Annotated in this window: 55 protein-coding genes; 43 read left to right on the top strand and 12 right to left on the bottom strand. The window is 66.4% G+C overall.

Annotated elements, in window-relative coordinates; translation table 11 throughout:
* The coding region (locus tag O0J15_RS07895; RefSeq protein WP_308305447.1) for a hypothetical protein at positions 1 to 1,053 on the top strand (1,053 nt) is incomplete at its 5' end.
* A gap of 99 nt (positions 1,054 to 1,152) precedes the next feature.
* On the opposite strand, the gene lolA is transcribed toward O0J15_RS07895, so the two are convergent.
* The 3 genes from lolA to O0J15_RS07910 form a co-directional block, all read right to left on the bottom strand.
* Positions 1,153 to 1,791: an outer membrane lipoprotein chaperone LolA gene (gene lolA / locus O0J15_RS07900; protein ID WP_308305448.1), complete on the bottom strand. Its 639-nt coding sequence runs from the start codon at positions 1,789 to 1,791 to the stop codon at positions 1,153 to 1,155.
* 111 nt (positions 1,792 to 1,902) lie between these two features.
* Positions 1,903 to 3,846: a DUF3857 domain-containing protein gene (locus O0J15_RS07905; protein WP_308305450.1), complete on the bottom strand. Its 1,944-nt coding sequence runs from the start codon at positions 3,844 to 3,846 to the stop codon at positions 1,903 to 1,905.
* Positions 3,847 to 3,885: 39 nt separating this feature from the next.
* Positions 3,886 to 6,246: a DNA translocase FtsK gene (locus O0J15_RS07910; RefSeq protein ID WP_019659648.1), complete on the bottom strand. Its 2,361-nt coding sequence runs from the start codon at positions 6,244 to 6,246 to the stop codon at positions 3,886 to 3,888.
* Positions 6,247 to 6,479: 233 nt separating this feature from the next.
* On the opposite strand from O0J15_RS07910, the gene trxB reads away from it, so the two are divergent.
* Both trxB and O0J15_RS07920 read left to right on the top strand, forming a co-directional pair.
* Complete coding sequence (trxB, locus tag O0J15_RS07915) at positions 6,480 to 7,451, top strand: thioredoxin-disulfide reductase (protein ID WP_019659647.1); 972 nt, start codon at positions 6,480 to 6,482, stop codon at positions 7,449 to 7,451.
* 102 nt (positions 7,452 to 7,553) lie between these two features.
* Positions 7,554 to 8,678, top strand: a complete 1,125-nt coding sequence (locus O0J15_RS07920) for a GNAT family N-acetyltransferase (RefSeq protein ID WP_308305451.1) — start codon at positions 7,554 to 7,556, stop codon at positions 8,676 to 8,678.
* A gap of 123 nt (positions 8,679 to 8,801) precedes the next feature.
* Here O0J15_RS07920 and O0J15_RS07925 read toward each other — a convergent pair whose 3' ends face one another.
* Entirely contained in the window at positions 8,802 to 10,070 is a 1,269-nt protein-coding gene (locus tag O0J15_RS07925; RefSeq protein ID WP_308305452.1) for a hypothetical protein, read from the bottom strand.
* Positions 10,071 to 10,142: 72 nt separating this feature from the next.
* On the opposite strand from O0J15_RS07925, the gene aat reads away from it, so the two are divergent.
* The 4 genes from aat to O0J15_RS07945 all read left to right on the top strand — a co-directional run bounded on the left by aat (position 10,143) and on the right by O0J15_RS07945 (position 12,138).
* Positions 10,143 to 10,883 (top strand): leucyl/phenylalanyl-tRNA--protein transferase, encoded by a 741-nt coding sequence (gene aat, locus O0J15_RS07930; RefSeq protein WP_308305467.1) that lies wholly within the window; start codon positions 10,143 to 10,145, stop codon positions 10,881 to 10,883.
* Positions 10,884 to 10,969: 86 nt separating this feature from the next.
* On the top strand, positions 10,970 to 11,188 hold the full coding sequence (gene infA / locus O0J15_RS07935; protein ID WP_005409596.1) for a translation initiation factor IF-1: 219 nt from the start codon (positions 10,970 to 10,972) through the stop codon (positions 11,186 to 11,188).
* Between the two features lie 171 nt (positions 11,189 to 11,359).
* Positions 11,360 to 11,632, top strand: coding sequence for a hypothetical protein (locus O0J15_RS07940; RefSeq protein ID WP_058980068.1), 273 nt, complete (start codon positions 11,360 to 11,362; stop codon positions 11,630 to 11,632).
* 128 nt (positions 11,633 to 11,760) lie between these two features.
* Positions 11,761 to 12,138 carry a hypothetical protein gene (locus O0J15_RS07945; RefSeq protein WP_227844940.1) on the top strand — a complete coding sequence of 126 codons (378 nt, stop codon included), beginning with the start codon at positions 11,761 to 11,763 and terminating at the stop codon, positions 12,136 to 12,138.
* A gap of 68 nt (positions 12,139 to 12,206) precedes the next feature.
* Here the strand turns inward: O0J15_RS07945 and clpA are convergent, their stop codons facing one another.
* Complete coding sequence (gene clpA / locus O0J15_RS07950; protein WP_021201776.1) at positions 12,207 to 14,492, bottom strand: ATP-dependent Clp protease ATP-binding subunit ClpA; 2,286 nt, start codon at positions 14,490 to 14,492, stop codon at positions 12,207 to 12,209.
* 138 nt (positions 14,493 to 14,630) lie between these two features.
* On the opposite strand from clpA, the gene O0J15_RS07955 reads away from it, so the two are divergent.
* Positions 14,631 to 15,443: an APH(6) family putative aminoglycoside O-phosphotransferase gene (locus O0J15_RS07955; protein WP_308305453.1), complete on the top strand. Its 813-nt coding sequence runs from the start codon at positions 14,631 to 14,633 to the stop codon at positions 15,441 to 15,443.
* A 100-nt stretch (positions 15,444 to 15,543) separates the two neighbouring features.
* On the opposite strand, the gene clpS is transcribed toward O0J15_RS07955, so the two are convergent.
* A complete protein-coding gene (gene clpS, locus O0J15_RS07960) occupies positions 15,544 to 15,870 on the bottom strand; it encodes an ATP-dependent Clp protease adapter ClpS (RefSeq protein ID WP_019659637.1) in 327 nt (108 codons plus the stop codon).
* Positions 15,871 to 15,982: 112 nt separating this feature from the next.
* Here clpS and O0J15_RS07965 point away from each other — a divergent pair, with 112 nt between their 5' ends.
* The 8 genes from O0J15_RS07965 to O0J15_RS08000 all read left to right on the top strand — a co-directional run bounded on the left by O0J15_RS07965 (position 15,983) and on the right by O0J15_RS08000 (position 22,141).
* Positions 15,983 to 16,456, top strand: a complete 474-nt coding sequence (locus O0J15_RS07965; RefSeq protein ID WP_308305454.1) for a hypothetical protein — start codon at positions 15,983 to 15,985, stop codon at positions 16,454 to 16,456.
* 1 nt (position 16,457) lies between these two features.
* Positions 16,458 to 16,919, top strand: coding sequence for an NUDIX hydrolase (locus O0J15_RS07970; RefSeq protein ID WP_180877462.1), 462 nt, complete (start codon positions 16,458 to 16,460; stop codon positions 16,917 to 16,919).
* A complete protein-coding gene (gene mnmA, locus O0J15_RS07975) occupies positions 16,916 to 18,058 on the top strand; it encodes a tRNA 2-thiouridine(34) synthase MnmA (RefSeq protein ID WP_155029505.1) in 1,143 nt (380 codons plus the stop codon). The genes O0J15_RS07970 and mnmA overlap by 4 nt, the downstream gene beginning before the upstream one ends.
* Positions 18,055 to 18,669, top strand: a complete 615-nt coding sequence (hflD, locus tag O0J15_RS07980) for a high frequency lysogenization protein HflD (RefSeq protein WP_021201771.1) — start codon at positions 18,055 to 18,057, stop codon at positions 18,667 to 18,669. Before mnmA ends, hflD begins: the two co-directional genes overlap by 4 nt.
* Positions 18,670 to 18,832: 163 nt before the next feature.
* Positions 18,833 to 20,023: a methyl-accepting chemotaxis protein gene (locus O0J15_RS07985; protein ID WP_019659632.1), complete on the top strand. Its 1,191-nt coding sequence runs from the start codon at positions 18,833 to 18,835 to the stop codon at positions 20,021 to 20,023.
* A gap of 98 nt (positions 20,024 to 20,121) precedes the next feature.
* Positions 20,122 to 20,337: a hypothetical protein gene (locus O0J15_RS07990; protein ID WP_111098325.1), complete on the top strand. Its 216-nt coding sequence runs from the start codon at positions 20,122 to 20,124 to the stop codon at positions 20,335 to 20,337.
* Positions 20,338 to 20,404: 67 nt separating this feature from the next.
* Positions 20,405 to 20,911: a hypothetical protein gene (locus O0J15_RS07995; RefSeq protein WP_308305455.1), complete on the top strand. Its 507-nt coding sequence runs from the start codon at positions 20,405 to 20,407 to the stop codon at positions 20,909 to 20,911.
* Between the two features lie 54 nt (positions 20,912 to 20,965).
* Complete coding sequence (locus tag O0J15_RS08000) at positions 20,966 to 22,141, top strand: GAD-like domain-containing protein (protein ID WP_308305456.1); 1,176 nt, start codon at positions 20,966 to 20,968, stop codon at positions 22,139 to 22,141.
* A 185-nt stretch (positions 22,142 to 22,326) separates the two neighbouring features.
* Here the strand turns inward: O0J15_RS08000 and O0J15_RS08005 are convergent, their stop codons facing one another.
* A complete protein-coding gene (locus O0J15_RS08005) occupies positions 22,327 to 25,086 on the bottom strand; it encodes a GGDEF domain-containing phosphodiesterase (RefSeq protein ID WP_134731944.1) in 2,760 nt (919 codons plus the stop codon).
* Positions 25,087 to 25,216: 130 nt separating this feature from the next.
* On the opposite strand from O0J15_RS08005, the gene O0J15_RS08010 reads away from it, so the two are divergent.
* Together O0J15_RS08010 and O0J15_RS08015 are read left to right on the top strand one after the other, a co-directional pair.
* A complete protein-coding gene (locus O0J15_RS08010) occupies positions 25,217 to 27,319 on the top strand; it encodes a PAS domain-containing sensor histidine kinase (RefSeq protein WP_058980052.1) in 2,103 nt (700 codons plus the stop codon).
* 4 nt (positions 27,320 to 27,323) lie between these two features.
* Positions 27,324 to 29,096: an EAL domain-containing protein gene (locus O0J15_RS08015; RefSeq protein WP_019659626.1), complete on the top strand. Its 1,773-nt coding sequence runs from the start codon at positions 27,324 to 27,326 to the stop codon at positions 29,094 to 29,096.
* A 93-nt stretch (positions 29,097 to 29,189) separates the two neighbouring features.
* Here O0J15_RS08015 and O0J15_RS08020 read toward each other — a convergent pair whose 3' ends face one another.
* The 4 genes from O0J15_RS08020 to flgA form a co-directional block, all read right to left on the bottom strand.
* The gene (locus O0J15_RS08020; RefSeq protein WP_019659625.1) at positions 29,190 to 30,410 is read right to left on the bottom strand and encodes an ATP-binding protein; all 1,221 of its coding nucleotides are present in this window, start codon (positions 30,408 to 30,410) and stop codon (positions 29,190 to 29,192) included.
* 89 nt (positions 30,411 to 30,499) lie between these two features.
* On the bottom strand, positions 30,500 to 30,838 hold the full coding sequence (locus O0J15_RS08025; protein ID WP_010485882.1) for a flagella protein: 339 nt from the start codon (positions 30,836 to 30,838) through the stop codon (positions 30,500 to 30,502).
* Complete coding sequence (gene flgM / locus O0J15_RS08030) at positions 30,835 to 31,140, bottom strand: flagellar biosynthesis anti-sigma factor FlgM (RefSeq protein ID WP_019659624.1); 306 nt, start codon at positions 31,138 to 31,140, stop codon at positions 30,835 to 30,837. The genes O0J15_RS08025 and flgM overlap by 4 nt, the downstream gene beginning before the upstream one ends.
* Positions 31,141 to 31,215: 75 nt before the next feature.
* Positions 31,216 to 31,872 carry a flagellar basal body P-ring formation chaperone FlgA gene (gene flgA, locus O0J15_RS08035; protein ID WP_019659623.1) on the bottom strand — a complete coding sequence of 219 codons (657 nt, stop codon included), beginning with the start codon at positions 31,870 to 31,872 and terminating at the stop codon, positions 31,216 to 31,218.
* 260 nt (positions 31,873 to 32,132) lie between these two features.
* On the opposite strand from flgA, the gene O0J15_RS08040 reads away from it, so the two are divergent.
* From O0J15_RS08040 to O0J15_RS08160, 25 genes are all read left to right on the top strand, one after another.
* Positions 32,133 to 33,077 (top strand): chemotaxis protein, encoded by a 945-nt coding sequence (locus O0J15_RS08040; RefSeq protein WP_019659622.1) that lies wholly within the window; start codon positions 32,133 to 32,135, stop codon positions 33,075 to 33,077.
* Between the two features lie 48 nt (positions 33,078 to 33,125).
* On the top strand, positions 33,126 to 33,521 hold the full coding sequence (gene flgB / locus O0J15_RS08045; RefSeq protein WP_005409576.1) for a flagellar basal body rod protein FlgB: 396 nt from the start codon (positions 33,126 to 33,128) through the stop codon (positions 33,519 to 33,521).
* 3 nt (positions 33,522 to 33,524) lie between these two features.
* Complete coding sequence (flgC, locus tag O0J15_RS08050) at positions 33,525 to 33,932, top strand: flagellar basal body rod protein FlgC (RefSeq protein ID WP_005416461.1); 408 nt, start codon at positions 33,525 to 33,527, stop codon at positions 33,930 to 33,932.
* Positions 33,933 to 33,955: 23 nt separating this feature from the next.
* Entirely contained in the window at positions 33,956 to 34,639 is a 684-nt protein-coding gene (locus tag O0J15_RS08055) for a flagellar hook capping FlgD N-terminal domain-containing protein (protein ID WP_019659621.1), read from the top strand.
* A gap of 32 nt (positions 34,640 to 34,671) precedes the next feature.
* Positions 34,672 to 35,895 (top strand): flagellar hook protein FlgE, encoded by a 1,224-nt coding sequence (gene flgE / locus O0J15_RS08060; protein ID WP_019659620.1) that lies wholly within the window; start codon positions 34,672 to 34,674, stop codon positions 35,893 to 35,895.
* Between the two features lie 32 nt (positions 35,896 to 35,927).
* Positions 35,928 to 36,677, top strand: coding sequence for a flagellar basal body rod protein FlgF (locus tag O0J15_RS08065; RefSeq protein ID WP_019659619.1), 750 nt, complete (start codon positions 35,928 to 35,930; stop codon positions 36,675 to 36,677).
* Between the two features lie 102 nt (positions 36,678 to 36,779).
* Positions 36,780 to 37,565: a flagellar basal-body rod protein FlgG gene (gene flgG / locus O0J15_RS08070; protein ID WP_005416457.1), complete on the top strand. Its 786-nt coding sequence runs from the start codon at positions 36,780 to 36,782 to the stop codon at positions 37,563 to 37,565.
* Between the two features lie 22 nt (positions 37,566 to 37,587).
* Entirely contained in the window at positions 37,588 to 38,280 is a 693-nt protein-coding gene (flgH, locus tag O0J15_RS08075; protein WP_019659618.1) for a flagellar basal body L-ring protein FlgH, read from the top strand.
* A 2-nt stretch (positions 38,281 to 38,282) separates the two neighbouring features.
* Complete coding sequence (locus O0J15_RS08080; protein ID WP_019659617.1) at positions 38,283 to 39,419, top strand: flagellar basal body P-ring protein FlgI; 1,137 nt, start codon at positions 38,283 to 38,285, stop codon at positions 39,417 to 39,419.
* Position 39,420: 1 nt separating this feature from the next.
* A complete protein-coding gene (flgJ, locus tag O0J15_RS08085) occupies positions 39,421 to 40,620 on the top strand; it encodes a flagellar assembly peptidoglycan hydrolase FlgJ (RefSeq protein ID WP_308305458.1) in 1,200 nt (399 codons plus the stop codon).
* A gap of 8 nt (positions 40,621 to 40,628) precedes the next feature.
* Complete coding sequence (gene flgK, locus O0J15_RS08090; RefSeq protein ID WP_308305459.1) at positions 40,629 to 42,509, top strand: flagellar hook-associated protein FlgK; 1,881 nt, start codon at positions 40,629 to 40,631, stop codon at positions 42,507 to 42,509.
* Positions 42,506 to 43,708: a flagellar hook-associated protein FlgL gene (gene flgL, locus O0J15_RS08095; RefSeq protein WP_308305460.1), complete on the top strand. Its 1,203-nt coding sequence runs from the start codon at positions 42,506 to 42,508 to the stop codon at positions 43,706 to 43,708. Before flgK ends, flgL begins: the two co-directional genes overlap by 4 nt.
* Before the next feature lie 395 nt (positions 43,709 to 44,103).
* Positions 44,104 to 45,324: a flagellin gene (locus O0J15_RS08100; RefSeq protein WP_019659613.1), complete on the top strand. Its 1,221-nt coding sequence runs from the start codon at positions 44,104 to 44,106 to the stop codon at positions 45,322 to 45,324.
* Between the two features lie 72 nt (positions 45,325 to 45,396).
* Positions 45,397 to 46,590 carry a flagellin gene (locus O0J15_RS08105; RefSeq protein WP_308305461.1) on the top strand — a complete coding sequence of 398 codons (1,194 nt, stop codon included), beginning with the start codon at positions 45,397 to 45,399 and terminating at the stop codon, positions 46,588 to 46,590.
* A gap of 72 nt (positions 46,591 to 46,662) precedes the next feature.
* Positions 46,663 to 47,841, top strand: coding sequence for a flagellin (locus O0J15_RS08110; RefSeq protein WP_057501107.1), 1,179 nt, complete (start codon positions 46,663 to 46,665; stop codon positions 47,839 to 47,841).
* Between the two features lie 441 nt (positions 47,842 to 48,282).
* Positions 48,283 to 49,701 carry a flagellar filament capping protein FliD gene (gene fliD / locus O0J15_RS08115; RefSeq protein ID WP_308305462.1) on the top strand — a complete coding sequence of 473 codons (1,419 nt, stop codon included), beginning with the start codon at positions 48,283 to 48,285 and terminating at the stop codon, positions 49,699 to 49,701.
* A 128-nt stretch (positions 49,702 to 49,829) separates the two neighbouring features.
* Complete coding sequence (gene fliS / locus O0J15_RS08120; protein WP_021201753.1) at positions 49,830 to 50,246, top strand: flagellar export chaperone FliS; 417 nt, start codon at positions 49,830 to 49,832, stop codon at positions 50,244 to 50,246.
* Entirely contained in the window at positions 50,243 to 50,536 is a 294-nt protein-coding gene (locus tag O0J15_RS08125; RefSeq protein ID WP_021201752.1) for a hypothetical protein, read from the top strand. Before fliS ends, O0J15_RS08125 begins: the two co-directional genes overlap by 4 nt.
* Entirely contained in the window at positions 50,533 to 51,111 is a 579-nt protein-coding gene (locus O0J15_RS08130) for a PilZ domain-containing protein (protein ID WP_019659609.1), read from the top strand. Before O0J15_RS08125 ends, O0J15_RS08130 begins: the two co-directional genes overlap by 4 nt.
* Positions 51,112 to 51,203: 92 nt before the next feature.
* Complete coding sequence (locus O0J15_RS08135) at positions 51,204 to 51,836, top strand: response regulator transcription factor (protein WP_005413261.1); 633 nt, start codon at positions 51,204 to 51,206, stop codon at positions 51,834 to 51,836.
* Positions 51,837 to 52,159: 323 nt separating this feature from the next.
* The gene (gene rpoN / locus O0J15_RS08140) at positions 52,160 to 53,569 is read left to right on the top strand and encodes an RNA polymerase factor sigma-54 (RefSeq protein ID WP_308305463.1); all 1,410 of its coding nucleotides are present in this window, start codon (positions 52,160 to 52,162) and stop codon (positions 53,567 to 53,569) included.
* Between the two features lie 14 nt (positions 53,570 to 53,583).
* The gene (locus O0J15_RS08145) at positions 53,584 to 53,961 is read left to right on the top strand and encodes a response regulator transcription factor (RefSeq protein ID WP_005409556.1); all 378 of its coding nucleotides are present in this window, start codon (positions 53,584 to 53,586) and stop codon (positions 53,959 to 53,961) included.
* Positions 53,958 to 55,463: a sigma-54 dependent transcriptional regulator gene (locus O0J15_RS08150; RefSeq protein ID WP_164144564.1), complete on the top strand. Its 1,506-nt coding sequence runs from the start codon at positions 53,958 to 53,960 to the stop codon at positions 55,461 to 55,463. The genes O0J15_RS08145 and O0J15_RS08150 overlap by 4 nt, the downstream gene beginning before the upstream one ends.
* Positions 55,464 to 55,603: 140 nt before the next feature.
* Positions 55,604 to 56,074 carry a hypothetical protein gene (locus tag O0J15_RS08155; protein ID WP_308305464.1) on the top strand — a complete coding sequence of 157 codons (471 nt, stop codon included), beginning with the start codon at positions 55,604 to 55,606 and terminating at the stop codon, positions 56,072 to 56,074.
* A 130-nt stretch (positions 56,075 to 56,204) separates the two neighbouring features.
* Positions 56,205 to 56,621, top strand: a complete 417-nt coding sequence (locus tag O0J15_RS08160; RefSeq protein WP_308305465.1) for a hypothetical protein — start codon at positions 56,205 to 56,207, stop codon at positions 56,619 to 56,621.
* Positions 56,622 to 56,662: 41 nt separating this feature from the next.
* Here O0J15_RS08160 and O0J15_RS08165 read toward each other — a convergent pair.
* Positions 56,663 to 56,882 (bottom strand): hypothetical protein (locus tag O0J15_RS08165; RefSeq protein WP_308305466.1); only part of this gene is annotated, 220 nt, incomplete at its 5' end.

Below are 56,882 nucleotides of genomic sequence, written 5' to 3' on the forward strand. Positions count from 1 at the left end.
CCACCCACCCGCATGTTCGTCTTTGGCCGCACCCCCAAAGAGGAGTGGTTCTACCATGACCTGCAGGACTTCCAGGTCATGTCCACAGAGCTTGTCCCAGAGGAAGAAGGCGGTCGCCCCCGTCGTGTGCTTGCGCTGGATTTCTATGGGCAGCTGGAAGATTACTCCCGTGCTGGGGCCACGATCGAGTACGTCTCGGCGGAAGGCGCCGACTTCCCCGGAGGTCTTACCTGTTTGAGATTGCTGGGCGACGACCTTTTCTGCGCGGGCACAAGAGGGCAGATCCATCATCGGGGCGAAGGCGGATGGCAGCAGCTTCCAACCCAATTCGCGACTGCCTTCTGCGAGGAGGACAAGGACGAGTCGGATCTGGATGACTTCGACAGTTGGCTCGACGATGTCGGCCACCTGCTCGAACTGGGCGATATTCCCGCATTTCCTCAAGATCCGATGGAACGCGACGCAGAGCTCCGCAGGAGATTCGCCGATTGGCGCGCATACATGACCGGTGTACGGGAGGATGGAGGATTCAACCAGTTACTTGCTGAGTTCCACGTGGGGAGCGTGAACGACCTCTGCGGAACGGGCCTTGCTGACCTCTACGCAATCGGCTCTCATGGTCTCATTGCACACTGGGATGGCTCGAGCTGGACCCTGCCCGAACAAGTCACCCCTGCGGAGCTGTTTCATGCCTGCAGGACTGACCAGGGCCGCCTCGTCTTTGTAGGAATGCACGGCACCATCGTTACGGGCGACATCTCCACTGGATTCGAGTGCCTGCACCACGAGGTCGGCGAAGGCATCAACTTCAACGCTGTGTGCCAGTACAAGCAACAGGTTTACATCGGCTCTGAGAATGGCGGCCTCTACGTCTACAGTCTAGAAACCGGCCTAGTTGAACCCTTGCTGGAAGGCATCCCCGAAGAACTGAGAGATGCAACGATTGTTGATATCAGTTCCGTCGGTAGCGTGCTGTGGGTGCTGACGCCCTGGGACCTGATTCGATTTGATGGCACCGCGTGGCAGGTGATCGTTCATCCGGACAACGGATGAGCTGGCCGAAAGCGTGTCAACCAAGGTTGACACCCACCAACGCGGTGCCGATTGACACCCACCAGAGCAGGTAGCGCCGGGCCATGCCCGGCGCCCTGATCAATTACCGATGACGTCGGTACCCTTCGGCGGGGTGAAGCTGAAGGTGCCGGCGGCGAAGCCCGGGTTGCGCTTCCAGCCGCTGAACGTGATCACGGTGCGCTGGCCGACGGCGTCGGTGATCTCCATCTTGGCCAGGCCCTGGGCGTTGAAACCCAGCGCGGCGTACTGGAAGCTGGCCTCGGTCTCGCGCTTCGGCGACAGCGACAGCCACTGCAGGCCGTCGCGCTGCGCGGCCTCTTCACTGACGTCGTACTGCTGCTCCAGCAGCGCCGGGTTGATCAGTGCGGTCAGCGGGCTGTTCTGCTCTTCCTTGCCCTGCTCGCGCACGGTGGCCTGCTCCAGGTCCGGCTCGTACATCCAGACCTTCTTGCCATCAGCCACGATCAGCTGTTCGTGCGGGCGCACGTATTCCCAGCGGAACAGGCGCGGCGCCGACAGCGCCACGCGGCCACTGGTCGATTCCTTCACCTTGCCGCGGCTGTCGAACACCTGCTGGCTGAACTGGCCATCCAGGCCCTTCAGGCCACTGGTGAAAGTCTTCAGGTCATCGCGGGCGCCAGCCCAGGCGCTGCCGGCGGCGGCGCAGGCCACGGCCAGGGTGGTGGTGGCAAGGAAACGGCGGAAGCGGAAGTTCATGCGGGAATCCTGTGGGCGCGGGCGCCAGGAAAGGTGGTTGCCAGTGTGCCCGGCGAAAGATGAATGGGCGATCAGGGCGACATTATGCCGCCCTGAACGTCCATCGGCGATTCAGCCGCCAGATGCCGGCAGCTCGCCGTAAAGCACTTGGCCGCGGAAGCCGCGACGCACTTCGCGGTACAGCGCGCGGAACGCCGGATAATCCTGCGGCTGGCACAATGCCTCCGGGCCGCGCACCGCATTCTGCTGCAACCGGTGGTGCACGATCACCTCCTGCCCTTCGCGGCTCCAGTCCACGCGGTACTCGCCGGCGGCGTTGGCGAATCGCTGGCTGGCCGGGATGGCGATGATCGGCGCGTTGGCCGGGAACTGCAGGCGATAGGTTTCCTCGCGCAGGCTGGCATTGCAGTAGAACGGCGTTTCGTTGGCCGGCGCAGAAGCGGTGGCGTACAGGCCACGCACCGACTCGCCACCCGGCGGGTCCGGCACCGCCATGCCGCCGGCCACGCTGAAGTCGGCGTAGTCCTCGGCCTGGAACGCCATGCGATAGCCGAAGGGCCGGGTCAGGTCGACCGGCACGCCCTGGATCTGCAGCTGCCCTCGCCCGTCGAAACCAGACGAGGCCATGATCTGCTCTTCAGCGCGCGCACGGTTCTGCGCGTTGAGCTGGGAGAACTGCGCACGCATGCCGATCTCGGCGTTCTCGCCCAGTTTCGGAATGGTCTCGCCGCGCAGGTTGCCGTTGGCGTCGAAGGTAAACCGCACTTCCATCGAGGTGGCGTTACGCTCCGGCGTGTTGGCCGGGGTGCGCGCCAGCGTGGCGTCACGGGTACGCATCACCGGTGCACCCAGGTCACCCTCTGGCAGCTGACCGAAGCGCGCCCACGCGGTGGTCGAATCCAGGTACAGATCGAATTCGGGAATGTAGGTGATGGCGTGGTTGAAGCGGCCCAGCACCGGAATCTTCGGCAGCGTCGGGCCGCCCCCCGCACCGATCAGCACCGGCGAGCTGGCGATGCCCTTGGCCGCCAGCAGCACCTCGAGGATCGTCACGTGATCCTTGCAGTCACCATAGTGATTGTCGAGGATGCTCTGCGCGCTGTTCGGCTCCAGGCCGCCATTGCCCAGGTATACCGCCACGTAGCGGATGTTCTGCGCCACCCAGCGGTATAGCGCATCGGCCTGCTCGCGCCGGTCGCTGATGCCGGCGGTGATCTCATCAGCCAGCGCCTGCAGCGCCGGGGTCACCTCGGCCGCCGGGCCCGCCTTGAGCTGGTAGGCGCGCCCCATCTGCGACCAGTCACGATACGTGCTGGCCATGATGTTCGGGCCGAACTCCCAGCCCGCCGCCGACCAGTTCTGCGCCGGCATCGCCTCACGACGCTGGTAGCGCCAGCGCCATTGCGCCTGGCCGTTCTTCACCGTCGGCCGGTCACTGCCCTGCACGCCGCGGCTGTCGACGAACATCGGCAGGTTGGCCGGCGCACTCAGGGTGACCTCGGCGTCCTCGTACTCGGTGAAGACGTTGAAGGTCTCCCACAGGCCGAAATAGCCCGGGAAGTACGGCGTAGCCTGGGTGCGGCGCACCTGGTAGTACAGGCGCGTGCCCGGGGCCAGGTTCGGGAACACGATCACCCGCACCTTGCGGTCGGCATACATCGCCGCCGAGGCGCTGGAGTAGCTCTCCTGGGTGTAGATGCGGTCGGCCGGCACGTCGCGGCGCTGGCCATCGGCGGTGATGGTGTAGGCACCGAGCACTTCCAGCGTCTCCATCTTTTCGCTGTAGCTCAGCCGCACTTGGCTGAACTGCTCGACGGAGGCCTTGGTCTTGAGAAGGACTTCGTAGGTTTCGGTCTGCACATTGCCCGCGTCCGGCCGGACCTGGTAGTCGGCGCGGTAACGGACAATGCTGAAATTATTGCTGGCTTCGGTATCGCCGCTGGTGGAAGGCGGCGCCGTGGCGGGCGCGGAGGTGGCGGTTTCTGCCAGTGCCGGGCCGGCAGCCATCAGGGCTGCCAGCGCCAGCGCCAGCGCGCTTGGTACGGGGTGAAGCATGCGTCGGTTCCTTGGACGTCGTGGGGGATACGTCGGGTCTTACTTCGGCGGCGGCGGTGCCAGCACCGTGCGGTCGCCGTTGTGCTCCGGCGGGCTGACCACGCCGGCCGCTTCCATGGCCTCGATCAGTCGCGCTGCACGGTTGTAGCCGATCTTCAGCCGGCGCTGCACGCCGGAAATCGAGGCACGGCGGGTCTCGGTGACCACCCGTAGTGCTTCGTCATACAACGGGTCGGACTCGTCGCCGGCTGCACTGGTCTCGGGCAGGCCGGTGGCACCGACGACCACGCCGTCGCCCATCGTCTGCACCTCATCCAGCACCCCGTCGACATAGTCGGCCGGGCCCATCGCCTTGAGATGCTCGACCACGCGATGCACTTCATCGTCGGACACGAACGCACCGTGCACACGCTCGGGCAGCGCGGTGCCCGGCGGCAGGTACAGCATGTCGCCGTGGCCCAGCAGTGTTTCCGCGCCGGACTGGTCGAGGATGGTGCGCGAGTCGATCTTGGAGCTGACCTGGAAGGCGATACGGGTCGGGATGTTGGCCTTGATCAGGCCGGTGATCACGTCCACCGACGGGCGCTGCGTGGCCAGGATCAGGTGGATGCCGGCCGCACGCGCCTTCTGCGCCAGGCGCGCGATCAGCTCTTCCACCTTCTTGCCGACGATCATCATCATGTCGGCGAATTCGTCGATGAAGATGACGATGAACGGCAGCGTTTCCAGCGGACGCGGTGCCTCGCCGAGCTCCGGGTTCGGCTTGAACAGCGGATCCATCAGCGGCTGGCCGGCGTCCTGGGCTTCCTTCACCTTCTTGTTGAAGCCGGCCAGGTTGCGCACGCCCACCGCGCTCATCAGCTTGTAGCGGCGCTCCATCTCGGCCACGCACCAGCGCAGGCCGTTCGCGGCCTCCTTCATGTCGGTGACCACCGGCGCCAGCAGGTGCGGGATGCCCTGGTAGACGCTCAGTTCGAGCATCTTCGGGTCGATCATCAGCATCCGCAGGTCTTTCGGCGAGGCCTTGAACAACAGGCTCAGCACCATCGCATTGACCGCCACCGACTTGCCCGAACCGGTGGTACCGGCCACCAGCAGATGCGGCATGCGTGCCAGGTCGGCCACGGTCGGGCGACCGGCGATGTCCTTGCCCAGCGCCAGGGTCAGCACACTGGCCGACTTGTCATATTCCTTCGAGCGCAGCAGTTCGGACAGGAAGATCATCTCGCGGGTGACATTGGGGATTTCCAGGCCGATCACCGACTTGCCCGGAATGACATCGACCACGCGCACCGACTTCACCGACAGGCCACGCGCGATGTCCTTGTCCAGCGAACTGATCTGGCTGACCTTGATACCCGGTGCTGGCTCGATCTCGAAGCGGGTGATGACCGGGCCGGGATTGGCGCCGACCACCTGCGCATCGATGCGGAAGTCCTTCAGCTTGAACTCGATCTGCCGCGACAGGGTTTCCAGTGTTTCTTCGTCGTAGCCCTTCGGCTGCGGCTTGGGATCATCCAGCAGCGCCAGCGGCGGCAGGTCCGAGCCATCACCGTTGACGCCGCGGAACATCGGAATCTGGGTATCGCGCTTGGCCCGATCACTCTTCTCGATCACCGGCTCCGGACGCGGCTCGATCTTCACCGGCTCGCGCTTGGCGCGCACCTCGGCGTCGGCCTTGCGTACTTCCTGGCGTTCCTCGCGCATCACCCGGGTCTGCTTCCACTCGGTGACTTCTTCCTTCTTGCGTTCCAGCAACGGCGCCAGCGACATCACGCCGCGGCCGATCTTCTCCATCACCGTGAACCAGGACAGCCCGGTGGCCAGGGTGATCGAGGCCAGCAGCAGCACCAGCACGAACAGGTTCGCCCCCAGCGCGCCGAAGCCCACCGTGAGCGAATTGCCGACCAGCTTGCCGAGGATGCCGCCGGCACTGGCGACATCGCCACTGAACAGGCGCACATGCAGGAAGCCGGTGCCGGCGATCAGGAAACCGACCAGACCGACCAGGCGCAGTGCCGGATCCAGGTCGTTCTCGCCCTTGCTCTCGCGCTTGAGGCCGAACATGGCGATCCACGCCAGCGCGCCGAGCACCACCGGCAGCAGGAAGGCGATGTAGCCGAACAGCTGCAGCAGCACGTCGGCGATCCAGGCGCCGGCGCGGCCGCCCAGGTTGTGCACCGGCGCAACCACGCTGCCGGTGTGCGACCAGCCCGGATCAGTCGCTGAATAGGTGAAAAGACTGGCCGCCAGATACAGCAGGGCCGGCGCGATGGCGATCAGGCCCAGGTCGCGCCAGAGGCGCTGGCGGCGTGGATTGTCGGTCGTCGCCGCCGCGGCCGTGCGACGTGACGCCTTGCTGTCGTCGGACTTGGAGCGTTCGGGGACCTGCTTCGCCACCTTAGACCATACCTTTGGAATGCGCTGTTAGTGATTGATAATAAATGAGACGGCGTCAGTTTTCAGTTATGCGACGTCCGCCAGGGCAATCTGAGGGCCGAAACCACTGCTGGATGACGGCGTTCCGTTCATCGGCTTGAATCGCCCTGCCCCAGCCGCCACTCTATGACCAGCCACGGATGCTGCGCAAACATCGCCAGCGCCTTGTCCCATCTACCTTTTCGCGAGTCTACATGAGCACCAGCCTGCCCTCCCGCCACCAGCGCCTCGTCATCCTCGGTTCCGGACCGGCCGGCTGGACCGCCGCCGTCTACGCCGCCCGCGCCAACCTGAAGCCGGTCGTCATCACCGGCCTGCAGCAGGGCGGCCAGCTGATGACAACCACCGAGGTGGACAACTGGCCGGGTGACGCCCACGGCCTGATGGGCCCGGACCTGATGGCGCGCATGCAGGCTCACGCCGAGCGCTTCGAGACCGAGGTCATCTTCGACCACATCCACACCGCCGACCTGTCGCAGCGCCCGTTCAAGCTGATCGGCGACAGCCACGAGTACACCTGCGATGCGCTGATCATCGCCACCGGCGCGACCGCCAAGTACCTGGGCATCCCGACCGAAGAGACCTTCAAGGGCCGCGGTGTGTCCGCCTGCGCCACCTGTGACGGCTTCTTCTACCGCGACCAGGACGTGGTCGTGGTCGGCGGTGGCAACACCGCCGTGGAAGAGGCCCTTTACCTGTCCAACATCGCCCGCAAGGTCTATCTGGTCCACCGCCGCGACACCCTGAAGGCGGAAAAGATCATGCAGGACAAGCTGTTTGCCAAGGTTGCTGCCGGCAAGATCGAGACCGTCTGGCACCACCAGGTGGAGGAAGTGCTGGGCAACGACGCCGGCGTGACCGGCGTGCGCGTGAAGTCGACGCTGGACGGCAGTACCCGTGACATCGACGCCCACGGCTTCTTCGTGGCCATCGGCCACCATCCGAATACCCAGCTGTTCGACGGCCAGCTGGCGATGAACAACGGCTACCTGGAGATCCGCTCGGGCCTGGGCGGCAACGCCACCCAGACCTCGGTGGAAGGCGTATTTGCTGCCGGCGACGTGGCCGACCAGCACTACCGCCAGGCGATCACTTCGGCCGGCTTCGGCTGCATGGCCGCCTTGGACGCCGAGCGCTACCTGGACGCCCAGGGCAAGGCCAGCTGAGAGGCTGACCCGCTCCTGCAGGGTCGAGCCACACCCGACTCCGGATGATAGGCCGACGCCAGTGCGTCGGCCTTTCTGTTTCATCTGCCCTATCCTTCTCCCATGCCTTCCCCCCGCTTTCTCCACTCCCTGCAGTCCATTGCCGCGACCGACTGGGATGCCCTGCACGACGGCCGCAACCCATTCGTCAGCCACGCCTTCCTATCCGGGCTTGAACAGCACGGTTGCCTGCGCGAGGACTGGGGCTGGCAGGCCCAGCACTTCACGCTCTGGGAAGGCAACACCCTGGTCGGCGCCATTCCGGGCTACCTGAAGACCAACTCTCACGGCGAGTTCGTGTTCGACCATGCGTGGGCCAACGCGTATGCACGGCATGGCCGCGACTACTATCCGAAGTGGCTGGGCGCAGTACCTTACTCGCCGGTCACTGGCCCGCGGTTGTTGGCACGTCACGATTCAGGGCGCGCCGCCCTGCTTTTGGCATTGCGCGAGGCCCTGCCCGCGCTGGAGGTATCCTCGGCCCATATCAACTTCCACACCGCAGTGGACGAGGCCCTGTTCGGCGATGACTGGCTGCTGCGCGAGGACGTGCAGTTCCAGTGGCAGAACCCGGGTGACTGGGCGACATTCGAGCAGTTCCTCGGTGCGATGAACCACAAGCATCGCAAGAACATCCGCCAGGAACGGGCCAAAGTCACCCGCCAGGGAATCACCTTCCGCGTGGTACATGGCGACGAGGCCAGCCGCGCCGACCTGCAGGCGATGTACCGCTTCTACCTGCAGACGTTCCTCGAGTACGGCAACGCCCCGGCGCTGACCGAGGCCTTCCTGCGCCATCTGGCCATTTCATTGGGACGCGGGCTGGTGCTGTTTCTGGCCGAACAGGACGGCGAGCCGATTGCCGGCGCGCTGTGCCTGCGCGGTGGCGATACGCTGTACGGCCGCTACTGGGGCGGCGCCACCCTGCCCGGCCTGCATTTCGAGGCCTGTTACTACCAGGGCATCGAGTACTGCCTGCGCGAAGGCCTGAGCCGTTTCGAGCCCGGCGCGCAGGGCGAGCACAAGCTGGCGCGTGGCTTCCTGCCGACGCTGGTACGCAGTCGGCACTGGGTGGCCGACGCGGATTTCGCAGAAGCACTGCAGGACTGGTGCCGGCAGGAGCGGCGGGATGTGCGGCGGTACCAGCAGGAGCTGCAGGGGCATGGGCCGTTCCGCGCAGAGCCGTAGCGTCGAGCTTGCTCGACTTGCGCGGTGCGGAAAAGCGTGCCAACCAAGGTTGGCACCTACCGGGGCAATGAGGCGTGCCAAGCGACGTTGGCATCTATCAGAGCAATAGCGATGGCGCTGTGCTCAGGTGCACTGCCAGAAGTGCCCGCTCACCCTGCACTTCGCACACCAGAACGTGTAGAGCATGCCGCCACTGCCCCATAGCAGCGCGCCTCCACCGGTGGTCGGCAGCGTCGAATCCAGCTGCATCACGAAGGGCATCTCCCCACCGCAATCGATGCACGCCGGATACCAGGCACTCTGCACCCAGCTCGGTGCGCCGCCCACGCGCGACAGGTTCTGCCGATGATTGGACTGTCCCCAGTCCTGCTGCCGCCAGCGCGAGGTATCCATGGCGGCCAGGCCGACCTCGGCCTGCATCAGGTCACCGCTGTCGGTCGGCGTCGCCGGCACCTCCAGACGCTGGCTGGGGTGGCAGCTGGGCAGGCCGCTGGCATCGTGGCGATAGAAACGCACGGGCGGATCTTCCCAGCCGCTGCAGTCCAGGCACAGGCCCAGCGTGATCTCACCCGCCGCGCCCGGCTGCAGCGCGGCAGCGTCGGTTCGCAGCAGGCGCTGCAGCGGTGCATGGCAGCTGCCACACAACGATTCCAGCGGCCCTCCCATCTGCCCGGCGTACTGTACCTGCCCGCCATTCCAGGTCGGGTGCAGGCGCCAGATGCGCTTGCGCCAGCTCGGTTCGTCCGCCTGCTGCGCGCGATGCTGCTCGCGGCCGAAGCGGATGTGCAGCGGCCGCTCCCCATGCAGGCGCCGCGGCTGCGGTCCGTCCGCGACGCCGGCCCAGTGCGCCCAGACCTCAGCATCCAGCGCGCCCCAGTCAGCGAGGTAGCCGCGGGCAACGGCATAGCGCTCGGGCTGCGCCGCCAGCAGCAGCGCCCTGGCCCGCGCCATCTCGCGATCGTCGTCGGCCTCAACCAGAATCTGCGCCCACTGCACGGCAATGACGGAGGGCAGGCCCTGCCATACCTGCGAAGCCAGCTGCAGCTCGTCTTCGGTGGCCAGCGCCAGCAAGGCCTCCCAGTCGTCCTGCAGCACCTGCGGCGCCTGGTAGCTGGTGAATTCGATCACGCTGGCCAGCAGTTCGCCGCGCTCGCCATCCCGATAGCGGCGCCAGGCCTCGGCACAGACCGGCACAATCGCTTCATCGGGCAGCAGATCCAGCGCCATGTCGAGAAAGGCCGAGCTGGGTGAACGCCGGGCAAGGGCCAGCAGCATCAGCGCACCGAGCTGGCCGGGCTGTTCAGTGGCCAGCGCCAGCAGCATGCCCTGGCTGTCGTTGCGCGTGCGCGGGATATCGTGCACATCGAGGATGGCGGTGATCGCGTCACTCATGCGTGGGCTCCTTGCCGTTGGACGCTGATGGTGCCAGACATCAGCGATCGCCACGGCGAATACAATGCCGGCATGACCCGCCAGCTGCCCTGGCGCCTGGCCGATGCGCCGGACGCTCCCTTCCCTCCGGCCGAGACCGCACTGCGCCAGCCCGATGGCCTGCTCGCGGTGGGCGGCGACCTGCATCCGGTGCGACTGCTCAACGCCTATGCCGGCGGCATCTTCCCGTGGTTCAGCGAGGGCGAGCCAATCCTGTGGTGGTCGCCAGACCCGCGCATGGTGTTCCGCACCGATGGCGTGCACCTGTCCAGCCGGTTCCGCCGCCAGTTGCGTGGCTGCGACTGGGAGGTCACCGCCGACACCGCTTTCAGTCGTGTGATGCGTGCCTGCGCCGCAGCACCGCGGCCCGGCCAGGACGGCACGTGGATCAGCCCGGCGATGGTTGAGGCCTACAGCCAGTTGCACGATCTAGGCTTCGCCCATTCCTTCGAGGTCTGGGACCGGCAGACGCTGGTCGGCGGCATCTACGGTGTGGCGATCGGCGCCATGTTCTTCGGTGAGAGCATGTTCAGTGGCGCCAGCGGCGGCTCCAAGATCGCCCTGGCCGCCCTGGCATCCACCCTGCGTGACTGGGGCTGGGAACTGATCGATGCCCAGGTGGAGAATCCGCACCTGCTGCGGATGGGCGCCGAGCACCTGCCGCGCGCGGACTTTCTGGAGCACGTCCGTCAGGCCGTACACCGTGACGGCCGTGAAGGCCCCTGGACCCAGGCGGTCGGACGCTTGCCAGCACGGCGTTTGGCCGGGGGTTAACACAAACTTTGCAAGCCGGGCCCATCACGCGTAAAATACCGCGCCTTAGGCCCAGCGTGGCCGTTTTCTGAACCGCACAGGACTACATGTCGAAAGACGATTCCATCGAGTTCGAGGGCACCGTCAGCGAGACGCTGCCGAACACCACTTTCCGCGTTCGTCTGGAAAATGGGCACGAAATCATCGCCCACATCTCCGGCCGCATGCGCAAGAACTACATCCGCATCCTCACCGGTGACCGGGTCAAGGTTGAAATGACCCCGTACGACCTGACCAAGGGCCGTATCACCTACCGCATGAAGTAAGCGGTCGGCGCAGTGCGCCACTCCGACAGGGCCGGCCTCGCTGCTGGCCCTTTGTCGTGCGCGGAATAAAGTCAAAGTCTCCGGGATCGTTCGATTTTCGTCCTTGTCTGAAATCCAGCAGCGCGCGGGAGCCCTAGGCTCTACGCGTTCTTCACACGAGGCCTTGCGTGCATGACTTACCTGATCGTACTTGACCCGCAGTCCGTCACCAGCCGCTGCTACGCCAGCAAGGGCCCGGACGGCACCTGGTTCGGTCAGCCCTGCCTGGTCTGCACCAGCATGGACGCCTCGCATCCCCTGTACCTGGCCGTGCAGCGCGAGATATCGCACATGGGCAGTACGCTCAAGCAGCGCCTGCACATTCCGCACGAGGCGGTCGCCTTTGTCATCGAAGACGGCGGCGACCAGGGCCGGCAACAGGGGTTCCGCTCGATCGCGGCCTGATGCGCCAAAGGTCATCGTGACCGATCTCACCGTGGCGTCGGTCAGCCCTGCTTGCGGCAGATTCGCATTTGCAGCGGCGGCGGCATCCTGGGATCCGATCCAGTCCGGATCGCCGCCCCTGCCCCGCCATGAACCTGTCTTCCCTGCTGGTCCCCCTGGCTTTGTCTGCCATCACCCTGGTGGCGCCGCCCGCCCATGCCGCTGGCACCCCGCCGGCGCAGTGCGTACCACTGACCGGCGAACAGCAGATCGTTCGCGCCGGCGCTGACAGGAACGTCCTGCTTCGCTCCGGTGAAGACCACTACGTGGTGCATTTCCGCAACAGCTGCCCTTCTGCCGTGCTGGCCACCCGCCTCGGCTTCAAGACCGACGGCAAGGAGGCTGACGAGCTGTGCAGCGAGGGCCGAAGCGCACTGGACACCGGTCGCGGCAGCTGCGAGGTCGCGCGCATCGAGCCGATCGATGCCGGGCGGTTCACGCGCGAAGCGCGCCGCCGAAGCCGGTGACAGCAGACAGGACAAGGGCGGCCGAAGCCGCCCTTGTCATTCCCAGTCTTTCACGCCAAGCCTTCAGCTCACTCCACCGTAACCGGCAGCAGCCGCTCCGGTTCGGCCTGGGTCTCGACCACGAGCTCGTCGTCGCGGACATCGATGCTGACCTTGCCGCCGTTGACCAGCTTGCCGAACAGCAGCTCGTCGGCCAGCGGACGCTTGATCTTGTCCTGGATCACGCGGGCCATCGGGCGCGCACCCATCAGCGGGTCGAAGCCGTGGTGGGCCAGCCAGTCGCGGGCGGTCGGGGTGGCCGACAGGCTCACGTGCTTGTCCTGCAGCAACATCTCCAGCTCGATCAGGAACTTGTCGACCACGCGCAGGATGTGCTCGAAGCCCAGCGCCTGGAACTGCACCACCGCATCGAGGCGGTTGCGGAACTCCGGGGTGAAGCTGCGGCGGATGGTCTCCATCGCATCGGTGGCATGGTCCTGCTTGGTGAAGCCGATCGAGCGCCGCGAGGCCTGTGCCGCGCCGGCATTGGTGGTCATCACCAGCACCACGTTCTTGAAGTTGGCTTCACGACCGTTGGTATCGGTCAGAACGCCGCGGTCCATCACCTGCAGCAGGATGTTGAAGATGTCCGGGTGCGCCTTCTCGATCTCGTCCAGCAGCAGCACGCAGTGCGGTGTCTTGACGATCTTCTCGGTCAGCAGGCCGCCCTGGTCGAAGCCGACATAACCCGGAGGGGCGCCGATCAGGCGGCTGATCGAATGCGGCTCCATGTACTCGGACATGTCGAAGCGGACCAGCTCGATGCCCAGCTGCAGCGCCAGCTGCTTGGTCACCTCGGTCTTGCCGACGCCGGTCGGGCCGGCGAACAGGAAGTTGCCGATCGGCTTCTCCGGGTTGCCCAGGCCCGAGCGGGCCAGCTTGATCGCCGAGGACAGCGTCTCGATCGCCGGATCCTGCCCGAAGATCACCATCTTCAGGTTGCGCTCCAGATGCTGCAGCACGTCCTTGTCGGTGGCGCTGACCTGCTTGGTCGGGATACGCGCCATCTTGGCCACGATCGCTTCCACTTCCTCGACGTCGATCAGCTCCTTGCGCTGGCCTTCCGGCAGCAGGCGCTGGCGGGCACCGGCCTCGTCGATCACGTCGATGGCCTTGTCCGGCAGCAGGCGGTCGCCGATGTGCTTCACCGACAGGTCCACCGCCGCCTGCAGCGCTTCGTCCGAATAGGTCACGCTGTGGTGCAGCTCGTATTTGGACTTCAGGCCCTGCAGGATCTCGTAGGCCTCGCCCACGGTCGGCTCTACGATATCAATCTTCTGGAAGCGGCGGGCCAGCGCCCGGTCCTTCTCGAAGATGCCGCGATATTCCTGGAAGGTGGTCGAGCCGATGCAGCGCAGCTCGCCGGAGGCCAGCGCCGGCTTGATCAGGTTGGACGCATCCATGGTGCCACCCGACGCCGAGCCGGCGCCGATGATGGTGTGGATCTCGTCGATGAACAGCACCGCGTTGGGCACCTTCTTCAGCGCGGTCAACACACCCTTCAGCCGCTTCTCGAAGTCGCCGCGGTACTTGGTGCCGGCCACCAGCGCGCCCAGGTCGAGCGAGTAGATCACCGCGTCGGCCAGCACGTCGGGCACCGAGCCCTCGACGATGCGGCGGGCCAGGCCCTCGGCGATGGCGGTCTTGCCCACGCCAGCCTCGCCCACGTACAGCGGATTGTTCTTGCGGCGCCGGCACAGGACCTGGATGGTGCGCTCGATCTCATCGCCACGACCGACCAGCGGATCGATGCGGCCGGACCGGGCCTGTTCGTTGAGGTTGCTGGCGAATTCGGTCAGGGCATCGCCCTTCGGCTCGCCATCCCCGCCTTCCATGCGGCCCTCACCCTCGGAGGAAGAGGACGGCTGCTCGCCTTCCTCGCCCAGCTTGGCGATGCCGTGGGACAGGTAATTGACCACATCCAGCCGGGTGACATCCTGCTGGTTGAGGTAGTAGACGGCGTGGGAGTCCTTTTCGCCGAAGATGGCGACCAGCACGTTGGCGCCGGTGACCTCCTTCTTGCCCGAGGACTGCACGTGGTACACGGCCCGCTGCAGCACCCGCTGGAAGCCCAGGGTCGGCTGGGTGTCACGGCCGTCATCCTCGGCCAGGCGGGACACCGAGGCCTCGATGGCCTGCTCCAGCTCCTGGCGCAGGCGTTCGGCGTCGGCACCGCAGGCCTTCAGTACGGCCTGGGCGGACGGGTTGTCGAGCAGTGCCAACAGCAGGTGTTCGACCGTCATGAACTCATGCCGGGCCTCACGGGCGCGCTTGTAGCACTGGCCGATGGTGTGTTCGAGGTCTTTGCTGAACATGGATTACTCCGGCGGCAGATGGGAACAATATGCGGCCTGACTACGCGATTTCCATCACCCTAGCGGATTGCTGCGTTCAGATGGCGTTAGCACTGCAGAACGCTTGATCTTCATTCACTCCAGAAGACCTCAACCGGCATGAGCGAACCCTACCTGAGCCGCTGGCGATTGCGGCGTGATGGCCCGGCCATCTGCACGCCCCACGCCCGGCTCTGGCCGGTGCTGACCGCTGCCGGCGCGCCGGCGATGCTGAAGATCAGCAGCGAAACCGAAGAGCAGAACAGCCATCGCCTGCTGCGTTGGTGGGAGGGCGATGGCGCCGCCCGCCTGCTGGCCCACGAGGGACCGGCGATCCTGATCGAGCGTGCCAGCGGCGACTCGCTGCGGCAACGCTCGATCGCGGGCGACGATGACGCCTGCACCACGATCCTGTGCCAGGTCCTGCAGCGGCTGCACCGGCCACGGAGCGCGCCGCCAGCGGAACTGGTCTGCCTGCGTAGATGGTTCGCCGACCTGCTGCAGCCAAGGGCTGCGCCGCCGCCACTGCTGGAACAGTGCAGATCACTGGCGGAGGGGTTGCTGCAGGAAGAGCGCGAGATCCGGCCGCTGCATGGCGACCTGCACCACGACAACGTGCTCGACTTCGGCGCGCGCGGCTGGCTGGCGATCGACCCGAAGCGGCTGCTGGGCGATCGCGCGTTCGATTACACGACGCTGTTCAGCAACCCGGATCTCTGCGGCCCGGGCATCCATGTGGCCACCCGGCCCGAGCGGTTTGCCGCGCGCGTAGAACAGGTGACCGCGCTGGCCGGCCTCGAGCGCACCCGCCTGCTGCGTTGGGTCGCTGCCAGCGCAGGGCTGTCGGCGGTGTGGTTCCGCGATGATGGCGACCCAGCGGTTGTGGACGAATCGGTCGCGAGGATGGCGTTGCAGGCGCTGGCGGAAGCGTGATCCGGCTGTAGAGCCGAGCCTGCGCTCGGCTGCTCTGCCAGCGATCTGGATACCTGCACGAACAGCAGCCGAGCATGGGCTCGGCTCTACAAAAGGCCGGTCAGGCCTTTTCCATCGTGCACAGCAGCGGATGCTGGTTCATCCGCGAATACTCGTTGACCTGGGCCACCTTGGTCTCGGCCACTTCGCGGGTGAACACCCCGCACACGCCGCGGCCGCGGGTATGGACGTGGAGCATCACCTGCGTGGCCTTGTCCAGGTCCATGTTGAAGAACTGCTGGAGCACGTCCACCACGAAATCCATCGGGGTGTAGTCATCATTGAGCAGCATCACCTGGTAGAACGGCGGCGGCGCCACTTCCGGGCGCGCAGGTTCTACGGCAACGCCGTGCTCGTGCTGGGAATCGGGGGAGGACTCATGGGGCATCCGTCCATTATAGAGGCTCGGAGAAGCCTGCGTCGGCCCGCCGCAGATTGGACGGCACGCACGGCCGCCGTCACAATTGCATCTTCTCTCAACACTGTTTCACAGGATCTTCATGAAAAGGACCCTTCTTACCGCCCTGTTGATCGCCCTGGCTCCTGCCGGCGCCGCCACCGCCGCAACCACCGCCGACAAGTCCGTGGGCCGCCACCTGGACAAGCTGGGCTATACCTATGAAGTCGACGAGGACGGCGACTACCGCATGGTCTTCGACGTCGAGGGTGACCGCACCCAGATGGTCTACGTGCGCTCGGCGGTGGAAGATTTCGGCAGCCACAACATCCGCGAGATCTGGTCGCCGGCGTACAACGCCAAGACCAAGCAGTTCCCGGTGGCCGTGGCCAACCGCCTGCTGAAAGATTCGCAGGACGCCAAGATGGGCGGCTGGGTCAAGCAGGACACCACCGCCATGTTCGTGGTGAAGATCGATGCCGATGCCACCCCGGACCAGCTCAGCGACGCCATCGATGCGGCCATCCGCACCGCCGACGCGATGGAGCTGGAGCTGACCAAGAAGGACGAGTTCTGAGTTGAACGCCACGCCGGACCCGCGCTGGGCACCGCACGCCACCGTCGCCACGGTGGTGGTCGACGGCGGCCGCGTGCTGCTGGTTGAAGAGACCATCGACGGCCGCCAGGTGCTGAACCAGCCTGCCGGCCACCTCGAGCCGGGCGAAAGCCTGGCCGAGGCAGCCCTGCGCGAGACCCGCGAGGAAACCGGCTGGACCGTGCAGCTGACCCATTTCATCGGCTGCTACCAGTGGACTGCCGGCGACGGCACCGCGTTCCTGCGCTTCTGCTACGCCGCGCGCCCGCTCTCGCACGACCCGGCGCAGCCGCTGGACACCGGCATCGACCGCGCGCTGTGGCTGACCCCGGCCGAACTGCAGGCCGCCGACGAGCGCCAGCGCAGCCCGCTGGTCTGGCAGGTGGTGGCTGATTACCTGGGTGGCCAGCGCCATCCGCTTTCGCTGGTCCGGGAGGTCGCATGAGCACGCCGCGCGTGATGGTGGGCGTCTCCGGTGGCGTAGACTCTTCCGTCGCGGCCTGGCGCCTGGTACAGCAGGGCGAGGCCGTGGCAGGCCTGTTCATGCAGAACTGGGCCGACGACGGCAGCGGTGACTGCCGCGCTGAGGATGACCGCCGCGATGCGGTCGCCGTATGCGGCCTGCTCGGTATCCCGTTCCACTTCCGGGACTTCTCCAGCGAGTACTGGCAGGGTGTGTTCGAGCACTTCCTGGCCGAGTACGCGGCCGGCCGCACGCCGAACCCGGACGTGCTGTGCAACCGCGAGGTGAAGTTCAAGCATTTCCTGGATGCCGCCCGCGAGCTGGGCGCCGAGCGCATCGCCACCGGCCATTACGCGCGCGTAGCCCAGCGCGGTGGCCAATGGCTGCTGCTGCGTGGCGCCGACCGCTCCAAGGACCAGAGCTACTTCCTGCACCAGCTGGGCCAGGCGCAGCTGGCAGCGACCCTGTTCCCGATCGGCGACCTGGAAAAGACCGACCTGCGCCGGATTGCGCGCGACGTCGGCCTGCCGACCCACGCCAAGAAGGATTCCACCGGCATCTGCTTCATCGGCGAGCGGGATTTCCGCGAATTCCTCGGCCGCTACCTGCCGGCCAGGCCCGGCCAGATCCTTGACCCGGCCGACGGCAGCGTGATCGCCGAACATCCGGGCGTGTTCTATTTCACCCTGGGCCAGCGCGAGGGCCTGAACATCGGCGGCGTACGCGGCCGCCCGGCCGCACCGTGGTACGTGGTCGGCAAGGATGTGGCCAGCAACGTGCTGTACGTCGACCAGGACCGCGACAGCCCATGGATGCTGTCCGAGCGCCTGCGATCGGAGCCGGCGCATTGGATCTCGGGCTCGCCACCCGCGCGACGCTTCGAATGCACCGCCCAGACCCGCTACCGCCAGCCCGATGAGCCGTGTACGGTCGACGTGCTGGACGATGGCAGCGTGCTGGTCACCTTCGCGCGCCCGCAGCGTGCCGTCACCCCCGGTCAATCGCTGGTGCTGTATGACGGCGATGTGTGCCTGGGTGGCGCGGTGATCGCCGCCACCGATGCGCCGCTGGAACAGCGCCTGCGCACCACCCCCTCCCCTTTTGAGGTATCCGCTGCATGAGTTTCACTGTCGACGACCGCGTCCTGGCCTTGGCCGGCATTGCCCAGGCCCTGCAGCAGGTACGCCGCATCGCCGATACCGGCCATTCCGACGCCGCCGCCGTGCGCACCGCCGTGGACAGCGTGTTCCGTGTCGATGCGTCCTCGCCGCAGGCGGTATTCGGTGACCGCCATGCACTGAAGGCCGGGCTGCGCCTGCTGCACAACTACTTCCGCAACCAGGGCCAGGATCCGATCCTGCCCAAGCTGGCCCTGTCGGTGCTGCAGCTGGAGCGCCGCTTCGTTCAGGATGGCGCCACGGTGAACAAGGTCGCCTCGGGCATCGAGCGCGCCCAGCGCCAGGCCGCCGAGCTGGGCGACAGCGGCCACCCGGATGTGCTGGCCAGCCTGGGCAGCCTGTACGCGGACACCATCAGCCACCTCAAGCCGCGGGTGATGGTGCAGGGCAACCCGCACTACCTGGGCCAGGCTGGCGTGGTGGCCGAGATCCGCGCCCTGCTGCTGGCAGCGGTGCGCTCGGCGGTGCTATGGCGGCAGCTAGGCGGCAGCTACTGGGACTTCCTGTTCGGCCGCAAGGCGATGATCGAGGCGGTGGACCGCCAGCTGGCGTAAGCGCATGGGGTCCGGGCGCTTTTCCATGGAAAAGGGAATCGGACACCGAATCACCGCCAGCGCCGGAAAACCGGCGCATTCAGAATGCACTTCGGGGCACATCGACGTTAAAGAGAAAGGGGGTACGGCCGATACATCCTCCGTGCACCTCCCGAGAACGTCCATGTACTCACGCATTTTCATCCGTCTGGCCGCCCCCCTGGCTCTGACCCTGCTGCTCCCCTTCGCCATCGGTTTCGAATGGCCGGCCGCCCTGCGCTGGGCGATCCTGACCACGATGACGCTGAGCTGGCTCGGCTTTGCGTGGTGGACCACCCGCGCCCAGGCGCACCGTTCCCCGGAACATGCCCGTGTCCTGCGTGAGCAGGACCAGCTGCTGACCGAACTGCGCAACTTCGTCGGCAACGAGATTGAGGGTTCGCGCGGCGAAGTGGAACGCGCCCGTGACCTGATCCGCCAGGCCGTCTCCAGCCTCGGTGGCAGCTTCGATGCGATGAACCGCAAGTCGCGCCAGCAGAGCCAGGCCCTGTCGCGCATCGTCGACCGCGCCGGTGACGAAGGCAATGCCGGCCTCGACGTTGCCCGTTTCGCCCAGCACGCCAGCCACCGCATGGAGCAGCTGGTGGAAGCGCTGGAACAGGTCAGCGGCCAGAGCAGCACCACCGTGCAGCACATCGACCAGATGGCGCAGCACCTGGATGGCATCTTCGCGCTGCTGGAAGACGTCAAGTCGATCGCCGACCAGACCAACCTGCTGGCGCTGAACGCGGCCATCGAAGCGGCGCGTGCCGGTGAAGCCGGTCGTGGCTTCGCCGTGGTCGCCGACGAAGTGCGCAACCTGTCCGAGCGCTCGACCACCTTCAACGAGCAGATCCGCAAGCTGGCACACAGCTCCAAGGACGCCATCGCCAAGGTGCGCGAGACGGTTTCGCACATGGCCTCGCGCGACATGGACCGCTCCCGTGAAGCGCGCCAGGAAGCGGCCGCGATGCTCGACAACGTGGCCCAGATCAATGCCTCGCTGGGCGACGGCATGCGTGAAGTGTCCGAGTGCGCCCGTGCGATCGATGGCAGCGTGGCCGAGGCCGTGCGCGCCCTGCAGTTCGAAGACATCGCCACCCAGGCCCTGGGCGGCGTGCACACCCACCTGGACCGCCTGACCGCGATCAACCGTGAAGCGGTGGCGCTGCAGGAACTGCTGCACCGCAATGGCGGCGTGTTCGACGAAGAGATCGCCACCGCCCTGCAGCGCACCGGCAGCCGCCTGCGCGAACTGCGCAGCGAATGGGAACGCCCGCCGCACAAGCCGGTTGCCCAGCAGAGCATGGGCGCCGGCACCGTCGAGCTGTTCTGATCCTGATGCCCGCTGCCCTCGCCGGCAGCCCGCAAGGCCCCGGTTCGTCCGGGGCCTTTGCCTGTAACCCGCCATTGGATGCATCCTGTACGCGCACCATGACCCTGATCCGCGCCCTGCCCGCCCTCACCGACACCGAGCGCCCGCGCAACGCGAGCGTGCGTGAGCAGCTGCAGCAACTGGAAGAGGTCGCCCGCGAGGAGATCCGCGAACTGCAGCAGCTGGCGGACGCGCGCCCCGCCCCGTCGCGGGCGGACGAGGCGCTGCTGGGCCTGGCCTGGGATCTCGGGCTGGATGGGGATGCGCTTAAGTAGATCCACGCCATGCGTGGATGGGCCGTCGCGCATGGCATGATCCACCGGTACCCTTCATGGAAGACCGATGGCCATCGCCCTGATCGCACTTCTGCTGATCGAGACCGTCCTTATGATGGCCTGGGCGGCCAGCTATTTCAGCTGGGGCATCACCCTGTTCAACGAACGCATTGCGGCGTCACCGGCCATGCAGGCCCGCCTCTCGCTGGGAAGCCTGGAACGTGACCTGCCGCAGGACAAGTGGCTGCGACTGGCCTTCCATGCGCTGCCCGATGGCAGCATGGCGTTCCGCGAGAGCTTCGCGCCGAGCTTCGGCCTGCGCTACTTCCCGGTGATGCGCGGTCGCATCGTACTCAACGCGCGACGGCACGAGGTGCGGGTGACGGGCCTGTGCAGCTGGTTCGTGGCGATCCTGTCGCTGCTGCTGTTGCCGCTGGTGGCGATGCGCCCGATGGTGGCGCCGATGCTGCTGGTACTGCCGCTGTTCCTGGCCAGCTATCTGGTCCAGAAGCGGCGCTATGCCGCCATCGACGAGGCGCTGCGCATACAGTTGAAGGCGGAATTTTCGAGGTAGATCCACGCCATGCGTGGATGATGCCCCGCGACTCACGATTTTCGGATTGTTTGCATGGATCGTGAGCGCTCGGCCTTTCATCGTAAAGGGCCGATTCCGGTTCAGATCAGCCCGATGACCAGCGCCGCCCTCTGCCTTTCACTCGCTTTGCAGCTCCCGGTTGCTTCAGAACCGCTTGCCGTAGATCCCGACTCCCTGCTCGCCCTTCACCAAGCGCTCCAGTCCTTCGGCGAGTTTCAACAGCCCTACTCCGCACCTGTAGATGTGACCGATCCTGATGCAGGTGTGACCGATGCAACTGTCGAGATCTCCGCCGGGTGTGTGAAGGATGGTCCACAGGTCATCATCCTGGACGCGGATGTAGACGAGGCACCCGAGCGCTATCTGGTGCTGAACGAGCCCTGGCAAAGCCTTTCGGCGGGAACATTGTTGCTCGTCTCTGGAAACACAGCGGCCATCATCTCAACTCAGGAGGCGAACAAGGAAGCCACACAGGCCGAGCGAATGCTGACATTCCTGGATTATCTGCCATTCGACGCCGGGAGGAATGCGTTGGTGGAACCAGGCATCGAAGCGCAGGAATCAAGCTTTGAAACCAGGGCGTTCATGGAGAGCTTCAGTGCGAGCTCCCGGGGCGAGGCGCTCTCCGAGGCGACTCTTGCCTCATGGAAGGGCGTGCTGCCCGACCTGCTGCTGGCGCTGTGGCGACGCGACGGGTTCGCACGCTATCGCGACGACAGGCTCATCTTGGTCGATCCGCACCTGTACTCAGGGGTTGTCGCAGCCTTCCTGCAGGGCACTCCGATGGAGGGTGCTGATCGGTTCCATGCCTATGCGGTGACACCTTTCGGCCAGATGTTCTTGTGTGGAGAGAACACCTCCATGCATATCAGCATCGACCCGCACAGCGGACAGGTTTCGGCGGACTCGGATGTAGCAGCCACTGCCGACGCGACTGAACGCAACTGGAAACTGGAGTTCCTGCTGCACGTCCTGGACGCGCCCGATCTCGATGCCACCGACGATGACGAGCAGCCCCTGTACGCACGCGCACTCGATTTACTGGGCCACCTGGCTCCCAACGAGATCTACAGCTTCTCACCCTCGGTTGTTGAAGGTGGCTGGCAGGCAGCGCACCTGGTCAAGCGGGATCGTCTCGCTGAATTGAAGTCACTCGCCAAGCAGACAGCAGCAAGACGGTCCTTGCGGTCTGATGCTGAAGACAGGTAAACCCGCGCCGTTCATTGCTGGTCGCGATCTCTGGCATCGGCGCCGACCAACGGTCGGCACCCACCGTGGCAGGCTCCGGCACTCGCCACTGCAGGTGCTGCAAGTAGAACCACGCCATGCGTGGATGATCGCGAGGTACATGCATCCGTGCCGACCAACGGTCGGCACCTACCAGCGTCGGGTGGTCAGCGCACCAGCACCGCTTCGCCGCTGGCATCGGTGCGCAGCGAAACCGGCTGTGGCTGGCGCAGCCACTGCGCCAGGTCGCGCGGGCTGAGCGGGCGCGAGTACAGGTAACCCTGGATCTCGTCGCAGCCTTGGCGGCGCAGCATGTCTTCTTCCTGGTGCGTTTCCACGCCCTCCGCCACCACCTTCATGCCCAGCGCATGGCCCAGGTGCACGATGGCCTGGGTCACTTCGGCCGTACCGGAGTCGTGCAGCATGCCCTGCACGAAGCTGCGGTCGATCTTCAGGCGCCCCACCGGGAAGCGGTTGAGATAATTGAGGTTGGAGAAGCCGGTGCCGAAGTCGTCCACCGCCAACGGTACGCCGTGCCGTTCGAGCACGTCGAAGCAATGGCGCAGGATGTCGGTGTCACGGATCAGCGCCGACTCGGTCAGCTCCAGTTCCAGCCGTTGCGGCGGCCAGCCATGGGCATGGCAGATCTCGATCACGCGTTCGGCGAAGCCACGATCACGCAGCTGCACCGCCGACACATTGACCGCGATGCGATCAAACTGCAGTCCGGCGCGGTCCCAGGCGGTTGCCTGGCGGCAGGCCTCGTTCAGCACCCAGTCGCCGATGCGCACGATCTCGCCGCACTTTTCGGCAATGGGAATGAACTCGGCCGGGCTGCAGTAGCCAATCCCGGGCCGGTGCCAGCGCAACAGTGCCTCGATCGCCGGTGGCTCACCGTGGTGAGCGTGCAGCAACGGCTGGTAGGCCAGGCTGAACTCGTCGCGCTCGATGGCCCCATGCAGGGCATGCTCGACGTCCAGCCGGCGCTGGATGCGGGCCAATGCGTCCTGGCTGTAGTACTGGTAGGTATTGCGCCCGGCTTCCTTGGCCGCGTACATCGCGGCGTCGGCAGCACGCAGCAGGGAATCAAAGTCGGTCTGCGCATCGCCCAGCATCGCGATGCCGACGCTGGCGCCGACCTTCAACGTGGTCTCGCCACGGCGCAGCGGCTCGGCCAACGAGGCGATCAGCTTGCGCGCCACGTGGCCGGCGTCTTCCGGCTCGGCCAGGTCGCGCAGCACCACAATGAACTCGTCGCCACTGAAGCGGCCGAACAGGTCGTTGTTGCGCAGGTTCTGGTGCAGGCGGGTGGCCGCCGCCTTCAGCAGCGCATCGCCGGTGGCGTGGCCGAAGCTGTCGTTGATGGTCTTGAAGCCATCCAGGTCGATGAACAGCATCGCCAGCGAGGTTCCGCGGTCGCGTGCTTCCTCGATGGCCTCGGCGGTCTGCTCGCCGAGCAGCACACGATTGGGCAGGCCGGTCAGCAGGTCGTAGTGGGCCAGCAGTTCGATGCGTTCGTTGGCTTCGCGCTCGCGGGTGATGTCACGGAACAGGACAACGAACCGCGGCGGCAGGCCGTCACGGCGGTCCAGTTCAATCAGCACCTGCACCCACACGCGCAGGCCGGACTGGCGGTAGAAGCACAGGTCCAGCTGCTCGGGCAGGCCGCCGTTGGCGATACGGGCGAGTGCCGCCTCGAACGCGTTGCGCGAGTCCTCCGTGTACAGCGCCAACGCCTGGTCGAGGGTGATCGGTTCCTTGCGCAGGCCATGGATGCGGTAGCACTCCTCGGTCCATTGCATGCTGCGGGTCTGCACCTCGATCTCGCAGCCGCCGATGCGGCCCAGCGCGGAGACCCGGTTCAGCAGTTCGGTGCGCCAGCGGATCAGCGCATCGGTCTGGTGCTGTTCGGTGATGTTCTGTACCTGGCCGAGCAGGCGCTTGGGTTGCCCGTCCATGTCGAGCAGCGGCTGCATCCACAGGCGCAGGTGCTGCGAAGGCTCATGGCCGCGGGTCAGCTCCAGCTCGAGGTTGGCAGCGCGGCCATCGCGCCATAACCGCCGCCATGCCGCGCGCAGCGCGCCGCGGGAGCGTGGATGCAGCTGCTTCAGCCAACGCCGCTGGCCCGGAACGGCGCCCTGCTCCAGGGCCAGCAGCGAACGCAGTTCCGGCGACCACCAGAAATGCCCGCTGTTGGGATCGAACGACCAGCTGCCCATGCTGGCGATGCGCTGGGCCTCGCTCAGGTGCAGCTGCTGTTCCTGCAGCAGCGATTCGAGCTGCTTCTGCTGCTCGATATCGGTATGCGTGCCGACCATGCGCAGGGGCTGGCCATCGGCGGTGCGCGCGACCACGCGGCCGCGATCCAGCACCCAACGCCACTGGCCATCGGCCTGGCGGAAGCGGAACTGTGCACTGTACTGCTCGCTGCGCCCATGCAGGTGCTCGTCGAGCGCTGCGCGCACCAGGGCGATGTCCTCGCTGTGCACCCGAGCCAGCAGCTCGGTGGCGGTCTCGTCGCCCAGCGCCGGCGTCCGCATCACGCGGTCACTGGGGATGTCCCAGTCCCACAGGCTGTGGCCGGCACTGTCCAGCGCCAGCTCCCAGCGCCCTCCCCCGTCCACCGGCACCGGCTCGGGGATGCTGAGGGTGAAGGCCAGCAGGTTGCCTGCGCCGTCGTGCACCGCACGCAGATGGCCGTCGTAGTGGCCGCGCGGGCCGCCCGGCAGCGTGCAGGCCACGATGCCGCCATCGGCGGCCATCAGGCGCAGATCTTCCAGCATCGGCGCATAGGCCGCCACGGTGGCTGGCAGGCCATGCTCGCGCGCGGCCGGATTGGCCGCCAACGGACGCCCGGTACGGTCGACGATGACCAGCGCCGACGCAAGCGGGTGCTGCAGCAGGCTGGCGATGATCCCTTGGTCCACGCGATCTTGCTCCGGATGACACGCCCGTCAGCGGGGCACGCAGTGGTTAACGGCGCCTGCGGCGGATAATTGAGTGGTCACGGCGTGCTGCGGGGTAAGATGACCAGCGCCCCTGTCACCCGCCTCGTCCATGCCTGCAGAACCGACCGGCAACGCCCCTGTTCCCGACCCGCGGATGGCGCAGGCGCTGAGCCGTGACCGCCGCCGGGTGGTGTTGAGCTACCTGGTGATGGCGCTGGCCTGGATGATCTCTACCGACAGCGTGGTGCAGGCGCTGGTGCCCGATCCGCAGCAGGCGGCACTGTGGCAGGGCCTGAAGGGCTCGTTCTTCGCCCTGGCCAGCGCAGGCCTGCTGTATCTGCTGCTGCGCCCGCTGGCCGAGCATGTGCTGCACACCCACGCGCGCCAACAGGCCTCCGAGCTGCGCCTGCGGCAGATGTTCGAGGGCAATCCCGGCCCGATCCTGGTCTACGATCTGGACACGCTGGCGATCCTCGACGCGAATCCGGCTGCCTGCAGCGCGTTCGGCTGGGAGCGCGGTGACCTTCTGGAGAAGACCATCGACGTGCTGTGGCCGCCCGGCCAGGACCAGGCACTGCAGACCAAGCTGGAGGCGATCCGCGAGGCGCCGCAGGAGCTCTGCATCCTGCGTGCCCAGCTGCAACTGCGTGATGGCTCGCTACGGCAGATGGAGCTGCGGTCCAACGCCATCAGCTATGACGGCCACAACGCCCGCTTGCTGATTGCCATCGACCGCACCGCCGAAGACCTGGCCCAGCTGCGCCGCGACCAGGCGCTGGCCCGGGTCGAGGAAGCCCACGAGCTGGCCCGTATCGGCGCCTGGGAGCTGGACCCGTCCACCGGGCTGGGTCGCTACTCCAACCAGGTCTACCGGCTGCTTGGCCGCCGCCCGCCCGAGGCCCGCCGCTGGCACCGCTTCGACGAACTGCTGGTGCCGGCCGATCCGGCCACTGCCACCCAGACCGAACAGCTGCTGGCCGAACTATGCTCCGGCGAGCCGGTGCAGGTGGACGTGCTGCTGCCCGTCCTGTCGATGGACGGGCGCGCGTTGATGGTGCACCTGCGCGCCGCCAGCGGTATCGATGAAGCTGGCCGTAGCCGCGTGCTGGGCACCCTGCAGGACGTGACCGAGCGCGAGCAGTCGCGTCGCCTGCTGCGCGAGCGCGAGGAACAGTTCCGCGAGCTGGTGCGGGTGCTGCCCGATGGTGTGGTGATCCTAGCCGACGAACACGTGTTGTACGCCAACGCCTGGGCCGCCAGCCTGTTCGGCTATGGCAGCCACACCTTGCTGGGCGAACCGCTTTCGGCACTGGTGGACAGCGCCGATCTGGCCCGCGTGCGCAGCCAGCTGCGTGCGGGCCAGCTGCACCTGGGGCCGGGCCACAGCAGCGTGGTGGCGATGCAGCGCGCAGATGGCCGCAGCTTCCATGCCGGCCTGGCAGTGGGCGAGGTGCGCTATGGCGGCCGCGACTGCAAGCTGCTGATCGTGCGCGATCTCAGTGATTCCGAACGCATCCGCAGCGCACTGGAAACCAGCAACCGCGAACTGCAGGCCATGGCCGGCCGCCTGTTCTCGCTGCAGGAGGATGAGCGCCGCGCGATCTCGCGCGACCTGCACGACGATATCGGCCAGGCGATCACGGCGATCAAGCTGTCTGCCTATGCCGCGCAGGACGAGGACGATCCGCAACGCCGCGGTGAGGACCTGGCACAGATCGTCAGCCTGGCCGATACCACGGTGGCCAAGCTGCGCGACATCTCTACCCTGCTGCGGCCGCCGCAGCTGGACGCACTGGGCCTGGAAGCGGCGCTGAGCTGGCAGGCACGGGTACTGTTCCGTTCCTCGCCGGTGGAGCTGCTGGCCGAGATCGAGCCGCTGCCGCACCGTCCCGACAACAGCATCGAGCAGGCCTGCTTCCGTATTGCCCAGGAAAGCCTGACCAACGTGCTGCGCCACGCCCGTGCCAGCCAGGTACAGCTGCAGCTGCGCGACGTCGGCCAGCGCGGCCTGCACCTGCAGATCCGCGACGACGGCGAGGGTTTCGACCCCGACGGCCCGCGCGGACTGGGCCTGATCGTGATGCGCGAGCGTGCGCAGAGCGTCGGTGGCCATGTACGGATCGAATCCGCGCACGGTGAAGGCACCCTGATCGACGTTCATCTCCCCTACCAGGCAGCCAGCATGGCCGCCGCCGAGTCACCGGACTACTGAGCCTATGTGGAATCCCAACCAGCCCCCGGTCAGCATCGATGATGCGCCTGATCGCCTCGGTGCCGGCAACCCCGAGTTGCAGGTGATGGTCGCCGAGGCGGCCTCGGGCGGTACCGCACTCATGCTGATGCATGTGGACATCGACCACTTCGCCTCTGTCAACGAAAACATGAGCGCCGAGGTAGGTGACCAGGCCCTGGTGCTGGTTGCGCAGCGGTTGCAGTCCTACCTGCGAGGGCGCGGCAAGCTGTGGCGCCACGGCAGCGACGAGTTCCTGATCGCGGTGCCACGCACAGCCGAGGTGCCACTGCCGGAGGATTTCGCCGAGGAAATCCGGCAGCAGATGGAACTGCCGCTGTCGGTCCTGCCGTACACGCTGTTCATGACCGGCAAGCTGGGCGTGAGCCTGTGCCCGGAGCATGCCAGCAACGTTTCACGCCTGCTGGACCACGCCGAAGATGCGCTGTACCAGGCCGCCCGCGAGGGCGGCAACGCGGTGCGCATCCACGCAGTGGACACGCCGCCTAGCGCGCACAGCGAGAGCATCATCGCGCGGCAGATCGTCGATGCCATTCCCAACGGCGAACTGAAACTGCGCTACCAGCCGTTGGTCAGCGCCCGCGATGGCCACGTGGTCGGCATGGAAGCGCTGCTGCGCTGGCAGTCGCCGACGCTGGGCATGCTGGTGCCGGAGCGCTTCATGCGCACCGCCGAGCGGCTGGGCATCATCGTGCAGATCGGCACCTGGGTGCTGGAAGGTGCACTCAAGCAGGCCCGCCTGTGGCGCGACCAAGGCTTCGACGATTTCACCATCGCGGTGAACGTCTCCACCCTGCAGCTGCTGCGGCCGAACTTCTTCGCCGAAGTGATGGGCCTGATCCAGGCCGCGGGCATACCGGCACAGATGCTGACGCTGGAAATCAACGAAAGCGCGCTGACCAACAACGTCAACTTCGTGCATGAGACGCTGGCCAACCTGCGCAACGAGGGCATCAGCCTGAGCCTGGACAACTTCGGCACCGGTGACTCCAGTCTCAGTGCGCTGGTGCGCTACCCGGTGGACAAGCTGAAGATCGACCGCAGCTTCATCAAGAGCGCGCCGGCCGGCAACCGCGAGGCGGCCATCGCCCGCGCGATCATCGCCATGGGCCATCAGCTGGGCATGACGGTGATCGCCAACGGCGTTGAATCGCAGGCGCAGCTTGGCTTCCTGCGTCGCAACGACTGTGATGTGTTCCAGGGCTACCTGTTCGGCGAACCGATGTCGGCCGATGCCGCAGGCATGACCCTGCGCCGCCGCTACCTGCGCCCGGAAGCTTTCGCCGAGACCCGCCCCGACCGCACGCTGCTCTTGCTGGACGACGAAGAGAACGTGTTGCGATCGCTGGTGCGGCTGTTCCGTCGCGACGGCTACCGCATCCTGGCGGCCGGCAACGTGCGTGATGCGTTCGACCTGCTGGCGATCAACGACGTGCAGGTGATCCTGTCCGACCAGCGCATGAGCGACATGAGCGGCACCGAGTTCCTCGGCCGGGTGAAGATGCTGTACCCGGACACGATCCGGTTGGTGCTGTCCGGCTATACCGATCTGAACACGGTGACCGATGCGATCAACCGCGGCGCGATCTACCGCTTCCTGACCAAGCCATGGAACGACGACGAGCTGCGCAAGCATATCCACCAGGCGTTCCGCACGTACGAGGAACAGCGCCGCAGCAACGCCGGACCGGCGCCGGTGGAGAGCGGAGACGGCGGCGAGGACCGCCCGCTGCGGTAACGATCCAGCCTGGTAGAGCCGGCCGCTGGCCGGCTGCTCTGCATGCCGGGTGCAATGAGGTTGCCGGCCAGCGGCCGGCATTACCCGAAGCGGTCAGCGCGGCTGCTTCACCGGCAGCACCACGCGGAAGCGCGAGCCCACGCCCGGGGTGCTGTCCAGGTCGATCCGGCCATGGTGCTTGTTGATGATGCTGTAGGAGATCGACAGGCCCAGGCCCGTGCCACTGCCCACCGGCTTGGTGGTAAAGAACGGATCGAAGATGCGTTGGCGCAGTTCCGGCGAGATGCCACCGCCGGTGTCCTCGAATTCGACCCACACCTGGTCGCCATCGACGCCGGTGCGCACGGTGATCGTGCCGCGCTCGGCGATGGCATGGCCCGCGTTGAGCAGCAGGTTCATGTAGACCTGGTTCAACTCCGATGGCAGGCATTCCACCAGCGGCAGTTGGCCGAACTCGCGTACCAGGGTGACCTTGTACTTGAGCTCGTTCCAGATGATGTTGATGGTCGATTCCAGGCCCGCGTGCAGGTCGACCAGCTTCCACGACTCGTCACGCCCGGAATACGAGAAGTCTTTCAGATCACGCACGATGCGCGTCACCCGTTCGATGCCTTCGCGCGATTCGGCCATCAGCTGCGGCAGGTCGCGGCTGATGAAATCGATGTCCAGGCGGTCACGGATGTCATCGATCTCCGGGATCAGCGCCTTCGGGTCCGGCGCACGCAACGCGCGTTCGTAGGCTTCGATCACGGTGAACAGGCTGCGCAGGTACTCCTGCAGGCTGCCCAGGTTTGAGTGCACGTAGCCGATCGGATTATTGATCTCGTGCGCGACGCCGGCAGCAAGCTGGCCGATCGAGGCCATCTTCTCAGATTGCAGCAGTTTCTCCTGGGTACCGTTGAGCCGCAGGTAGGCCTGGCGCAGCTCGGCGTGGCGCTGCTGCAGTTCTCGCTCGTAGTCTTCCTGTCCTTCGATATGACGGAACAAGGCCAGGAAGTGCCCCTGCCCCACTGGGCCGTGGTGATACAGGTGGGCGATGACCACGCCCTCGCCCAGCGGCAGGCTGCCGTTCCAGTGACCATGCTGGCGCGCGTGTTCCAGCGCATCGGGGGGCAGCAGCTCGCGAAGCCGCTGCGGGGGCGGCAATGCACCATCCTCACCGCTTGCCAACAGGTTCTGCGCGGCTGGATTGGCCAGCGCAACCTGCCCGTCTTCGGTGAACAGCAGCAGCCCTTCGCGCAGGCGCTCAAGCAGGGCCTGCAGTACCGGCTGTGGCGGAAGGGGGGCGGTAACCAGGGCGTTGGCAGCGGACACGGCGACTCGGGGGCATTCGAACAGACGCCCAATATACGCGCTCGTGCAGCGGGCTTCAGCCCGCGTGATGGGGTTGTTCGACCGCCGCCTCAGGCGACGGCGAGTGGGCGGCGCGCTGTGACGGTGTGCGCCTGCCCCTTGGCATCGTAGGCCGAGGCATCTTCGGTGCGCCCGAGCTGGCGCAGGGCCCAGTTGACCTCGCGGCGCCGGCGCGACAGCAGCACGCCGTTGGCGCGGTTGCGTTCGGCCAGTTCCTGCAGCTGCTCGCCTTCCCCGACCGGCGGCGCGCCTTCCAGCGCACGCAGCGCTTCCAGCTTGGCGCCGGTGGCCCGGATCAGGGCGTGCACGTCGTGCTCGACCAGGGCCTGGCGTTCAACGTCCAGGGCCTGGGCAAGACGCTGCAGCGGCTCGCTCATCGCCGCAGTCATCCGTGCAGCTGCTGGTCCAGCTCGAGCATGCGCGATGCGATCGCGTCCGGATTGATCTTGTAGGTGCCGTTCTGCAGCGCCTCGCGCACGGCGGCCACGCGCTGGGCGTCGATTGCCGGGGCGGTGGTCAGCTCACGCTCGATTGCCTGCAGATTGGTGGCCTCGCCGGTCAGGCGCAGGCTGTCGGCCGCCTCGACCGGGCGTGCCGCCGCATCGGTGCTTACACCGGGCTTGTTGGCCGGGGTCGTCACGCTGCGCAGGGCCTGGGGGACCTGCAGGTTGCCGTCGATTTTCTGGCTCATGGGGTGTCCTGGAGTTGCCGTTCACATGGGATAACGGCCGCAGGGCCGTGATCTTTAGGGATATTCTGCGGTAATTCAACGCGCCACGATTACGTCACCGGCGGCGTCGACCGTGCCCTGCACGATCCGCCGCGAGGACAGGTTCTCGACCGAGACCCGCTCGTTCTCACCCGCGTCACCCATCGCACGGCCTGCAATACGGACCTCGACCGAGCCGCGACGCGAGACCAGCGCCACATTGTCTCCTCGCTTGATGAGACGCTGCACCACCAGATCGTTGCTCGACAGCAGGGCCCCGGCCTGCAACGGACGGCGGGCGATGCGGCCGATCGCTGCGTTGGGATCGGCCAGCACCGCACCGGCAATCCGGGCGGCATCACGCTGGGCAGTGGTGATATCGGCAGCGGTAAGGGTTTCTCCAGTACCGATTCCGCGGTTGAGCACCAGCACGGTCTGGTTGCGCCGCACTTTCACTGGCACGAACAGGCGCCAGCCACCGGCGTCGGGACAGCTGACTTCCACCGTGGTGTTGGCGGTGGGCTGCACCTGCAGCGCGCCGCCACACTTGGGCAGGCGCAGCGCATCGGCCACCTGCGCCTCCCCCTCGCTCCCGGCAGGCAGCGTCGACAACGCCGCCGCGCGGATGCTGGCAACCGGCTGCCACTCTGCAGCGGCTGCCCATGGCGCGGCTGCGGCGAGCACGATGGCGAATAGAGGTGTGACCCGGCGCATGGCGCCTCCTGTCGATGGAATCTGGCCCTGGTGCGTGCAAGGGGTGTGCCAGAGCGCCGGGACCCGTTGATCGGATCCGGGATGGGGATGCGACCGGATGGGTAGAGTCGACTGTCAGTCGACTTTCGCGCGAAGCACGGGGTTTTCCGTGATCGCATCGAAGAGCGGTCGACTGGCAGTCGACTCTACAAACGTGGTGCGGACCGCGCAGGCGGCAGAGCGCCCTCAAGTTTGGCGCCCACCCCGCCGATACAGCAGCCATGTCCCATGACCTGCTCAACCGGATCGACCAGCGAACCCGACTGGCCGGCCACAACCGCCTGGCGCTGCTGTTGTTCCGTCTCGGCGGACGTCAGCTTTTTGGCGTCAATGTCTTCAAGGTGCAGGAAGTCCTGCGGCGCCCGGAGCTGTTCCAGGTGCCCGGGTTGCCCAGCCAGTTTGCCGGCGTGGCCGACGTACGCGGCCGCTCGGTGCCGGTGCTCGACCTGGGCCTGGCCATCGGCCACCCCGAGCGTGAGCCTGACGCGGACACCTCGCCTGGCTACCTGGTCGTCACCGAATTCAACCGTTCGATCCAGGGCTTCCTGGTCAGCGGCGTGGAGCGCATCGTCAACATCGCGGTGGAAGACATCCACCCGCCGCCGGAACTGGGTGCCGAATCGAGCTACCTGACGGCGGTGACCCGCTTCCAGGGTGAGCTGATCCAGGTGATCGACGTTGAAAGCGTGCTGGCCGATATCGCCCAGGTACGCGGTGATGCCGTACTCGATCCAGCAATGGCAATGCCTGCCGATGGCCCGCAGCTGCAGGTGCTGGTGGTGGACGATTCGCGCGTGGCCCGCCAGCAGATCCGCAGCGTGCTGGACCAGCTGGGCGTTGGCGCCACCCTGCTTTCCGATGGCAAGCAGGCGCTGGACCATCTGCTGCAGATCCACGCCTCGGGCGAGAACCCGGCCGAGCGCTATGCCATGGTCATCTCGGACATCGAAATGCCGGCCATGGACGGCTATACGCTGACGACGGAAATCCGGCGCCACCCTGGCCTTGCCGGCCTGTACGTGCTGCTGCATACCTCGCTGTCGGGCGTATTCAACAACGCGATGGTCGAGCGCGTCGGCGCCAATGCCTTCGTCGCCAAGTACTCGCCGCACGAGCTGGCTGACTTCGTGCTGGACCGCCTGCGCAAGGTCGCGATGGCGGCGTAAGGCCGCGTCACGGGTCTCCGCCGGGCAACGTTCCCGTGGGAGTGCACCGTGCGCAACCTGATTACCGACTACCTGGGCGTCCACGCCCAGGCCATGCCGTTGCGCGAACAGCGGATGAAGCTGATCGCCAGCAACCTCGGCAATGCCGATACGCCCGGCTACAAGGCCCAGGACCTGGACTTCGATGCCGCCCTGCGCCACGCCCAGGGGCAGGATGCCAACGGCCTGATGGCCACCACCCATGAGCAGCACTACGAAATCAGTAGTGGCCTGAATCCGTTCCAGATCGCGCGCGAAGGCGTGCAGCCCAGCCTGGACGGCAACACCGTCGATCCCGATGCCGAGCGTGCCGCCTATGGCCGCGCCGCTCTTGAGTACCGCGCCTCGCTCAGCTTCGTCGAGAGCAAGGTGCGTTCCATGCTGACCGCGATCACGGGGCAATAAGCCATGAGCAACCTGCCGATCTTCGATATCGCCGGTTCCGCGCTGCAGGCGCAGTCGGTGCGCATGAGCACCATCGCCTCCAACCTCTCCAACGCCGACACCGTCGCCGGTTCCGCCGACGCCGTGTACAAGCCGCTGGAACCGATCTTCCAGGCCGTCACCAGCAAGAACGATCCGAACATCACCTCGGTGAAGGTGAAGGAGATCACCCAGAGCGAGGCCGCGCCGATCAAGCGCTACGAGCCGGGCCACCCGCTGGCCGACGCCGATGGCTACATCTACCAGCCCGACGTCGACCCGGTGGCGCAGATGGTCAACCTGATCTCGACCTCGCGCAATTACCAGGCCGGCGTGGAGATGTTGACCACCGCCAAGGAACTGGCCCTGGCCACCTTGACCATGGGCCGCTGAGGCCCGCAGTACCGGATACCGCCATGACCACCGCCGTCAACAACCAGACCAACCAGGACGTCTATACCGCACTTGGTCTGAACGCCCCGAACAGCAACGCCACCAAGAAGAAGAACACGCTGGACCAGGCCGATTTCCTGCGCCTGATGACCGAGCAGCTGCAGCACCAGGACCCGCTGAAGCCGATGGACAACACCCAGATGGTCGCGCAGATGGCGCAGATGTCCACCGTGCAGGGCATCACCGATCTGAACAAGACGGTGAAGGGCTTCCAGGAGTCGATGGCCAGCGACCAGGTGCTGCGTGGCGCGGCACTGGTCGGCCACCAGGTGCTGGTGCCGTCGGAAAAGCTGGTACTGGAGAAGGAGGGCAGCGTCGAAGGCACGGTGGCCGCGCCGTCGGCCGGCATCATCACCGTGGACATCACCGATGCCAACGGCGCCAAGGTCACCTCGCTGAGCGTGGAAGCCACTGCCGCCGGCGAAACCGCCTTCCAGTGGGACGGCAAGGACGCCAACGGCAAACGCATGGAGCCGGGCAAGTACTCCATCGTCGCCAACCATGTCGATACCGCCGGCAAGAGCACCAAGCTGTCCACCTACGTGCAGGCGCCGGTGGAAAGCGTGACCGTCGGTTCCGACGGCCTGTACCTGAACCTCAAGGGCCTGGGCACGGCCCCGATCGACTACGTGCTCCGCGTCAGCTGAGCCGCACATCCCGCATCAACCAGGAGCATCCCATGGGCTTCAATGTCTCGCTGTCCGGCATCAATGCCGCCAACACCGACCTGAGCGTCACCGCCAACAACGTCGCCAACGTCAACACCACCGGCTTCAAGCAGTCGCGCGCCGAGTTCGCCGATCTGTTCGCCTCCACCAGCTACGGCCTGTCGAAGAACCAGACCGGCTCGGGCGTGCGCGTCTCCAACGTCGCCCAGCAGTTCATCCAGGGCCACAACGAGCAGACCGGGCGCAGCCTGGACATGGCCATTTCCGGTGAGGGCTTCTTCACCATGAACATGAACGGTTCGCGGGTGTATTCGCGTGCCGGCAACTTCCAGACCGATTCGGCCGGCTACGTGGTCAATCCGCAGGGTGCGCGCCTGCAGGTGTTCGCACCGAATGCCGATGGCACCAACTTCGACGCCGGCCGCCTGGTCGACCTGCAGCTGCTGACCACCGACAGCCCGCCGAAGCAGACCAGCGAAGTGAAGGTCGGCTTCACCCTGCCGGCCAACGCCAAGCAGCCGACGGTGGCCACCTTCGACCCGGCCGATTCCAACAGCTACAACCATTCCAGCGGCGGCATCACCGTGTACGACTCGCTGGGCGTGAGCCACATCCAGGTCTCGTACTTCGTCAAGGGAGCCAACCCCAACGAATGGACCGTGCACAACTATGTCGATGGCCAGCCCGCTGGCACCCCGACCGCGGTCACCTTCGACAACAGCGGCAAGCTGACCGCCCCGGCCAACGGCAAGGTCGGCCTCGGCACGTTCACCCCCACCACCGGCGCCGGCCAGCTGAACATGACGCTGGATATCAACGGCTCGACCCAGTACGGCGAGAAGTTCGCGCTGCGCAACACCCAGCAGGACGGTTATGCCGCCGGCAAGCTCAATGAAATCACCGTGTCCGAATCCGGCGTGGTCTACGCCCGCTATTCCAACGGCGACGACAAGCCGCTGGGCCAGGTGGCGCTGACGACCTTCAACAACACGCAGGGCCTGGAATCGAAGGGCAACAACCTGTGGGTCGAGACCTTCGAGTCGGGCACGCCGCGCACCGGCATGCCCGATACCTCCAACCTCGGCAAGATCCAGGCAGGTTCGCTGGAAGCGTCCACCGTCGACCTCACCGAGCAGCTGGTCAACATGATCACCGCGCAGCGCAACTTCCAGGCCAACGCACAGATGATCACCACCCAGGACCAGATCACCCAGACGGTCATCAACATCCGTTGATGACCCGCTGACCCTGTCACGGAACTCCCCGCATGGATAAAGCCCTTTACGTGGCGATGACCGGTGCCCGCGCCTCCCTGCAGGCGCAGGGAACGCTCAGCCACAATCTCGCCAACTCGGACACCCCCGGCTTCAAGGAAGCGCTGGCCAACACCGAAGCCTTCCCGATCCGCGGCCCCGGCTTTGCCTCGCGGGTGGATGCGCTGCACGTCGACGCTGGCTTCAACCGCACGCCCGGCGCGCAGCACATCACCGGCAAACCGCTGGACCTGGCGCTGCAGAGCGGCACCTGGCTGGCAGTGCAGGCCAGCGATGGCAGCGAGGCGTATACGCGCGGCGCGGCCTTGTCGGTCACCCCCAATGGCCAGCTGGTGACCTCCGGCGGCCGCACGGTACTGGATGACAACAACAACCCGATCGCCATTCCGCCCTACCAGGCGATGGAGATCGGTGCCGACGGCACGATCTCGATCATCCCGCAGGGTGAAGGCCCGCAGACCATGGCGCAGATCGGCCGGATCAAGGTGGTGCAGGCACCGGACGAGCGCCTCGAGCGCGGCCTGGATGGCCTGTTCCGCAATACCGACCCGCAACAGCCGTTCGCACCGGCACAGGGCACCGCAGTGCACAGCGGCCAGCTGGAAGGCAGCAATGTCGATGCGGCCGGGGCACTGGTGCAGATGATCCAGCTGCAGCGCCAGTACGAAATGCAGGTGCAGGTGATCAAACACGGCGACGAAAACGCGCGCAGCGCCAACAGCATGCTGCGCCTGGGCAGTTGACGGAATTCCGGCGCCGGCTGATGCCGGCGCTGGCACACCGCTTGCACACCCGCATACAAGGGCCGCACCACGCGGCCGGTTTCACCAGACAGGACATCGAAGATGAACCAGGCATTGTGGATCGCGAAAACCGGACTGGATGCGCAGCAGATGCGCATGTCGGTGGTTTCCAACAACCTCGCCAACACCAACACCACCGGCTTCAAGCAGGACCGTGCCAGCTTCGAGGACCTGCTGTACCAGCAGGTGCGCCAGCCGGGCGGCTCTTCGTCGGCGCAGACGCAGCTGCCGACCGGCCTGCAGCTGGGCACCGGCGTGCGCGTGGTAGCAACCGCCAAGAACTTCGAACAGGGTGGCCAGCAGCAGACCGGTCGCGCCCTGGATGTGATGGTCAACGGCCGCGGCTTCTTCGAAGTGCAGATGCCCGACGGCAGCTCGGCCTACACCCGTGATGGCTCGTTCAAGATCAACCAGGACAGCGAGCTGGTCACCAACAGCGGCTACCCGGTGCAACCGGGCATCCAGATTCCCGAGGGCGCGCAGTCGGTCACCATCGGCAGCGACGGCACCATCAGCGTGAAGATGGCCGACAACGCCGCGTCGGTGGAAGTCGGTGCGCTGACCCTGACCGACTTCGTCAATCCGGCCGGCCTGCAGGCGCGCGGCGAGAACCTGTTCCTGGAAACCACGGCCTCGGGCCCGGCCCAGAACGGTAATCCCGGCCTGAACGGCCTCGGCACCGTGGTGCAGGGGGCGCTGGAAGGCAGCAACGTCAATGTGGTGGAAGAGCTGGTGTCGATGATCGAAACCCAGCGCGCCTACGAAATGAATGCCAAGGCGATCTCCACCACCGACTCGATGCTCGGCTATCTCAACAACAAGATCTGACCGGCCCAACCGGGAAACCGCCATGTCGCCCATTTCCAACTTTGCCCGCACTGCCCTCGCCTGCACCGTGGCCGCCCTGCTCGGTGGCTGCGTGATCGCGGGCGACGTGCGCCCCTACCCGGCGATGGCGCCGATCCAGCCGATCATGCCGCCGCAGGCCGCGCCCACCGCCGGGGCGATCTATGCCGCCGGCCCGACCCTGCAGCTGTATTCAGACCGCCGCGCACGCGATGTCGGCGACCTGCTGACCATCACCCTGCTGGAAAGCACCACCGCGCAGACCAGTGCAAACACCGCCACCAACAAGGAGTCCAACCTGAGCCTGGGCAGCCCGAGCATCTTTGGCGCGCCGGTCACCCTGGGCGGCAAGGACATCCTCAGCGCCAGTGCGGAAGGCAAGCGTGATTTCACCGGCAAGGGCAACAGCGCGCAGAGCAACCGCCTGCAGGGCAGCGTTACGGTCACCGTGATCCAGCGCCTGCCCAACGGCAACCTGGTGGTGCAGGGGCAGAAGAACCTGCGGCTCAACCAGGGCGATGAACTGGTGCAGGTGCAGGGCATCGTGCGCCCTGGCGACATCAGCCAGGACAACACCATTCCCTCCAGCCGCGTAGCCGAGGCCCGCATCGTCTACGGCGGCCGCGGACCGGTCGCGCAGTCCAACGCGATGGGCTGGCTGAGCCGCTTCTTCAATTCCGGCCTGACGCCGTTCTGAGTATGGCCATGAAACTCCTCCCCTCTTCTTCCTGGCAGCGCCGCGTGGCGTCGTTCGTCGCGCTGATGCTGATGGTCGTGGCAGCCCCGGCCAGCGCCGAGCGCATCAAGGACCTGGCCCAGGTCGGCGGCGTGCGTGGCAACGCACTGGTTGGCTACGGCCTGGTGGTCGGCCTGGATGGCAGCGGCGACCGCACCAGCCAGGCGCCCTTTACCGTGCAGAGCCTGAAGAACCTGCTCGGCGAGCTGGGCGTGAACGTGCCGCCGAACGTCAACCCGCAGCTGAAGAACGTGGCGGCGGTGGCGATCCACGCTGAACTGCCGCCGTTCGCCAAGCCCGGCCAGCCGATCGACATCACGGTGTCCTCGATCGGCAACGCGGTGTCGCTGCGCGGCGGCTCGCTGCTGATGGCCCCGCTGCGCGGGGCCGACGGGCAGATCTACGCCATCGCCCAGGGCAACCTGATCGTGGGTGGCTTCGGTGCGCAGGGCAAGGATGGTTCCCGTGTCTCGGTGAACGTGCCCAGCGTCGGCCGTATTCCCAACGGCGCCACCGTGGAGCGTGCCCTGCCCGATCCGCTGGCCAACGGCGGCGACATCACCTTGAACCTGCACAACAACGATTTCACCACGGTCTCGCGCATGGTCGCCGCGCTCAACAACGCCTTCGGCGAAGGTGCGGCACGCGCGATCGATGGCGTGACCGTCGCGGTCACCGCGCCGACCGACCCCGGCGCACGCGTCGGCCTGCTGGCGCGCATCGAGAACCTGGAACTGACCCCGGGCAGCGCCCCGGCCAAGGTGGTGGTCAATTCGCGCACCGGCACCGTGGTCATCGGCCAGCAGGTGCGCGTGGGACCCGCGGCGATCTCGCACGGTTCGCTGACCGTGACCATCCAGGAAAACACCAACGTCAGCCAGCCCAATGCCCTGTCCGGCGGCCGCACCGTGGCCAGCCCGCAGTCCACCATCACCGCCACCAACGACGGCAGCCGCATGTTCAAGTTCAGCGGCGGCACCACCCTGGACGAGATCGTGCATGCGGTGAACGCCGTAGGTGCGGCACCGGGCGACCTGATCGCGATCCTGGAAGCCCTGAAGCAGGCCGGCGCATTGAGTGCCGAGCTCGAGGTGATCTGACATGCGCATCAATCCCGCATTCGACCTGCACCCGGCGCAACAGAACGATCCGGCAAGGATCGACAAGGTGGCGCGCCAGCTGGAAGGCCAGTTCGCGCAGATGCTGGTCAAGAGCATGCGTGACGCCAGCTTCGGCGACTCGCTGTTTCCCGGCGAGAACAAGATGTTCCGCGAGATGTACGACCAGAAGATTGCCGAGGCGATGACCCGCGGCAAAGGCCTGGGCCTGTCCAGCATGATCAGCCGGCAGCTGTCCGGCCAGGCCGCCGATGGCTCGGCGCTGGATACCCGCGTGGATCCGGCCAAGGCCAGCCGTGCTTACCAGCTCAATGCACCGGCCAGGCCGGCACCGTCGATGCCACTGGAAGACGGCAGCCAGGCGGTGCGCCTGCTGCAGCAGATGGCCGCCGGTGCGCAGCACGGTGCGCAGGCGGCAGTGGCGCCGATGGAGCAGGCCCTGGATCTGATCGCCGGGCGCGAGAGCAGCAGCATGCACCGCTCGCTGGGCACCGACGATCCGTACATCGGCAGCCTGCAGGGCGAGGACTGGGCCGCCAACAGCGACCAGTGGTCGGCCACCGCCAGCAACCGCGGCACCGCGATCAGCCCGGCCGATGCGATGGCGACCCGCACCGCTGTCGCCCAGCTCGGCGAGCACACCCCGGAAGGCTTCGTCGCCAGCATCTGGCAGCACGCGCAGCGTGCGGCCAAGGAACTGGGCGTGGATGCCCGCGCCCTGGTCGCCCAGGCGGCGCTGGAAACCGGCTGGGGCAAGCGCCACATCAAGCATGCCGACGGCAGCACTTCGCACAACCTGTTCGGCATCAAGGCCAATGGCTGGAACGGCCAGCGCGCCGTAGCCGGCACCCATGAATATGTCGATGGCGTGCGCCGCAACGAGACCGCCAGCTTCCGCGCCTACAGTTCGCCGGCCGAGAGCTTTGCCGACTACGTGCGCCTGCTGAAGACCAGCCCGCGCTACCAGCAGGCCCTGCAGGCCGGCACCGACGTGCAGGGCTTCGCCCGTGGCCTGCAGCGCGCCGGCTATGCCACCGATCCGCGCTACGCGGCCAAGATCGCCGCGATCGCCGGCGGCCCGACCATCGAGCGCGCCGTCGCCGCCGTGGCAGACGCCGGCTCGCGCCTTGGCCAGACCTTCGCCAGCACCGCGACCGCGGCGCTGGGTATCACCCGTCGTTGAGGAATCCCATGTCCAGCGTACTTTCCACCGGTACCGGTGCCCTGCTCGCCTTCCAGCGTGCGTTGGCGACCACCAGCCACAACGTGGCCAACCTCAATACGCCCGGCTACAGCCGGCAGAAGGTCAACTTCGCCACCGCCGATCCGCAGAACTATGGCTACGGCACGGTCGGCAACGGTACCCGCATCACCGACATCCGCCGCACCGCCGACCAGCTGGCCATCTCGCGCCTGCTCGACAGCAGCGGTGAACTGGCGCGCCTGAAACAGCTTTCGGGCATGGCCGACCGGGTCAACGCGCTGTTCTCTGATGCGGCCACGAATGTCTCTGGTGTGTGGTCGAACTTCTTCGACTCGGTCAGTGGCCTGTCCTCCAATGCCTCCGGCACGGCCGATCGCCAGAACATGCTCGATGGCGGCAAGGCCCTGGCCAACCGCTTTGTGCAGCTCAACACCCACCTGAACAACCTCAACAGCGAGGTCAACAACGGCCTGCTGGCCGGTGCCACCGAGGTCAACCGCCTGGCGCAGGAGATCGCGCAGATCAACGGTGCGATCGGCACCAACATCGCCACCGCCGCGCCCGACCTGCTCGATCGGCGCGACCAGCTGATCACCCAGCTGATCGGCTACACCGGCGGCACCGCGGTGATCCAGGACGGCGGCATCATGAATGTCTACACCGCCGGCGGCAACGCGCTGGTGGTGGGCACCACCGCGACCAAGGTCACCACCGTGGCCGACCCGTACCAGCCCGAGCGCCTGCAGCTGGCCCTGGAAACGCAGGGCAACACCATCCGCCTCGACCCGAAGGCAGTAGGCGGCCAGATCGGCGGCCTGATGGAGTTCCGCGACACCGTGCTGACCCCGGCCCAGGCCGAACTGGGCAAGTTGGCTGTCGGCCTGGCCGAGACCTTCAACCAGGCCCACCACCAGGGCGTGGACATGTATGGCCAGCTCGGGGGCGACTTCTTCAACATCGGCAACCCGCGCGTCACCGCCAACAACGCCAACACCGGCACCGCCAGCCTCAGCGCCACCTATGGCGACCTGGGCAAGCTGGACGCGCAGAACGTGGTGCTGCAGTTCGATGGCAGCAACTGGAAGGCCAGCCGGGCCGACACCGGCGCCAGCGTTCCGCTGGCCGGCACCGGCACCGCCGCCGATCCGCTGGTGATCAACGGCGTCACGCTGGTCGTGGGCGGCACCCCCGCTGCCAACGACCGATTCCTGCTGCAGCCCACCGCAGGCGTCGCCGGCAGCATGGAGATCGCCATCACCGATCCGTCCCGGATTGCAGCCGCTGCCGCGGTAAAGGGCGCCGCCGCGACGGCCAACACGGGCACCGGCAAGCTGAGTGGCGTGACCGTGACCGATTCGAGCAACGCCAACCTGCGCAATCCGGCCGCGATCGTGTTCACCTCGGCCACCACCTACACCATCGATGGTGGCCCGCCGCAGACCTACACGCCCGGCCAGACCATCAGCGCCAATGGCTGGAGCTTCGTGCTGGACGGTGCGCCGAAGGTCGGCGACACCTTCAACATCACCCCGACGCCGGCCGGCTCCTCCGACAACAGCAACGCCTCCAGGCTGGCCAAGGTCGAGAGCGCCAAGGCCTTCAATGCCGGCACGGTGACGCTGAACGGCGCGCTGGGTGGCCTCACCACCCAGGTGGGTGCTGCGGCCCGTTCGGCCGAGTACTCGCTGGAAGCGCAACTGGTGATCAACGACAAGGCGCAGGAAGCGCGCGATGAAGTGTCCGGCGTCAACCTGGACGAGGAAGCGGCCGACATGCTGCGCCTGCAGCAGGCCTACCAGGCCGCCTCGCAGCTGATCTCCAGCGCCGACAGCATGTTCCAGACCATCCTGGGAGCCGTCCGCCGATGAGCAGCCGCATCTCCACCAGCATGATGTACAACCAGTCGGTGTCGCTGATGATGGCCAAGCAGGCCAAGCTCAGTCACCTGGAGCAGCAGATCGCCACCGGCAGCAAGATCGTCTCCGCAAAGGACGATCCGGTCGGGGCCGGCGCAGCGGTCGGACTGGACCGCAGCCTGGCCGCACTGGAACGGATGAAGCTCAACGCCGGCAACGTGCAGAACCGGCTGGGCGTGCAGGAAAACACCCTGGCCCAGGTCAATGATCTGATGGGGCGCGTCAACGACCTGACCATCCAGGCCAGCAACCCCGCCCTGAGCGCGTCCGACAAGAAGACGCTGATCACCGAACTGAACCAGATCCGCGACGGCCTGCTGTCGCTGGCCAACGCCGAGGACGGCACGGGTCGCTATGTATTCGGCGGCACCAACGACGGCGATCCGCCGTTTGCCAGGATCAATGGCAAGGTGGTCTACCGCGGTGACCAGACCCAGCGCCAGATCGAGGTCGGCCCCGATACCTACGTGCGCGATGCCCTGCCCGGCAGCGAAATCTTCATGCGCATCCCCACCGGCGATGGCTTCGTCGATGGCGCCGCTGCGGCGGGCAACACCGGTAACGGCGTGCTGACCAACATCACCCGTGATGGCAGCGACAGCTGGAACGGGCAGTCCTTCAGCATCCGCTTCTCCGCTGCCGACCAGTACGAGGTGCTGGATGGCGCCGGCAACGTGACCGGCACCGGCACCTTCAAGGCAGGTGACAACGTGGAAGTGAACGGCGTGCGGCTGCAGATTACCGGCGCGCCGGCAGCGGGCGACAGCTTCAACGTGAAGCCGGCGAGCAGCCGCGACATCTTTGACACCATGGACAAGCTGATCGCCGCACTGGATGCCGACACCGGCACCACCGCGAAGATGAGCGCCCAGCAGAACGAACTGCAGAGTGCATTGCGTGACGTGGCGCGCGCGTCGGAGCGGATGATCGATTCGCGTGCGGCCGGTGGCGCGCAGCTGAAGGCACTGGACAACGCCGCCGACATGCGCGAAGCCAACAGCGTGACGCTGAAAACCACGCTGTCGCAGATGCGCGACCTGGACTACGCCGATGCGCTGAGCCAGTACCAGTTGCAGAGCACCGCGCTGCAGGCGGCACAGACGATCTTCTCGCAGATGCAGTCGATGTCGCTGTTCAACAAGATCGGCTGACAGCGCCCCCGCCTCAGCCCCGAAAGGCCGCGATGCTTGCATCGCGGCCTTTTTCGTTTCCGTGGCCCGTCGCCGCGAAGCATTCCAGACAGCGCTCGGCGGATTTTCCGTGATTGCCCATCAAGCCCGGCCCCACCCCGCCGATACCTTCATCAGCGCTGGTTGGGCCTGCCCAACCGCCCCTTCCGGGTGCGCCTACACGCCCCTTCGGGGTTGGAAAAACCCGGAAAAACAGCCTCCGGCAACGAATTACGACTTCAACGGAATTCACGGCTAAAGGTTGTTGACAAAGCGCCGTTATTCATTTGGCAACGGCGAAGCACACAGCCACACAAAAAAACAGGCGGCGCTTCGCTTCATTCACCAACGGGTTCCATATAAGAGGAGACGACCCCATGGCACAGGTAATCAACACCAATACGATGTCGCTCAACGCTCAGCGCAACCTGAGCACCAGCGGCAGCTCGCTGGCCACCACCATCCAGCGCCTCTCGTCCGGCCTGCGCATCAACAGCGCGAAGGACGACGCGGCCGGCCTGGCCATCAGCGAGCGCTTCACCACCCAGATCCGTGGCCTGGACGTGGCTATCCGCAACGCCAACGACGGCATCTCGCTGGCCCAGGTCGCCGAAGGCTCGCTGAACGAAGTCGGCAACAACCTGCAGCGCATCCGCGAACTGGGCGTGCAGGCCTCCAACGCCACCAACTCGGCCAGCGACCGCAAGGCGCTGCAGGCCGAAGTGACCCAGCTGGTCTCCGAAATCGACCGCGTGGCCAAGCAGGCCGACTTCAACGGCACCAAGCTGCTGGATGGCAGCTTCACCAGCCAGCTGTTCCAGGTCGGCGCCAACGCCGGCCAGGCCATCGCCATCAACAGCGTGGTCAACGCCAAGGCCGATTCACTGGGCGCGGCCACCTTTGCCAACGGCTACACCGGCACCAGCCTGGCCGCCGCCGACAAAGCCACCGCCGACACCACCTACTCGGGCCTGCAGGTCTCGGTCACTCCGCCGGGTGGCACCGCCACTACGGTCACCATCAGTGACTTCACCGTGAAGGCCGGCGAATCGATCACCTCGGCCACCGCGGCGGCGATCAACAACAAGCTGGGCGAAACCGGCGTGGTTGCTTCGGTCAATGCCGGTGTCATCAGCCTGGCGTCGGTCAAGGATGGCCAGACCTTCGCCCTGGGCGTCAGCGCCGCAACGCCGCCGACCGGCGTCACCGCCGCCACCCTCGCCGGCCTGGGCCTGACCGAGACCAGCACCAACGGCGGCACCCTGACCGGTGCAGCGGTCAGCTTCGTCAAGGACCTGAACGTCACGACCGCCGAGGGCGCGCAGAAGGCGATGTCGATCGTCGACAAGGCCCTGGAGTCGGTCAACAGCGTCCGCGCCGACCTCGGCGCCATCCAGAACCGCTTCACCTCGGTGGTGGCCAACCTGCAGACCTCCTCGGAGAACCTGTCGGCCTCGCGCAGCCGCATCCGCGATACCGACTTCGCCAAGGAAACCGCCGAGCTGACCCGCACCCAGATCCTGCAGCAGGCCGGTACGGCCATGCTGGCCCAGGCCAACCAGGTACCGCAGAACGTGCTCAGCCTGTTGCAGCGCTGACATGAGCCGCCCCCGGGGCACGTCGGGGGCGTCTAACCCAACTCACGTGCAACCGCTCAAGGACCTCTCCTCATGGCACAAGTCATCAACACCAATACGATGTCGTTGAATGCTCAGCGTAACCTGAGCACCAGCGGCAGCTCGCTGGCCACCACCATCCAGCGCCTGTCCTCCGGTTCGCGCATCAACAGCGCCAAGGACGACGCCGCCGGCCTGGCGATCTCCGAGCGCTTCGGCACCCAGATCCGCGGTACCGACGTCGCCATCCGCAACGCCAACGACGGTATCTCGCTGGCCCAGGTCGCCGAAGGCTCGCTGACCGAGATCGGCAACAACCTGCAGCGCGTCCGCGAGCTGTCGGTGCAGGCCTCCAACGCCACCAACTCGGCCAGCGACCGCAAGGCACTGCAGGCCGAAGTGACCCAGCTGGTTTCCGAAATCGACCGCGTCGCCAAGCAGTCGGACTTCAACGGCACCAAGCTGCTGGACGGTTCGTTCTCGAGCCAGCTGTTCCAGGTGGGCGCCAACGCCGGCCAGGCCATCGCCATCGACAAGACCATCGACGCCAAGGCCAACGCCCTGGGTGGTGCCCGCTTCGACACCAACGCGCTGGCCCTGGCCGATCCGGGCACCAACGCTGACTTCAGCACCACCGGCCTGTCCATCAATGGCGTGGCCATCGCTGACGTCTCGGTCAAGCAGGGCGCCGACGCCGCTGCCACCGGCAAGGCCTCGCGTGAAGCGCTGGTGACCGCGATCAACGCCAAGATCGGCGAGACCGGTGTCTACGCCGAAGTGAACGGCACCGCCGGCGTCACCCTGACCTCGGTCAAGGACAGCGCCAACGCTGATGGCTCGTTCAAGGCGATCACCGCCACCCCCGGCACCTGGGCAGGCAACACGCAGGCGACCTTCACGGCCACTGCCGATGCTGCGGCGCCGGCCGCCAAGTACGCCAGCAACCTGGACGTGAGCACCGTGAAGGGCGCCCAGCAGGCAATGGAAATCGTCGACAAGGCCCTGGGTGCGATCAACAGCACCCGCGCCGACCTCGGCGCGATCCAGAACCGCTTCACCTCGGTCGTGGCCAACCTGCAGACCTCGTCGGAAAACCTGTCCTCGTCGCGCAGCCGCATCAAGGACACCGACTTCGCCAAGGAAACCGCCGAGCTGACCCGCACCCAGATCCTGCAGCAGGCCGGTACGGCCATGCTGGCCCAGGCCAACCAGGTGCCGCAGGGCGTGCTCAGCCTGCTGCAGCGCTGACATGAGCCGCCCCCGGGGCACGTCGGGGGCGTCTAACCCAACTCACGTGCAACCGCTCAAGGACCTCTCCCCATGGCACAAGTCATCAACACCAACACGATGTCGCTGAATGCTCAGCGCAACCTGAGCACCAGCGGCAGCTCGTTGGCCACCACCATCCAGCGCCTGTCCTCCGGTTCGCGCATCAACAGCGCCAAGGACGACGCCGCCGGCCTGGCGATCTCCGAGCGCTTCGGCACCCAGATCCGCGGTACCGACGTCGCCATCCGCAACGCCAACGACGGCATCTCGCTGGCCCAGGTCGCCGAAGGTTCGCTGACTGAAATCGGCAACAACCTGCAGCGCGTCCGCGAGCTGTCGGTGCAGGCCTCCAACGCCACCAACTCGGCCAGCGACCGCAAGGCACTGCAGGCCGAAGTGACCCAGCTGGTTTCCGAAATCGACCGCGTCGCCAAGCAGTCGGACTTCAACGGCACCAAGCTGCTGGACGGCTCGTTCTCCAGCCAGCTGTTCCAGGTTGGTGCAAACGCCGGTCAGTCGATCGCCATCGACAAGACCATCGATGCCAAGGCCGGCTCGCTGGGCACCTCGACCTTCGCCACCGGCGCGACCGCTGCCCTCACCGCCAGCACCGACGGTGCGCGCTTCTCGGGCACGGTGATGGGCGTGGACATCGGTACCGTCGAAGTCAAGGCCGGTGCCACCACCGCCGACGCGTCCAAGGCCGTAGCAACCGCCATCAACGCCAAGATCGGCGAGGCCGGCATCTACGCCGAAGCCAACGCCGACGGCACGCTGAAGCTGAGCTCGGTGAAGGAAGGCAAGGCCGTTGCCACTGCCGACATCGCCCTGATGCGCAGCGACTACGACGCCACTGCCAAGACCTGGGGCACTGCGGCCGCCGCCGGTGCCTACACCGCCGGTGCTGACACTTCGGCCAACGTGCAGAAGCTGGACGTGAGCACCGTGCTCGGCGCGCAGCAGGCCCTGGAAGTGGTCGACAAGGCCCTGGGTGCGATCAACAGCACCCGCGCCGACCTCGGTGCGATCCAGAACCGCTTCACCTCGGTCGTGGCCAACCTGCAGACCTCGTCGGAAAACCTGTCCTCCTCGCGCAGCCGCATCAAGGACACCGACTTCGCCAAGGAAACCGCCGAGCTGACCCGCACCCAGATCCTGCAGCAGGCCGGCACGGCCATGCTGGCCCAGGCCAACCAGGTGCCGCAGGGCGTGCTCAGCCTGCTGCGCTGATCCACGGCAAGAAGGCGCCGCTACCGTCGAAGTGAATCGACGGTAGCGGCAACCTGGAAGCCATGGTGCTCGAAGGCGCGGGCCATGCCCGGCCCGGGAAACCTCCCGAACCGGCTCGGCATCGCCCGCTCCTGCGGACCTCTCTTTCAGCGCTGTACCTTTGACTGTACGTACCGGGCGGCTTCGTCTCCCCCCGATTGTCAGTAGCCTGATCCCTCCCCTGCATTGGGGGAGGGCTTTTTGCAGACCCCCGGCAGCCTGCGGTGAATGTCCCCGCACCCTGCCCCAACCCTCCTGCAATCTGCGTGCCACAACCTGGGCCAGACCATTGGCACGGCGCATGCATCAACGAAGTCCTCAAGACCCAGCGGCGCAGGCCGCTATTTTCGTTGACGACGGGCCGCCGCACGACGGCCAGGCCCGGATACCAGGAGAAACGACGTGGCAGACTTTGGATACGGTGGCATTGGCTCGGGGCTGGACATTTCCAGCATCGTCAACCAGCTGGTCGCAGCTGACCGCAAGCCCGCCGACAATGCGCTGAACCTGCAGCAGTCCAAGGCCAAGATGCAGCTGTCGTCGATCGGCACCGTTACGGCGGCCTTCGACAAGCTGAAGACCGCGCTGACGGCCCTCAAGGCCACGACGGCCTTCGATACCCGCACCGTCACCGCCACCGGCAAGGCCGGTCCGAACAATGCAGATGATGTGCTGACGGCGTCGGTCGCGTTGTACGACGTGGGCACGACCAAGGCAGCGGCCTCCAACGGCACGCACCAGGTGGAGGTGAAATCCCTCGCCACGGCACACAAGCTGATCGCCGATACCTCGGTGCCCAAGACCGACACCTTCGGTGCCGGAACCTTGACGCTGACCGTTGGCGTGGGCGACAAGGCCAAGACCATGAACGTGACGGTGGAGGACGGCGACACGCTGACCACCATCCGCAACAAGATCGATGCCGCCGGGCGCAAGGAAGGCGTGCAGGCCACGCTTATCAGCTCGGGCGAAAACCAGTATCTGTCGATCGCCCAGGAAAAGACCGGTGCCGCCAACGCGATCAAGCTGGAGTATGCCGGCAGCGACCCGAAGCTGGGTGCACTGGTAGGCAGCCTGAAAGAAAACACGGCCGCTGCGGACGCCGAACTGACCATCGACGGCGTCAAAGTGGTCAGTGCCAGCAATACGGTGACCGATGCGGTACCGGGCCTGACCCTGAACCTGAAGGTTCCCGGCAAGAGTACCGTGGTGATCAGCACCGACACGGCCGCCGCGACCAAGGTCATGCAGGAATTCGTGACCGCCTACAACGCGGCGATCGCGGCGATCAACACGGAGACCAAATACGACGCCAAGACCAAGGAAGCCGCCACCCTGACGGGTGACGCGCAGATGCGCGGCGCCTCCAGCCAGCTGCGTTCGATGATGTCGAGCGTGTTGAAGGAGCTCTCGGCCGACGGCCTGGATCCGAAGGTGCTGGGCCTGCAGACCCGCGGTTATCCCAACGCCGACGGCAGCCTCGTTCTCGATACCACCAAGTTTGCCGCCGCACTGGCCAGCCAGCCTGAGAAGATCCGCTCGGCCATCACCGGCGACACCGGCGGTGCTGGCACCCTGTACACCATGGTCGACGGCTATGTCAGCACCACCGTCGGCAAGGAAGGGGCGTTCGTCGCCCGCACCAAGGGCCTGAACACCACGCTGGACAACATCGACAAGCGCCGCAAGGACCTCGACACGCGCATGAAGAACGTCGAGGAACGCTACAAGAAGCAGTTCCTGGCGCTCGACAGCCTGATGGGCAAGCTGCAGCAGAGCAACACCGCACTGCAGCAGCAGCTGGCACAGCTGAACCGCTAAAGGACGGCGTGCAACGCTCAAGTTTGGCGTGGTTCGCACCGATAACGGACGCAACAGCAATCAACGCCGCACCGCCGGCCACGGTCCCCACGACCACCCGACGGCACCCAGCGCAAGGAGAATCACGAATGTACGGTTCCAGCCGTCAATATGCCGAGCAGTACCGCCAGGTAGGAGTGACCAGTGCGGTTGCCGACGCCGATCCGCACAAGCTGGTGGCGATGCTGCTGGCGGGCGCGCTGGAGCGCGTACGCCGTGCCCAGGCCAGTCTTGAGCGTGGCGACCAGGCCGGAAAGGGCAAGGCGATCGGCGAAGTCTGCGCGATTGTCGGCCACCTCAACGGCTCGCTGGATCACGAAGCCGGCGGCGAGATCGCCGGCAATCTGTCGGCACTGTACGACTACGTGTTGCAGCGCCTGACCGAGGCCAACCTGCACAACGACCGTGCCGCGCTGGATGAATCGCTGCAGTTGCTGGGCGAGATCGACAGCGCCTGGAATGCGATCCCGCAGGAACAGCGCCGCCCGGCCGCGGTGGCGCCATGAGCCTGCACGAACTGCACGCCCAGCTGGATGCCTTCGAGAAGGCCCTGGGCGAAGAGTCCCTCGACCAGGCCGACAGCCTGCTCGACGGCCACGACAGCACGCTGCATGCGCTGCTCAGCCAGCCGCTGGCCGCCACCGACCACGCACCGCTGGCTGCGCTGTTCGATCGCCAGCAGAATCTGCTCGGCCTGCTGCGCCAGCGCCGTGATGCGGTGGCAGCACTGATGAATGACGGCCAGCGTTCCCTTCGCGCAGCGCATGCCTACCTGCAGGCAGAATCGCTGGCATGACCCAATTGCCGACCACGTCACTGCACCACCCGGCTGAAAGCGAGCTGTTCGACGAGACGCTCAGCTGCGAGCTGGCCCTGCCGGCCGAGTTCCAGGCAGGCAGCGCGGCCGGTCGCACCAGCAGCGCCGAAGGCCTGCTGCGCAGCCTGGCGCTGGTTGAAGACAGCCGCGTTGACGAACATGACGACCGCAATGAGGCCAGCCTGCAGTTGCAGCGGCTGGAGGCCAAGCTGGATCTGGCGATGGTGCTGCTCGGCCGGCTGGTACGCCAGCAGGGCCAGGAACTGACCCTGCGCCCCGTGCGCTGGTCGCGCCGCGGCATCCGCCTGCAGCTGGGCCCACGCAGTGGCGCCAGCCCCGGCCAGGCCGGCGTGGTGCGCCTGCAGCCCAGCGATTGGCTGCCCGACCATATCGACCTGCCGGTGGAAGTGATCGCCGAAGCGGCGGACGGTGGCGGCGGTCACTACCTGTGGCTGCGTTTCCAGCGTCTTGGCGATGGCCTTGAGATGGCAATGGAGCGGCACTTGTTTCGCCTGCACCGCCGCCAGGTGGCCGAGGCGCGCCGCGCCCGCTGAAACCTGCCACCATCACGCTTTGCGGGCAAGCCTTGGCGTGCCCGTTCAGCTAAGTTAAGGTGGACTCCCCTACACGGATCTGTTGCGTGCCTGTGCGAGTTCTCATCGTCGACGATCACACCCTCGTCCGCGCCGGCCTGGCGCGGCTGCTGCAGGGGTTTGCCGACGTGCAGCTTGTTGCCGAGGCCAGCAACGCCGAGCAGGCACTGCAGCTGGCCCTGCAGCACGCACCGGATGTGGTGCTGATGGACCTCTCGCTGCCGGGCCGCACCGGCCTGGAAGCACTCAGCGACATCCGCCTGCGCGCGCCCGGTACCCGGGTGGTGATGATGACCATGCACGACGATGCCGCTCACGTGCGCGATGCGCTGGATCGGGGCGCGGTCGGGTTCGTGGTCAAGGATGCAGCACCGCAGGAGTTGGAACTGGCGCTGCGCGCCGCGCACGCCGGCCAGGTGTTCCTGAGCCCGCAGATCTCCGCCAAGATGCTGGCACCGATGCTGGGCCGCGAGAAGCCCACCGGCATCGCCGCGCTGTCGCCGCGCCAGCGCGAGATCCTGCGCCGCATCGGCAAGGGTGAGAGCAACAAGGAAATCGCCGCCGACCTCGGCATCAGCGTCAAGACGGTGGAGACCCATCGCGCACGCATGATGGAATCGCTCGGCTGCCGCCGCGCCAACGATCTGCTGCTGCTGGCCGCGCGCCACCAGCACGAGCTGGAGTGATTGCCTGCGAATGGGGTCAGATCCCTTTCCGCAGGAAAGGGATCTGACCCCTGCCCGGCACTGCACCGGCGACGAATTCCCGTCACCCCGACGTTCCCTGACAGGAATCCGTACACCGGCCGCTGCAAAACCCGCTGCGTCGGCACGACGAATCAATGACTTGGCGGCCCGTTTCGTCAATATCCCGAGCCAATGTAGGGATAACCCCTACATCCTGTCGGGACAACCACGAATCCCCTCAGGAACCCCCTGATTCCGCCCCCGCCGGATCAAAAGCAAGATGCGTTCCACAAGGCGCCGGGGAGCGGCGCCGGGGAACCACGATGAAGGCTGCACTCTCGACCCAGCTGGGCCAACAACTTCACCTCACCCCGCAGTTGCTGCAGTCGATCCGGCTGCTGCAACTCGACGGCCTGCACCTGGAACAGGAAATCCAGCGCCTGCTGGACTCCAACCCGCTGCTCGAAATCGAAGAGGCCGAAGCGCCTGCCGCCGAAGCCACCGAGGCCAGCGCGACCACGCTGGAAACCGCCGCGTTCGACGAGTTGCCCGAGTCTTCGATGTGGGACGTGGTCGGCGCCAGCTGGCAGGACGGCGACGACGATCGCATGGCGCGCATCGCCGCCGGCGAATCGACCGACCCGCAATTGCGCGTGCTGCAGCGCCTGTCGCTGGACATGGATGACCGCGAACTGGCAGTGGCCGCGTTCTGGCTCGACCACTGCGATGAGGCCGGCTACCTGCAGGCGCCGCTGGCACAGCTGCAGCTGCTGGCCAGCGCCCAGTTCGACATCGCCGCCGCTGGCGTGGAAACCATCCGCCAGCAGCTGCTGCACGGCGAGCCGGCCGGCATGGCCGCACAGGACCTGCGCGAAGGCCTGCAGGCGCAGCTGCGCAGCCTGCACGGCGTGGTGCCGGCCCGCCATCTGGCTGCGCGCATCCTGGACGGCGCGCTCGATGCACTGGCTGCCCACGACTACCCCGCCCTCGCCCGCCAGCACGACGCCGAGATCGACGACGTGCGCGAGGCGGTGCGCCTGATCCTGTCGCTGCAGCCGCGCCCCGGCGACAGCCTGCTGCCCGAGCGCAACGCGGTGGTGGTGCCGGACGTCGTCGCTTGGCACGCCGACGGGCAGTGGAAGGTCGCCCTGAACCCGGCCACCAGCCGCCGCGTGTCGATCAACAGCCAGTACGAACAGGTGCTGGCCGAAACCAGCGACGCCGCCCCGGCGCTGCGCGAGATGCTGCAGGAGGCGCGCTGGTTCAGCCGTGGCCTGTCGATGCGCTACGACACCCTGCTGCGTACGGCGCGGGTGATCGTCGAGCGCCAGGCCGCCTTCCTGGTGCGGGGCGAAGAGGCCATGGCGCCGTTGACCCTGAAGGAAGTGGCCGAGGAAATCGGCATGCATGAGTCCACCGTCTCGCGCATCACCACCGGCAAGTTCCTGCAGACCCCGCGCGGCACCTTCGAGCTGAAGCACTTCTTCGCCGTGCGCCTGGAGGGCGCCAGCGTCTCCGGCCAGGCGGTGAAGGCCATGGTCCGCCGCCTGATCGACGCCGAACCGGCCGGCCGCCCGCTGGCCGACGAGGCCATTGCCGGCCTGCTGTCGCGCCAGGGGGTGAACATTGCCCGCCGAACCGTCGCAAAATACCGAGAACAACTGGATATCGCCCCGGCCCGCGAACGGCGCCGGCTCAGCGCCAGGCAACCCCAGCTGGCCCGGGTGGGCTGAAAAGGATGTTGGACATGAACAAGCTCACGGTCCTGCTGGTCGATGACCACGAGGGCTTCATCAACGCGGCGATGCGCCATTTCCGCAAGATCGACTGGCTGCAGATCGTCGGCAGCGCCGGCAACGGCCTGGAAGCGATCGAGCGCTCGGAAACGCTGCGCCCGCAGGTGGTGCTGATGGATCTGGCCATGCCGGAAATGGGGGGGCTGCAGGCCACCCGCCTGATCAAGTCGCAGGACGATGCGCCGTACATCGTGATCGCCAGCCACTTCGACGACGCCGAGCACCGCGAACACGCGTTGCGCGCCGGCGCCGACAACTTTGTCAGCAAGCTGTCCTACATCCAGGAAGTCATGCCGATCCTGGAAGGCCTCAGGGAGGAACAGTCGTGAGCGAATCGCGCATCCTGGTGCTGGACAACGACGCCGTGCGCGCGGAGCGCACCGTTGCCCTGCTGGAATTCATGGACTTCAACCCGCGCTGGGTGTCCGACGCAGCCGACTTCGACCTGGGCCGACAGCGCCAGAACGACTGGATGGCGGTGATCGTCGGCAGCCTGGACGACAGCCCCGCCAGCACCGCGCTGTATCACTGGCTGGGCGGCAGCAGCCTGCCGCCGCCGGTACTGCTGGCCGACGGTGATGCCGCTGCGTTCGCGCAGCAGCATGGCCTGCACGAAGCCAACATCTGGCCGCTGGAAACCCCGCTGCGCCATGCGCAGATGGAAGCGCTGCTGCGCCGCGCCAGCCTCAAGCGCCTGGATGCCGAGCACCAGGCCGGTGCCGCGCAGGAGCAGGGACCGACCGGCAACGGCCCGGCGGTCACCGCGCTGCGCACCATGATCGAACAGGTGGCCGCGTTCGACACCACCGTGCTGGTGCTGGGCGAATCCGGCACCGGCAAGGAAGTGGTGTCGCGCGCGATCCACCAGCGTTCGCCGCGCCGTGATGGCCCGTTCGTGGCGATCAATTGCGGCGCCATTCCGCCTGACCTGCTGGAAAGCGAGCTGTTCGGCCACGAAAAGGGTGCCTTCACTGGCGCACTGACCGCGCGCAAGGGCCGTTTCGAAATGGCCGAAGGCGGCACCCTGCTGCTCGACGAGATCGGCGACATGAGCCTGCCGATGCAGGTGAAGCTGCTGCGCGTGCTGCAGGAACGCAGCTTCGAGCGCGTCGGTGGCAACCAGACCATCCGCTGCAACGTGCGCGTGGTGGCCGCGACCCACCGCGACCTGGAGACCCGCATCGCCGAGGGCAAGTTCCGCGAGGATCTGTTCTACCGCCTCAACGTGTTCCCGATCGAAGTGCCCGCGTTGCGCGAGCGCCGTGAGGACCTGCCGGCGCTGGTGGAAACCATCGCCGCGCAGCTGGCCCGCACCGGCCGTGGCGAAGTGCGCTTCACTCCCGAAGCGCTGCAGGCGCTGTCCAGCTACGAATGGCCGGGCAACGTGCGCGAGCTGACCAACCTGGTCGAGCGCCTGGCGGTGCTGCATCCGGGCGGTTCAGTACGCGTGCAGGACCTGCCGGCCCGCTACCGTGGCGATGCCGCGCTGGCCGCCGTCGCTACGCCGGCGCCGGCACAGCCCGCCACCAGCGAAGAACGCCTGGACCTGCGCAGCTTCTCGTTCCACACCCCCGGCAGCGGCAACCAGCCGGCGCTGGAGCACGGCATCGCCGTCAATCGCCCGGCGGCACCGGCCGCCCTGCCCGACGAAGGCATGGACCTGCGCAACCACATGGCCAACATCGAACTGGGCCTCATCAACGAAGCACTGGAACGCACCCAGGGCGTGGTTGCCCACGCCGCCCAGCTGCTCGGCCTGCGCCGCACCACCCTGGTGGAAAAGCTGCGCAAGTACGGCATCGAACGCGAGCAGGCCGAACTGGCCGGCTGAAGCGCGCTGTCAGCATGAAGGGGGCACGAACGCCTGGGCTTGCCCAGGCGTTGGTGTTTGTGGGATTTGCAACTATTCCCGATGCGCTTCACTCCGGGACGCAATAGCCTCAGGGGTTGCGATTGCCACCGAGGAATGTCATGAGCGAGACCTTTGAAAGCTCCATGCAGGAAATACTGGAATCCATGCTCAGCGTTTGTCTTGAGTACAGCGATGACAGAGCCAATGGGGTCTATCTCTATTGCTCCGCAGAACAAGGGCTGCTCGCTGCTGATGTCTTCTACGAGATCGGTGGTGGCTTCTATGAGAAGCACTTGCTGAACAAGTCCGTTTGCACGGCAGAAGCAGCTGTCTTCAATACATCCGAGGAGCAGCAGTCTGCGCTTCTGGATTGTCTTCTGAGCGATCTCAAACAGTTGATCGCCCTTCACGTGCGCCACCATCGAGAGTCACCCACCGAGCTTAAAGCCCGGTATGACGTCGTGCGGCACAGCCTCACGGTGGACTACAGCTATGCCCTGAAGTACTCCAACCACGACACCTTGATGGCCAACGACATATTCGAAGCGTGGTTCGAAGAACTAAGGTGGCAGCGACCACGCGCGGATTGACATCGCGGTCATCGCGGTCAGATCCCTTTCCTGCGGAAAGGGATCTGACCCCATCGCATTTGCAGGTTTTCCTAGAGACAACACGGCCGCAGTGCGGAGTATGGCAAGGACATCCCAAGGAGGTTCCACCATGCATCGCCTGATCCTGCTCACCGCCCTGCTCTGCCCCGCCCTGGCCACCGCCGCCAACTGCACCCTACCCGCCACGCTCGACCAACGTCAGTTCACCAACCTCAGCGACCCGCTGTACGCGCCGGACAACCCCAACGCCGGGTGCATGGTGCAGGTCAGCTTTGCCGGCAGCCAGTACGTGCTGGATATCCTCGGCACCGACCTACGCATCGGCGGCAGCTACCGCTACCAGCGGCTGGCCCCACACATCGCGGAGATCCGGATGAGCGAAAGCCACCCGGCCGGCGCCGCCCACTACACCCTGCTGCTGACCTGCCTGAGCGACCGGCAGGGTCGTTTCATCTACACCCAGCACGACGGCCCCATCGCCCCGCGCCAGCGCCAGAATTCCGGCCGATGGACCCTGCAGCCCTAGGCCAGAAAACCGACGCCGGTTAAATGGCGCCACGACCGGAGTCAGAGCCGGTTGCGTTGCAACGGGATCCGACCCCGTGCCGACCAACGGTCGGCACCCACCACCATCAGAAGCACCATCAGAAGCACCATCAGAAGCACCATAGGCAGCAGGTTCCAACAGATCGCGGCCAACTGTCGAAGGCGGGGTGGGTCCGGTTGCGGGGGCGTGAGCGCCATGGATGGCGCGACCGAGCCTACAGGGACGTATTCACGGCGTCCC

The organism is Stenotrophomonas sp. Sm10, from assembly GCF_030985515.1.
Taxonomy (GTDB): domain Bacteria; phylum Pseudomonadota; class Gammaproteobacteria; order Xanthomonadales; family Xanthomonadaceae; genus Stenotrophomonas; species Stenotrophomonas hibiscicola.

Excerpts from the sequence above, each read along its gene's own strand:
- lolA (WP_308305448.1), bottom strand. The coding sequence starts at position 1,791 with ATGAACTTCCGCTTCCGCCGTTTCCTTGCCACCACCACCCTGGCCGTG.
- O0J15_RS07905 (WP_308305450.1), bottom strand. The coding sequence starts at position 3,846 with ATGCTTCACCCCGTACCAAGCGCGCTGGCGCTGGCGCTGGCAGCCCTG.
- trxB (WP_019659647.1), top strand. The coding sequence starts at position 6,480 with ATGAGCACCAGCCTGCCCTCCCGCCACCAGCGCCTCGTCATCCTCGGT.
- O0J15_RS07920 (WP_308305451.1), top strand. The coding sequence starts at position 7,554 with ATGCCTTCCCCCCGCTTTCTCCACTCCCTGCAGTCCATTGCCGCGACC.
- O0J15_RS07925 (WP_308305452.1), bottom strand. The coding sequence starts at position 10,070 with ATGAGTGACGCGATCACCGCCATCCTCGATGTGCACGATATCCCGCGC.
- aat (WP_308305467.1), top strand. The coding sequence starts at position 10,143 with ATGACCCGCCAGCTGCCCTGGCGCCTGGCCGATGCGCCGGACGCTCCC.
- infA (WP_005409596.1), top strand. The coding sequence starts at position 10,970 with ATGTCGAAAGACGATTCCATCGAGTTCGAGGGCACCGTCAGCGAGACG.
- O0J15_RS07940 (WP_058980068.1), top strand. The coding sequence starts at position 11,360 with ATGACTTACCTGATCGTACTTGACCCGCAGTCCGTCACCAGCCGCTGC.
- O0J15_RS07945 (WP_227844940.1), top strand. The coding sequence starts at position 11,761 with ATGAACCTGTCTTCCCTGCTGGTCCCCCTGGCTTTGTCTGCCATCACC.
- clpA (WP_021201776.1), bottom strand. The coding sequence starts at position 14,492 with ATGTTCAGCAAAGACCTCGAACACACCATCGGCCAGTGCTACAAGCGC.
- O0J15_RS07955 (WP_308305453.1), top strand. The coding sequence starts at position 14,631 with ATGAGCGAACCCTACCTGAGCCGCTGGCGATTGCGGCGTGATGGCCCG.
- clpS (WP_019659637.1), bottom strand. The coding sequence starts at position 15,870 with ATGCCCCATGAGTCCTCCCCCGATTCCCAGCACGAGCACGGCGTTGCC.
- O0J15_RS07965 (WP_308305454.1), top strand. The coding sequence starts at position 15,983 with ATGAAAAGGACCCTTCTTACCGCCCTGTTGATCGCCCTGGCTCCTGCC.
- mnmA (WP_155029505.1), top strand. The coding sequence starts at position 16,916 with ATGAGCACGCCGCGCGTGATGGTGGGCGTCTCCGGTGGCGTAGACTCT.
- hflD (WP_021201771.1), top strand. The coding sequence starts at position 18,055 with ATGAGTTTCACTGTCGACGACCGCGTCCTGGCCTTGGCCGGCATTGCC.
- O0J15_RS07985 (WP_019659632.1), top strand. The coding sequence starts at position 18,833 with ATGTACTCACGCATTTTCATCCGTCTGGCCGCCCCCCTGGCTCTGACC.
- O0J15_RS07990 (WP_111098325.1), top strand. The coding sequence starts at position 20,122 with ATGACCCTGATCCGCGCCCTGCCCGCCCTCACCGACACCGAGCGCCCG.
- O0J15_RS07995 (WP_308305455.1), top strand. The coding sequence starts at position 20,405 with ATGGCCATCGCCCTGATCGCACTTCTGCTGATCGAGACCGTCCTTATG.
- O0J15_RS08000 (WP_308305456.1), top strand. The coding sequence starts at position 20,966 with ATGGATCGTGAGCGCTCGGCCTTTCATCGTAAAGGGCCGATTCCGGTT.
- O0J15_RS08010 (WP_058980052.1), top strand. The coding sequence starts at position 25,217 with ATGCCTGCAGAACCGACCGGCAACGCCCCTGTTCCCGACCCGCGGATG.
- O0J15_RS08015 (WP_019659626.1), top strand. The coding sequence starts at position 27,324 with ATGTGGAATCCCAACCAGCCCCCGGTCAGCATCGATGATGCGCCTGAT.
- O0J15_RS08025 (WP_010485882.1), bottom strand. The coding sequence starts at position 30,838 with ATGACTGCGGCGATGAGCGAGCCGCTGCAGCGTCTTGCCCAGGCCCTG.
- flgM (WP_019659624.1), bottom strand. The coding sequence starts at position 31,140 with ATGAGCCAGAAAATCGACGGCAACCTGCAGGTCCCCCAGGCCCTGCGC.
- flgA (WP_019659623.1), bottom strand. The coding sequence starts at position 31,872 with ATGCGCCGGGTCACACCTCTATTCGCCATCGTGCTCGCCGCAGCCGCG.
- O0J15_RS08040 (WP_019659622.1), top strand. The coding sequence starts at position 32,133 with ATGTCCCATGACCTGCTCAACCGGATCGACCAGCGAACCCGACTGGCC.
- flgC (WP_005416461.1), top strand. The coding sequence starts at position 33,525 with ATGAGCAACCTGCCGATCTTCGATATCGCCGGTTCCGCGCTGCAGGCG.
- O0J15_RS08055 (WP_019659621.1), top strand. The coding sequence starts at position 33,956 with ATGACCACCGCCGTCAACAACCAGACCAACCAGGACGTCTATACCGCA.
- flgE (WP_019659620.1), top strand. The coding sequence starts at position 34,672 with ATGGGCTTCAATGTCTCGCTGTCCGGCATCAATGCCGCCAACACCGAC.
- O0J15_RS08065 (WP_019659619.1), top strand. The coding sequence starts at position 35,928 with ATGGATAAAGCCCTTTACGTGGCGATGACCGGTGCCCGCGCCTCCCTG.
- flgG (WP_005416457.1), top strand. The coding sequence starts at position 36,780 with ATGAACCAGGCATTGTGGATCGCGAAAACCGGACTGGATGCGCAGCAG.
- flgH (WP_019659618.1), top strand. The coding sequence starts at position 37,588 with ATGTCGCCCATTTCCAACTTTGCCCGCACTGCCCTCGCCTGCACCGTG.
- O0J15_RS08080 (WP_019659617.1), top strand. The coding sequence starts at position 38,283 with ATGGCCATGAAACTCCTCCCCTCTTCTTCCTGGCAGCGCCGCGTGGCG.
- flgJ (WP_308305458.1), top strand. The coding sequence starts at position 39,421 with ATGCGCATCAATCCCGCATTCGACCTGCACCCGGCGCAACAGAACGAT.
- flgK (WP_308305459.1), top strand. The coding sequence starts at position 40,629 with ATGTCCAGCGTACTTTCCACCGGTACCGGTGCCCTGCTCGCCTTCCAG.
- flgL (WP_308305460.1), top strand. The coding sequence starts at position 42,506 with ATGAGCAGCCGCATCTCCACCAGCATGATGTACAACCAGTCGGTGTCG.
- O0J15_RS08100 (WP_019659613.1), top strand. The coding sequence starts at position 44,104 with ATGGCACAGGTAATCAACACCAATACGATGTCGCTCAACGCTCAGCGC.
- O0J15_RS08105 (WP_308305461.1), top strand. The coding sequence starts at position 45,397 with ATGGCACAAGTCATCAACACCAATACGATGTCGTTGAATGCTCAGCGT.
- O0J15_RS08110 (WP_057501107.1), top strand. The coding sequence starts at position 46,663 with ATGGCACAAGTCATCAACACCAACACGATGTCGCTGAATGCTCAGCGC.
- fliS (WP_021201753.1), top strand. The coding sequence starts at position 49,830 with ATGTACGGTTCCAGCCGTCAATATGCCGAGCAGTACCGCCAGGTAGGA.
- O0J15_RS08125 (WP_021201752.1), top strand. The coding sequence starts at position 50,243 with ATGAGCCTGCACGAACTGCACGCCCAGCTGGATGCCTTCGAGAAGGCC.
- O0J15_RS08130 (WP_019659609.1), top strand. The coding sequence starts at position 50,533 with ATGACCCAATTGCCGACCACGTCACTGCACCACCCGGCTGAAAGCGAG.
- rpoN (WP_308305463.1), top strand. The coding sequence starts at position 52,160 with ATGAAGGCTGCACTCTCGACCCAGCTGGGCCAACAACTTCACCTCACC.
- O0J15_RS08145 (WP_005409556.1), top strand. The coding sequence starts at position 53,584 with ATGAACAAGCTCACGGTCCTGCTGGTCGATGACCACGAGGGCTTCATC.
- O0J15_RS08155 (WP_308305464.1), top strand. The coding sequence starts at position 55,604 with ATGAGCGAGACCTTTGAAAGCTCCATGCAGGAAATACTGGAATCCATG.
- O0J15_RS08160 (WP_308305465.1), top strand. The coding sequence starts at position 56,205 with ATGCATCGCCTGATCCTGCTCACCGCCCTGCTCTGCCCCGCCCTGGCC.